Genomic DNA, 56315 nt, shown 5'->3' on the forward strand with positions numbered 1-56315 from the left:
TTGAACAGCGTCTACTGGCAGCTGGTTGCCGATGGTTGGGGAGTCTAGTCATGCACGTCATCAACGATAGTGATGCCTACCCCAGTGAACGGGAAGCGGTGCAACGCCTGGCTCCTCAGCCATGCACGATTCAAGACACCGGCCTGAGCGACAGTTTTCTCGGCGAGCTGGTTTGCAAGCATCTGCACGACGCCGGTGTGTTGGACCTGCCACGGCTGGTGGAACGCCTGGCGCTGACCGGCGCGGTACTGGAAGAAGTCCTGGGGTTCCTGCGCAAGGACGGTCGGGTCGAAGTGCTCGGCCAGCTCGGGCAGACGAGCGTACAGGCCTTGCGTTACAGCTTGACCGAACGTGGCCGCAGTGCCGCCCGCGATGCCCTGGCTCGCAGTGGTTATATCGGTGCGGCACCTTTTCCGGTGAGTAGCTATCGGTCCCTGATCAAGATTCAGACCATCCACCATGGGCGTATCACCGCCACCGACATGCAACGTGCCCTGGCCGGGATGGTGCTGTCGCAAGGCATGCTCGATCAATTGGGCGTGGCGCTGAATTCAGGGCGGGCGATCATGATTTACGGCCCGGCGGGCACCGGTAAGACCTATGTCAGCAGTCGTCTTATCCGGCTGTTCGCCGAGGCCATCTGGGTGCCCCATGCCATCGTCATCAACGAGTCAGTGATCGAGATCTACGACCCGCAGGTGCATCAGCGCCTGGATGACAAGAGCCAATCGAACAATCTCATGCTCAATGAAGGCATCGACCGTCGGTTGTTGTGCTGCAAACGCCCGATCGTCATCACGGGTGGCGAGTTGAACATGGAACAGCTGGATGTTCGCTACGACCCCTTTACTCGCCAGTACCAGGCCGCGTTGCAGCTCAAGGCCAGCAACGGCCTGTTCATCATCGATGACATGGGCCGCCAGCGCATGGCCCCGGCCGAGTTGCTCAATCGCTGGATCGTGCCGATGGAAGAGAAGCGTGACTTCATCAACCTGGGCGGTGGTCGCCATTGCGAGTTGCCGTTCGATCTGGTCCTGGTGTTTTCCACCAACCTCAACCCCCTGGAACTGGCTGACGAGGCCTTTCTGCGCCGCATTGGCTACAAGGTGCAATTCGGTTACCTCAAGCCCGAAGAATACGAGCGCATCTGGCGCCAGGAGTGTGAACGCCTGGGCATTCCCCATGATCCGCTGCTGGTGCGCTATGTGCTGCAGCAACTTTATGCGGGTGAGGGCATGCCGCTGGTGCCTTGCCATCCCCGTGACCTGTTGAACATGGCGCTCGATCGCCAGCGTTACCTGGGCGGTTCCGGGCCCCTGTTGCCGCAAGAGCTGGAATGGGCCTGGCACAACTACTTCGTTCAGCTCGACTTCCTTTGAATCGGAGATACCGACATGAGCTCTCGTACGCTTTCGCTGATTGGCGTTTCCCTGGTAATGGGCCTGGGGGCCGCATGGATGGCTGACTCCTGGCTGAGCGCACGACTTAACGCCAAACCCGATGATCATTTGCGAAGTGTGGTGGTTGCCACCGTGCCAATTCCCTTCGGGCAGATGGTCGAGGCCCAACAGGTTACGACCGTGCGCATGCCCATGGATACGATCCCGGACGATGCCTTTGATTCCAGCGAACAGGCGGTGGGCAAGATCGCGACGTTCGACATTCTGCGCGGTGACATCGTGCGGGGCGCGCGTTTGAGTGAGCACCTGGGTGGTAGCACCCTGGCGTCTCTGATCGATCCTGACAAACGCGCCATATCGGTACGGGTCGATGATGTGGTCGGTGTGGGTGGGTTCCTGTTGCCTGGGAACCGGGTCGACGTGCTGGCAACCAAGACCACCAGCGCCGGCAGTAACAACGCCGTGTCCCGGACCATTCTTGAAAACCTGCGGGTGCTGGCGGTGGATCAGACGGCGGGCACCGACAAGACCCAGCCGGTGGTGGTGCGGGCCGTGACGCTGGAAATGTCGGCCACTGAAGCCGAGGCGCTGGTGACTGCGCAGACTGAAGGCAAGTTACAACTCGCCTTGCGTAACCCGCTGAACCTGGAGAAAAAAACCGTGGTCGTGGCGCCCCCTCCTGCTCCGGTGATGGCGGTGGCACCCGCTGCGGTGCCCAGGGCCGTGGTGCAGCGCAGCCCCAAAGCGCAGGGCAGCGGGATCACGGTGATCCGTGGAATCGAAAGCAGTGTCGTCAACGTTCGCTGAAAACGCGTAGAAAAATGCCTGGCCCCTTCGGCCATGGCGATGCCGATCCTCATGCGTCGGCAAACGAGGGCTCGATCATGAATCCCAGTATCCGGCAGCCTGTCACTGTGACGCTTCGGCGCCAGGAAGGAGCAGTGAGTGTATTGATGGTGATCGCGTTAATGGCGATTTCCATGATGGCGGCATTGGCCCTGGATGGCGGACACATGCTGCTGAACAAGACCCGCCTGCAAAATGCCGTGGATGCCGCCGCCCTGAGCGGCGCCAAGACCCTGAGCCAGGTGACGGGCGGTCTCAACATGGCCAGCACGACTCGGACCGCCGCCCTCGACACGCTGTCACGAAATGCCGACGCGGCAGGCAACGCTGAATTGGCAACCGCTGTTGCCGGCAACCCGGGTGCGTTCGCCGCGGTGGAGCTGGCCAGCAGCGTTTATGGCCCGTTTTCCTATCCCGGGCCGTCGGATGCCAAGTACGTACGCGTGTCAGTGTCCAGTTATCAGTTGAGCGGTTTTTTCTGGAGTTTCGTTCAAACGATGGGCAGTACCGGCCTGGGCAATAAGGCCGTGGCGGCGATCGCCACCGCAGGCCCCAGCCCGACAGCTCCGTGTGATCTCGCGCCCTTGATGGTCTGCGGCGACACCAGTCAATACGACCCGGCTGCCGGAAATTTCTGGAGTTATCGCTTTGGCGACCTGACGGTGCTGAAGACGGCCGCGGGCAACACTTCGCCCATCGGGCCGGGCAATTTCCAACTGCTCGATTTCGGCTCCGGCGGCAGCGCAGTGCGCGAAGACCTGGCGGGCGGCGGTTCGGTCTGCCGCAGTGTCGGGGACAACGTCCAGACCGCGCCGGGCAACAAAGCCGGCCCGACGTCCCAAGGCTTGAATACGCGATTCGGTATCTATAACGGCCCGGTCAGTTCTTCGGACTATCCACCCGACCTGGTCACCACTTCGAGCAACCCGGCGATGACCTATGACGATTCGCTCTCCCAGGCGCAATACAAAGGACAGCCCATTACTTCGAGCAACGGCAATCTCACGGCCGGCGGCGAGGCGATTTTGGACTACAACGACTGGCGAACAACGGTCGCCGCCTGTGTGGCCGGAGCTGGCAATGGCTGCGAGAGCAACGGGGTTTTCGAACGGCGGATGCTCAAGATCGTGATCGGTGACTGCACCGGCAAACTGAGCGGTTCTACCTCGATTCCCGTCCTGGGGTTCGGCTGCTATTTCGTTGTGCAACCGGTTAATGGCGGAGGTTCGGACTCCATCATCTTTGGCCAGTTCGTCCAGGAATGCGAAGGCGATAATGTGCCCGGCCCCACGCCGGTCAGCGATACCGGCCCGCAGGTCATTCAGCTCTACAAAACCTATCTCAACGGCAGCGGCACTCCGAGCACCGACTCGTAGGAGGCTTCATGAGACTTGCCCATTTCAAACCAGCGCAGGCCCAGCAAGGCGTGGCGCTGGTGGAATTCACCCTGGTATTGCCGTTGTTGTTGCTGCTGTTGCTGGCTTTTGGCGAGTTCGGCCGCATGCTCTTCCAATACAACGTGCTGCTACAGGCCAGTCGTGATGCCAATCGATTCGTCGCCGGCCAGGCCTGGAATACCACCCTGGGCACCATCACCCTGAACAACACGCTGCAGACCCAGACGAAGAATGTCGCGGTGTACGGCACCCCGAGCCAGGCCGGCACCGCTGTGGTGGCCGGGTTGACCACGGCCAACGTGGAGGTCGCGGCGGTGGGTGTTGACCATGTGCGTGTCACCATCACCTACACCTTTTGCCCGGTGATTGGCGCGGGCAATTGCGGCGGAACAATTCCCGGTTTTTTCGGCAGTGCCATTGCGCTGGGTATCCCGCTGGTCGCGACCACCGTCATGAGGGCGTTGTGATGAACAATAAGCACATGCAAGGCACCTATATCGTGGAGTTCGCCTTCGTTGGCCTGCTGGTGTTCGTCCTGCTGTTTGGTGTGGTGGAGATGGGCCGACTGTACTTCACTGCCAACGCCCTGGATGAAGCCGCGCGGCGCGGCGCGCGCCTGGCGGCGGTGTGCAATATCAACGACCCGGTGGTGTTGCGCCGGGCCATCTTCAATGCCGCGACGGACGCAGGCACCAGCCAACTGATCAGCAGCCTCGCCACTTCGAACCTGGCGCTGACCTATCTGGATGTGAACGGCGCGGTGGTGGCGAACCCCGCTGACACGGTCAGCGCCAACGGCTTTCGCGCGATCCGCTACGTCCAGTTGAGCGTGCAGAACTTCGTTTTCAATCTGTTCATTCCCGGGTTTGGCGTGCCCATTACCTTGCCCGCGTTCCGGGCGACCTTGCCACGCGAAAGCCTTGGGCGTCATTCCGATTCCGGGGAGATCACACCATGCTGAACACCAGGGAAACTCCACTCTCCACCATCACCGGCAAACCCGGGCTGCGGTTACTGATCAGCAGTCGTGACGCTTCGTCCCTGCGTGATTTGCAATGCGTCTGCCAGCGCATGCCTTGCCTGGAAGTGAGCACGCGCCTGGTGAGCAACGGCCATGTCGATCCGCTCTATGGCCTGGAGCGTATGCCTGACCTGCTGTTGTTGCGGGTCAGTCACTTGTGGCGCGAAGAGCTGGCGGCGTTGCTGCAGCGTCCGGCCCATGAGCGTCCACCGATGCTGGTGTGCGGTCTGATGGGCGAGCAGGAAGGCATGCGTTTGGCGATGCAGGCCGGCGCCCGGGACGTGCTGCCTGAACCTTTCGCCGAGACGGAACTGGTGGCCGCCCTGAATCGTCTGGTTGCGGAGGTCCGCGTTGGCCACGGCGCCCAAGGCAAACTGGTCGCCGTGATCAGCGCCAAGGGTGGTTCCGGCGCTACCCTGGTGGCCTGCAACCTGGCCCAGCAACTCAGCGCCCAGGCAGGTTCCACCCTGTTGCTGGATATGGACCTGCAATTTGGCAGCGTGACCCATTACCTGGATGTCGCCCAGTCCCATAGCCATCTGCAAGTGCTGCAACAGGTCGAGGACCTGGACAGCATCGCCCTGCGAGGTTTTTGCAGTCACTTCAGTCCGACCCTGCACGTGCTGGGTGGCCGCAGCGGTGAGTTGTGCCTGCCACAGGACGCCCAGCCGGAACAACTCGACGCCCTGTTGCAACTGGCCCGTGCCAGCTATGACTGGGTGGTAGTGGATCTGCCGCGTCAGATCGACCACCTCACCGGCTCCGTGCTGGAGCAGGTCGACCGGGTGTACGTGGTGGTTCAACAAAGCGTCAGCCATCTGCGCGATGCCAGCGCGCTGGTGCGGATCCTTCGCGAGGACCTGGGCGTGCGCGGGGACCAGTTGCAGATAGTGGTCAACCGCTATGACAAGGCGGCCGCGGTCAGCCTCAAGGATGTCGCAGAAGCCCTGCGGTGCACCAACCTGTCGAAATTACCCAATGACTTCAACCTGGTCAGCCAGAGTCAGAACACTGGCGTGCCGTTGGGGCTGCATGCGCCGAGGGCGGCCATCACCGTTGCCCTGCGCGATTTGACCGAAGACCTGGTCGGTCACCAGATGGCCGTAGACAAAGGCCTGCTCAAACGTGCCTTCAACCGTTTTTTCGGGGGGTGACCCATGATCAGCGACTTCCGCAACCGCTTGCGTAAACAGTCCGGTAAACCTGCCATTGAGCTGGCTGGCGACAGCCTGCCGGATCCCACCCAGCAATTGATGGCCTGGGAGCATGCCATCCCCGACGTGCTCTACGAAACCCGAAGCCAGGTGACCCCGGTGGAGGCCCAGTGGCGAGAAAAAATCTACCAGCAACTGCTCAAGGTCATGGACCTGTCCTTGCTCGACTCTCTCGAGCAGGCCGAAGCCACGAGGCAGATACGTGATATCTGCCAGCGTTTGCTCGATGAGCATTCGGCGCCGGTAAGCTCTGCCAGCCGTCAGTTGATCATCAAGCAGATCACCGACGAAGTGCTCGGTCTGGGGCCTTTGGAACCATTGCTGGCCGACCATAGCGTGTCCGATATCCTGGTCAACGGTTTTGCCTCGGTCTATGTCGAACGCTTCGGCAAGCTGCAAAGAACCGACGTGCGCTTTCGCGACGACCAGCATTTGCTGAACATCATTGATCGCATCGTCTCCAGCCTGGGGCGGCGTATCGATGAGTCGTCACCCCTGGTCGATGCCCGTCTCAAGGACGGCTCGCGGGTCAACGCAATCATCCCGCCGCTGGCCATCGACGGTCCGAGCATGTCGATCCGTCGCTTTGCGGTGGACCTGCTCAATACCGACAGCCTGATTCAGGTGGGCACCATGACCCCGGCCATTGCCTTGTTGCTCAAGGCGATTGTCCGCGGGCGCTTGAATGTACTGATTTCCGGCGGCACCGGTAGCGGCAAGACCACCATGCTCAACGTGCTGTCCAGTTTCATCCCCCACAACGAGCGCATCGTCACCATCGAGGACTCGGCGGAACTGCAACTGCAGCAACCTCACGTGGTACGCCTGGAAACCCGTCCTTCGAACATCGAGGGGCGCGGCGAGGTGAGTCAGCGGGAACTGGTGCGCAACAGCCTGCGGATGCGCCCGGACCGCATTGTCATCGGCGAAGTGCGCGGCGCCGAAGCGCTGGACATGCTCACCGCCATGAACACCGGTCACGACGGCTCCCTGACCACGATCCACGCCAATACAGCGCGTGATGCGTTGGGGCGAATCGAGAACATGGTGTCGATGACCGGCGCAACTTTTCCGATCAAAGCCATGCGTCAACAAATTGCCTCTGCCATCGATGTGGTGATCCAGCTGGAGCGTCAAGAAGACGGCAAACGACGGGTGGTGAGCATGCAGGAGATCAATGGCATGGAAGGGGAGATCATCACCATGACCGAAATTTTCTCTTTCACGCGCCAAGGCATCGGTGAAAACGGCGAGGTGCTTGGGGATTATCGGCCCAGCGGCATGATCCCGGCCTTTCGCGACGTGCTGGCCAGGCGCGGCATCGAGTTGCCGCTGACCCTGTTCCGCCCTGAGTGGATGGAGGCCCGGTCGTCATGAACAACATCCCCAGTGAGTTCATCCTGACTTTTCTCGCCATGGTATTCATCGCCGTCTTCCTCCTGTCCCAGGGCGTGGTGGTGCCGGTGTTCGGCGAGGCCGGAAAAATGCGCAAGCGCATCCGTGGGCGCCTGCATGTGCTGGAGAAAGCCAACCATCTGCCCAACATGCAGACCGTGTTGCGGCAGAAGTACCTGACGCGCCTGTCACCCTTGGAAGCCCGGCTTGAACAGTTGCCGTTCATGGCCAACCTGACCCAGTTGATCGAGCAGGCCGGCCACGAATATCGGGCTTATCGGGTGATGGTGCTCGGGTTGGCCCTGGGCGTGGCGGCCGGTGCCGTGGTGCTGATGTTCTGGCCGGTATGGTGGATGGCGCTGCTGGTGGCCTTTGCGGTGACCTGGCTGCCGGTGCTGAAAATCATGCGTGACCGTAACAAGCGTTTCGCCGCCTTCGAGCAAGGCTTGCCGGATGCACTGGACGCCATGTGCCGGGCCTTGCGCGCCGGGCACCCGTTCAACGAAACCCTGCGCCTGGTCGCCGAGGAGCACAAGGGGCCGGTCGCCCAGGAGTTCGGCATGACCTTCGCCGACATCAACTATGGCAACGATGTGCGCCGGGCCATGCTCGGCCTCTTGGAACGCATGCCGAGCATGACGGTGATGATGCTGGTGACCTCCATACTTATCCACCGCGAAACCGGTGGCAATCTGACCGAAGTACTGGAGCGCCTGAGCCGCTTGATCCGCGGGCGCTTCCGCTTCCAGCGCAAGATCCGGACCTTGTCGGCGGAAGGGCGCATGTCGGCCTGGGTGCTGGTGTCGATCCCCTTCGTGCTGGCGATCGCCATCGTGCTCACCAGCCCCAGCTACATGCCTGTGCTGATCAATGACCCTATAGGTCACAAGCTGATCATCGGTGCGTTCTGCGCCATGTTGCTCGGGATTCTCTGGATACGAAAAATCATCCGGATCCAGGTTTAAGCGCCCTTGCGGCGAGAGGTATCAGTCATGGATTTTCTGCTCGGGTTGTTCAGTCGGTTTACGGGAAACGAGGAGGCGGCACGGCTGTTGTTCATCGCCGTGATCGGCCTCAGTACGGTACTGGCGGTCGTCGCCATGATCCTGCTGATGCTGGGCCTGCAGGACCCGGTGCAACGGCGCCTGGCGCTGATCAAACGGGGGTATTCCGGCAGCACGCAAGGGCAGGAGGCGCCAGGTAACCTGCAACTCTTGCTGGAACGGGTCGGCCAGCGTTTCGCAGCGACTGATCCGACCCAGGCCAGCGCCACCCTGACCCTGCTCACACACGCTGGCTACCGTTCCGCCTCGGCGGTGCAGATGTACTGGGCCGTGCGCCTGATGCTGCCGTTGCTGATGCTTGGCGTTACGTTGCTGCTACTGCCGCTGATCAAGGTGTCCTTGATTGTCGGTCTGCTGGTGGCGACTCTGATGGCGGGTATTGGATGGCTGCTGCCGGCGCTTTACGTCGGGAAGCGCAAACAGGCGCGACAAGCCCGGCTGCGGGCGGCATTTCCCGATGCGCTGGACCTGATGGTGGTGTGCGTCGAGTCAGGCCTGGCCTTGCCCACTACCATAGAACGGGTGGCTGAAGAGATGTCGGTCAGCCAGGTTGAACTGGCCGAAGAGTTGGCCTTGGTGAACGCGCAGATCCGCGCGGGTATCACCAGCACCGACGCTCTCAAGCAACTGGCCCTGCGCACCGGCCTGGATGATATCCAGGGCCTGGTCAGCCTGTTGGCCCAGAGCATCCGCTTCGGCACCAGCGTGGCCGACACCCTGCGTATCTACGCCGATGAGTTTCGTGACCGGCGCACCCAGGCGGCGGAGGAAATGGGCGCCAAAATCGGCACCAAGCTGATCTTTCCGCTGATTTTCTGCCTCTGGCCAAGCTTCTTCCTGGTCGCCATCGGCCCCGCCATGATCGGTGTGTTCAGGGCCTTTGGAAATATGTAGAGAGACGTACGACCCCATCTGTACCAGCCTGTGGCGAGGGAGCCTGCTCCCGCTCAAGCAGCGCAGCGGCCCCGTTTGGCGGCTGCTACGCACCCGAGCGGGGGCAAACCCTCATGGAACAAACTACAACCTGCTGATTTTTAAAAATAAAATTTTCTGCCAAGCACACTTCGGCAATGTGATCTCAGTTAGGCGAGTGTGCCTCCCTTTGTGGCGAGGGGATTTAGCGAAGCGTCGCACCGCCCCGTTGGGCTGCGCAGCGGCCCTAAAGTAGTTAACTCAATCTTCCTGGCACGCCGAGTCGCCTGGTTTGGGGGCTGCTGCGCAGCCCAACGGGGATAAATCCCCTCGCCACAGGACCTAGTTCACTGCGCGACAGCGCAGCGTCGAAGACGCGGCGGCCACTCCCTCGCCACGATGATGACTGCCTGAAAGCCAATACCCAGCCGGCACGCAAAGGTCATCACCTGAAAACCCATACCCAACCGAACACCACTCCCGTAGCGAGGGGATAGATCCCTCGCCACAAACAGGCGCGCTCGACCTGATGCAAGGCAGACCAAAAGATCGCAGCCTTCGACAATGCCTACCCCGGATCGGATGTAGGCATTGTCGAAGGCTGCGATCTATTGTTTTTCCACTGTGTGTCAGTTGCTGCTGGTGATTTCCCCACCCGAGTCCTGTTCGAAGAATTCCGGGATCGGGTAAGTGAAACTATTGAGCCAGCGCTGCATGGCCAGTTCGCGTTCGGTGGCCGAGGCGGTTTGCAGGTGGGTTGAGGCCACCACCCCGCGAATCTGCAACTGCATCCAGCTCTCCGTGCCCTGTTGCGCGGCCGAAGAGGGGCCAGGTTCAATGGCCCAGGCGGTGGTGGACAGGCAAGTCATGCACACGATCAACAGTTGTCTGGTTTTCATCTCTTGGACTCCTCGTAAGGCTCTACTTGACCGCATCGGATGAGGCGTCGGCCATATCGGTCAAACGGTTCGCGGGTGACGTCACCCCGGTAGGGGCCGAGCCTCTGATTTTTTCCGCCCGAGCTTGAGCATCGGCCACTTGTTTGGGGCTCAGGTTGGCCATATTTGCCAGTTCGGCTGCCTGCTTCCAGTTGTCCTGGTAAATCAGCAGCGTCACCATGTTGAAGGCGGCCAGTGAGTCTGACTGTCTGAGCTCCATGGCGGTCATGAACTCGAAGCGGGCTTCAGGGATCCGTCGTTGATTGAGATAGACAACCCCCAGGTCATTGCGGATTTTCCCTTCGGTGGGGGACATTTTCACAGCGCGCTGAAGGTGTTCGGTGGCGCTAGCATGATCATGTCTGGCCGCCGCCAATTGGCCGAGGCCATGCTCGCCATCGGCGGCCAGGCAAGTGCCGAGTAGGCTCTGGTACAACGGCTCTGCTTCATTACGTCCCATCAGGCGCAGCACGCGCGCCTTGCGCAGGCGGACCTGCACCAGATCCTCCGGCAGACCTTCGAGGTTCGCCAGGCTGGCGTACAAACGACCATCATTGGCCATGTCATCGGCCAGGTTCAGCGCCAGTTCCTGATCGGATCCGGGCTTGGCGCAACTGGCCTGGCGCGAAGCCACACCATTGCTGGCGCATCCGACAAGCATCAAGGTCGCCGCTATCGCGATCACTGCTTTCATGGAATGTCCCCTGACATCAGGTTGAACACGTGGACGCTTGCACTTCAGGCGCCGGCTCATTGGGACAGCCCGTTACGGTTGTCGAACTCGCCGTTTTCGAGGAAGTACATGCGGTAGAAACTGGGGTCGTAATTGCGCAGCTGTTCGCCCGGCAACGTGGGCAGTTGTGCGTCGGCGGCCAGGGGTTGGACCAGGTGCGGCGTGACGATCATCAGCAGTTCGCGTTCTTCACGATTGATGGAGTTATCGCGAAAGAAAGCGCCGAGAATCGGAATATCACCTAACCCCGGCAATTTGTTCACCTGGGAGGCGTTACGCGTACTGATCAGGCCGCTGATGACGAAGCTTTCGCCATCGGCCAGGGCGATACTGGTATCGGTACGGCGTACGGTGAGCGCCGGAACCAGCGTGCCGGCGATGTTCACCGCGTTGGTGAAGTCCAGTTCACTGACTTCCGGTGCCACCTTGAGCATGATGCGGTTTGTTCCGATGACGGTGGGCGTCAAGGTCAGACGAATCCCGAATTCCTTGTACTCGATGGACACGTTGTCGCTGCCGGCGCTGGGCACCGGGATCGGCACTTCGCCGCCGGCCAGGAAGCTCGCGCTTTGCCCGCTCAGGGCCACAAGACTCGGCCGCGCCAGGGTGTAGGCGAAGCCACTGCCTTCCAGCGCATTGATCATCAGCAGGGTTTGTCCGGTGGCGAAGGACAGGTTGAACATGTCGTTATTGACCGGCAATGACGGCCGGACCACGCCACCGATGGTGGGCAGGGTTCTCGGTGCGCCGAACAGGAAGTTGCCACGGCTGCCGAAAATAGAGGTTGAGGCTTCCTTAAGCTTGGTCCGGCTGACTTCGACGAAACGGATGTCGGTCTGCACCTGGGCGAGCAGCATAGGGTCTTCGGAGGGTACGTTCGCTGCGCTGGTCAGTGCCGTGGTGGCCCTGCCTTTGACGAAGATCATGCTCTGGCGGGGGATTTTTGAACATGCTGTCCAGACCATCAGGCTGGTGGCGCCCGGCGCCAGGCCCGTGAGAATGAAGGCATCGCTGCCGCTGGGTTGTACGTCGGCAATCTTCGGGTCACCCACCGCCAGCTTCGTTACGGGGGCCAGGATACGCAGTTCGTTCTGAAGCCCTTGGCCAACCTCGAAGGTCGCTGGCAAATTGTCCAACTGAGAACAATTTGCCGTGGCGGCCTGGGCCGCTTCCAGGCCGAGGCCCATCCAGAACAGACCATGGATCAATTGCTTTAAAGCGGGCAGGGTACGATAGCTCATGAAGTGATCCTCGACAGAGAGGCCGTCCTAGGCTTACCAAATGCCTCGGATCACTTAAGGGGCCCGGGCTGCCCCTTGTATTTCACCCGTTCATCGAGCGGCTGCGGTGAGCGCCTCGTCGCTAAGCGAGCGGGCGCATCCCACCGGCCTGACCGAATGGCAGGCAGCTTTCGAAACAAGCTTTTTGAGCCCCGCAATACCGGGGTGACGAGCAGGGTGACCCGTGTTGATCAGGTCGCCCGAGGGGGGATTTATTCTCCGCCGTGCCCGCTTCTTTCTGAAGGTAGTTCATGCATGGCAAAGCGCCACGCCATAAACAAAAAAACGACTAAAAAGTGACGGAAGGGAAATTCTCGGCAAAGTTGCCGTCAATAATTTGTCTTTTATGGGTTTCGTGGGCGTATTACAGGGAAAGGATCAGCCGCCCAGCAAACAGAATCAGGATCACGCCCATGGTCCGTTCGAACCAATGTCCCAAGCGCATGAACACTTCCCGCACCCGGGCGCTGGAAAAAAACAACGCGACGACGATAAACCACAGTGCATTCACCAGGCACATCCAGACCCCGTACAACGCCTGGATCTGCAGCGGTGTGGTGGTGCTGATCAGCGTGGTGAAGATCGCCAGGAAAAACAGCGTGGCCTTTGGGTTGGTCGCGTTGGTCAGAAACCCGGTGACAAACGCTTTGAATGGCGTTTGCCGGGCGGTGGTTTGATTGTTGGTTTGCTCGCCTTCAAGGGTGGATTTGGGTTGGCTGCGCAGCAGGCTGACACCCAGGTAAAGAATGTAGGCACCGCCCACCACCTTGGCGACCATCAGTAACCAGGGGAAGGTGTGCATCAGCGCACCCACGCCCAGCAAGGTGTAGATCACATGCACCGAGATGCCGGCGCCTATGCCCAATGCTGTGCAGATTCCGACCCAGCGGCCAAAACGAACACTTTGGCGGATCGTCACGGCGAAATCAGGGCCGGGTGCGACCACCGCAAGAAAGTGAACGGTGGCCAGGGCCAGGAATTCGCCAAGGTAGCTCGATAGCATTTCAACTCCGAACGGTCAGGGGCGAGGCATCGCGGCGATAACCGATAAAAAAGAGAAAAGGCTCAGGCGCGGATATTTCATACCCGCATCGGAATGTGTGCGGGATTATAAGTTGTGTGGAAACGGGTGATAATCCGTTCAAATTACACAGGGCTTTTGCTTCATGAGCACAAATCAATCGCTGGCCTTGCTCGCCGAAATGGCCATTTTCGTCAAGGTCGTGGAGACCGGCAGTTTCTCCGAAGCGGCCAGGCAGTCAGGCTTGTCACCGTCGGCTGTCAGCCGCAGCATCTCTCGTCTGGAAAAGGCCTTGGCGACCCGATTGCTGCAACGCACCACCCGCAAGCTGCGCTTGAGCGATGGCGGGGAAGAAGTGTTCAAGCGCTGTCGGGAAATGGTCGCCGCTGCCCGGTCGGTAATGGAAGTCAGCGGCCAGTTCACCCATGAAGCCGAGGGGCGGATCCGGGTCAGCGTGCCCAAGGCGGTGGGACGCTTTGTCATTCATCCCCACATGTCCGAGTTTTTGCGTCGCTACCCCAAGGTCGATGTGGAGTTACTGCTGGAAGATCGGCAGGTCGATCTGATCGATGATCACGTTGACTTGGCTTTACGGATCACCGACCAGCCGCCGGTCGGGCTGGTGGGACGTCAGTTGTTGACCATTGACCACCTGCTCTGCGCCACACCGCGCTACCTGGCCGAGCACGGGATCCCCGAGCATCCCCACGATCTGCTGGAGCACAGCTGCATCTACTTGGGAGAAACCCCGCACGACGCTCGCTGGAAATTCCGGAAAGGCACCAGGTCCGTCACCGTCGGCGTGCGTGGGCGCTATGCCGCCAATCATACGGGCGTGCGGCTGGAGGCTGTTTTGCAGCACATTGGCATCGGCAGCTTGCCGTACTTCACGGCCCGTCATGCGCTGGAGCAAGGGTTGATCGTACAGGTGCTGGCGGATTGGACGTTCCTGGCCTCCTACCAGGGTGGTTTGTGGCTGCTGCATTCGCCAACCCGCTACCTGCCGCCCAAGTTACGGGTGTTCATTGATTATCTGGTGGAGTGCCTGGAGAAAGAGCCCACCTTGAATACGGCGGGCCACAAAAAAGGCCCGCCGGATTAACCGTGCGGGCCTTTGCATGACTGATCGAAATCAGTGTTTGCTGTCCTGATCCGACATCGCCAGCAATTGCTTTTCCTGGTTCCAGTCGAAGGGTTCGTCGTTTTGCTCTGCTTCGAAACGACGTTCTTCCAGAGCCTGGTACAAGGCGATTTCTTCGTCGGGCATGTAATGCAGGCAGTCACCGGCGAAGTACCACAGCAGGTCACGAGGCACCAGGTGGGCGATCTGTGGATAACGGACAATGACCTGACACATCAGGTCCTGGCCCAGGTACTGGCTTTCGATCGGATCAACGGGCAACTGCGCGCGCAATTCGTCGAAGCGCTCCAGAAACAGGACATGGCTTTCTTCGGGAACCTGTTCTGCCTCACCCACGGCGACCAGGATGCTGCGCAAGTGGTCAAGTAAGACAAGGTGATCGGCAACGACGTTGGACACGAGTAAGTCCTCAAGAGCAAAACGGGCGCAGGAGTATAAAGCGCTTGCGCCCGTTTTTACATGGTACAGAGCACAGGGGCGCCAGGATCAGCGGACCTTGTCCTCGGCGAGCGTGAGCTCGTCCTTGTCGAAATCATCCACGTCGATCACTTTACGTCGGGCCGCTTCGGCCTCGCGCAGGGTCTGGGCTTCGCCGGCCTGTAGCACGCCGGCTTCGAGGGCCGCATCGATCACCTGTTCGCCAGGGGCGGGGTTGAGCTGACCCTGTTTGAGCGCACCGTGCAGTTTCTTGTGCAGCGGATGAGCAGCGGCCAGCAGGTCGCAAGCGTGCTGCAGTGCACCCACCGGATCGTCGACTGATTGCGGGCGATAGCAACCCTGCAGCAACTCTTCGAGGGTCGGGTCACCCTTGGCCCGGCCGATCACCGCGGCCACTTCGGCGTCGAGCCTGTCGCTCGGACCTTTGTGGCGACGGCCGAAGGGGAATACCACCACGCGTAACAGACAACCGAGCACGCGGTTCGGGAAGTTAGCCAGCAGTTCGTCCAGCGCACGCTCCGCCTGGCCCAGGCTTTCTTCCATGGCCCAGGTGAACAGCGGTTCCATATGGTCCGGCGAGTCCAGGTCGTGATAGCGCTTGAGCGCTGCGGAGGCAAGATAGAGGTTGCTCAATACATCCCCAAGGCGCGCCGACAAGCGTTCGCGACGTTTGAGTTCGCCGCCCAGCAACATCATGCTCAGGTCCGCCAGCAGGGCGAATGCCGCCGCCTGCCGGTTAAGGGCGCGGAAATAACCCTGGCTCAAGGCGTTGCCGGGGGCTCTTTCGAAACGCCCCAGGCCCAGGTTCAGCACCAGGGTGCTGGCGGCGTTGCTGATGGCAAAACCGATGTGTTTGAGCAGCAAGCCGTCGAATTCGATCAGCGCCTGGTCTTTGTCTTCTCGCGTGGCCAAGGCCATTTCCTTGAGCACGAACGGGTGGCAGCGAATCGCACCCTGGCCGAAGATCATCAGGTTGCGTGAAAGGATGTTCGCGCCTTCGACCGTGATGAAGATCGGTGCGCCTTGCCAACTGCGCCCCAGGTAGTTGTTTGGCCCCATGATGATGCCCTTGCCGCCGTGGACGTCCATGGCGTGGCTGATGCATTCACGACCCCGTTCGGTCAGGTGGTATTTGAGAATCGCCGACAGCACCGAAGGTTTTTCTCCCAGGTCCACCGCGTTGGCGGTCAGCATCCGGGCGGCGTCCATCATCCAGGCGTTGCCACCGATACGGGCCATGGCCTCCTGAATACCTTCGAAGGCCGACAATGGCACGTTGAATTGCTCGCGTACCTGGGTGTACTGGCCGGTCACCAGGCTGGTGAACTTCGCCGCCCCGGTGCCCACAGCCGGGAGGGAAATCGACCGACCGACCGACAGGCAGTTCATCAGCATCATCCAGCCCTTGCCGAGCATGGGCTGGCCGCCGATGAGAAAGTCCAGCGGGATGAACACGTCCTTGCCCCAGTTCGGTCCGTTCATGAAAGCGGCGCCAAGGGGCAGGTGACGACGGCCAATATTGACGCCAGGGGTGTCGGTGGGAATCAGGGCAAGGCTGATGCCCAGGTCTTCTTCATCGCCCAGCAGGTGATCGGGGTCATAGGCCTTGAAGGCCAGGCCGAGGAGGGTGGCCACCGGTCCCAGGGTGATGTAGCGCTTTTCCCAGTTCAGGCGCAGGCCCAGGGTTTCCTGACCTTCCCATTCGCCCTTGCAGATGATGCCGGTGTCGGGCATCGCTCCGGCGTCGGAGCCAGCCAACGGCCCGGTCAGGGCGAAGCAGGGGATATCGTCGCCACGGGCCAGCCGTGGCAAGTAGTGGTTGCGTTGCTCGTCGGTACCGTAGTGCAGCAGCAGTTCGGCCGGGCCGAGGGAGTTGGGGACCATCACGGTAGACGCCAGGTCGCCGCTACGGGTGGCCAGTTTCATTGCCACCTGGGAATGGGCATAGGCGGAGAAGCCCTTGCCGCCGTATTCCTTGGGGATGATGAGCGCGAAGAACCCGTGCTCCTTGATGTGTGCCCAGGCGGCGGGCGGAAGGTCCATGGCCTGGCCGATCTGCCAGTCGCTGACCATGGCGCAGAGTTCTTCGGTGGGGCCGTCGAGGAAAGCCTGTTCCTCCTCGGTCAGTTGCACCTTGGGATAGGCCAGCAGCGTGTCCCAGTCCGGCCGGCCACTGAACAGTTCACCGTCCCACCACACCGTCCCGGGCGTCGATGGCGTCGCGCTCGGTTTCTGACATGGGAGGCAAGGTCTTCTGGAACCAGTTGAACATCGGCGCGCTGAAATACTTGCGACGCAGGTCCGGCAGCAGCAGTGGGGCCGCGACGGCAGCGAGCGCTACCCAGAGGATCAGCATCAGCCAACCGGGAGCGGGACTGAAGAGGCTCATGGCCAACAGATAGACCGCGATGATACCCAGCGCAGGCAACGGGGCGGTGCGCCGGTGCGCCAGCCAGGCTTTACCGACGACCAGAACCAGTATCCACAACAACAGCATATGTAATCCTCCGTGAACCAGGGCAAAACCGACCCTCAGAGCTTAGACGGCATCTGCAAAACCGGCGGTCGGCGCGATGTGATTGATTTCGTGGGAAACCCTGGATGCATTGCGCCAGTCTGGTTGGCAACAGCCGTGGGAAATCGTTCGTTAACAAAGTGAGAAAGCGCCATTTGTTTGGCGTAAACGCCGTTATCACTGGGTGTGGGGCTGGCGATAGACTCGAAGACACTCATTCTCAGCCGAACACAGAATCCCCTCGCCACAAGGGCGGCGTCCGGTTCTACGGACGCTGGCGTTTTCCGAGAGGTCTTTATCATGCAGCAATACCTGAACCCCAGCCGCTTCATCGACAGCGATCACCCTGCGGTCATCGAGTTCGCCGAAACCCATCGTGGCACTGACCGCGACCCGCAGGCACAAGCAATCAGCCTGTATTACGCGGTGCGCGAGGCCGTGCGCTACAACCCCTATACCTTCAGTCGCGATCCGCAGACCCTGCGTGGCAGTTACGCGCTGGCCTGCGGTGAAAGCTATTGCGTGCCGAAGGCGACCTTGCTGGCCGCCTGCGCTCGCCATTGTGGTATCCCGGCGCGCATCGGTCTGGCGGATGTGCGTAATCACTTGTCCACTGCGCGCCTGCTGGAATTGCTCAAGAGTGACGTGTTCGCCATGCACGGCTATACCGAGTTCTACCTCAACGGGCGCTGGGTCAAGGCCACGCCGGCCTTCAATCAAGGTTTGTGTGAGTTGTTCGACATAGCCCCCCTGGAATTCGATGGCCTCCAAGACAGCGTTTTCCACCCGTTCAATCGCCAGGGCGCCAAGCTGATGGAGTACGTCACCGACCACGGCCAATTCGCCGATGTGCCCGAAGCGTTCTTCTTTGCGCACCTGGAAAAATGTTACCCGCACCTGTTCGGCGAGCAAATGCCGCACCTGCTCGGCGACATGCAGGGCGATTTGAGTCGCGGCTGATCCGGCGTATGCTGCTGCGGCATTTATCCATCGGAGCAAGCCGTGATGCTGAAGATCTGGGGTCGGAAAAATTCATCGAATGTGCGCAAGGCGCTGTGGTGCGCCGAAGAACTGGGGCTGGCCTACGAGGCCATCGACGCGGGCGGTGCGTTCGGCGTGGTGGACACGCCTGAGTATCGTGCAAAGAACCCCAATGGCCGCGTCCCGATGATCGAAGACGACGGTTTCGTGCTTTGGGAGTCCAACACCATCGTGCGTTATCTGGTGTCTCGCCACGCTCCGGGTTCGGCCTGGTATCCGGCAGACCCGCAGGCTCGGGCCATGGCTGATAAGTGGATGGACTGGACCACCTCCTCGTTTGCCGATCCGTTTCGCACCGTGTTCTGGGGTGTGTTGCGCACCCCCGCCGAGCAGCAGGACTGGACGGCGATCCATGCGGCGATCAAGGTCTGCGACGGCTTGCTAGCGATGGCGGACCAGACGTTGAGCGAGCAACCCTACCTTTCGGGGGATGAAATCGGCATGGGCGATATTCCCTTGGGCAGTTTCATTTATGCCTGGTTCGAGATGCCCATCGAACGTGCTGCGCTGCCTCATCTACAGGCCTGGTACGCCCGGCTGCAGCAGCGTCCGGCGTATCGCAAGGCGGTCATGACCGCGTTGACTTAATACTTACTATCGACACGCTTGACTGTACTTGTGCGGCGACGCCACGCACCATTGCTTTCGTGCGCCGTGGTTGTATTGCTCGCCGTGCGCCCTTATCTAATTCTTTCTTCCCCTTCTTGGTGCGTAATCCGATATGAGTTCCGCTCTGTCCATCCGGCAGCTAACCAAAACCTACGGCAACGGTTTCCAGGCCTTGAGTGGTATCGATCTGGACGTCGCCGAAGGTGATTTTTTCGCCTTGCTCGGCCCCAATGGTGCCGGCAAGTCCACCACTATCGGCATTCTTTCCACCCTGGTGAACAAAACCAGCGGTACGGTGAATATCTTCGGTCATGATCTGGACCGTGAACCCGCGGCTCTCAAGCGCTGTATCGGCGTGGTGCCCCAGGAGTTCAATTTCAACCAGTTCGAAAAGACCTTCGACATCGTTGTGACCCAGGCCGGTTACTACGGTATCCCGCCGAAGATCGCCAATGAGCGCGCCGAGAAATATCTGACTCAATTGGGGTTGTGGGACAAGCGTGATGTGCCGTCCCGTTCGTTGTCCGGCGGCATGAAGCGGCGCCTGATGATTGCTCGTGCCCTGGTGCATGAGCCACGCCTGCTGATCCTCGACGAACCAACTGCGGGTGTCGACATCGAGCTGCGTCGTTCGATGTGGACCTTCCTGACCGAGCTGAATCAGAAAGGCATCACCATCATCCTCACCACCCATTACCTGGAAGAGGCCGAGCAGCTGTGCCGCAACATCGGCATCATCGACCACGGCACCATCGTCGAGAACACCAGCATGCGACAGTTGCTCAGCCAACTGCATGTGGAGACGTTCCTGTTGGATCTGAAGAACGATCTGAAGACCGTGCCGCAACTTATCGGTTATCCGGCCCGTCTGGTGGACCATCACACACTGGAAGTCCAGGTGGATAAAACCGTCGGCATTACCGGCTTGTTCTCCCAACTGGCGCTGCAAAACATTGAAGTGCAGAGCCTGCGCAACAAAACCAATCGCCTCGAGGAGTTGTTCGTGTCTCTGGTGGAGAAAAATCTGGCGAAGGTGGCTGTATGAGTTCCGAGCTGCGACCCAACCTCATTGCCCTCAACACGATCGTTTATCGCGAAGTCCGACGCTTCATGCGGATCTGGCCGCAGACCCTGCTGCCGCCGGCGATCACCATGGTTTTGTACTTCGTGATTTTCGGCAACCTGATCGGCCGGCAGATCGGCGACATGGGTGGCTTCACGTACATGGACTACATCGTGCCGGGGCTGATCATGATGTCGGTGATCACCAACTCCTACGGTAACGTGGTCTCGAGTTTCTTCGGCAGCAAGTTCCAGCGCTCGATCGAGGAACTGATGGTCTCGCCGGTTTCGCCCCATACGATCCTGATCGGCTACACCCTGGGCGGTGTATTGCGTGGGTTGGCGGTGGGCTTGATCGTGACCTTGCTGTCACTGTTCTTCACCGATCTGCAAGTGCACCATTTGGGCGTGACGATATTGGTGGTGGTGTTCACCGCCACGATCTTTTCGCTGCTGGGGTTCATCAATGCGGTGTTCGCGCGCAACTTCGATGATATTTCCATCATCCCGACGTTCGTGCTCACGCCACTGACTTACCTGGGCGGAGTGTTCTACTCGATCTCCCTGCTGCCACCGTTCTGGCAGACCGTGTCCCTGGCCAACCCGGTGCTGCACATGGTCAACGCGTTCCGCTACGGCATCCTTGGGGTGTCGGACATCCGGATCAGCGTTGCGATCACCTTCATGCTGGTGGCAACCGTGGTGCTTTATGTGGGTTGTGTGCGGCTGTTGGTCGGTGGGCGGGGGATGCGTACTTAGAACTCGGCAGGTGTGCTGACTGGCATACCGCTATCGCGAGCAGGCTCGCTCTCACATGGAAATGCAAAAAAGGCCTCCATTCAATGGAGGCCTTTTGGTTTCTCACATCCGGCTTTTCTTGCGCCGTCTCCACTGCCGCGCCACCCACCAGCGCCAATAGATCATGGTCATGAAATAGGCCAGGGCGCCCAGCACCAGGCCGGTCACCACCGACCCCAGCAGAAACGGCTGCCACAAGGTGGACAGCTGGTTGGTGATCCATTCCCAGGTCAGTTCTTCCGGTAACGTGCGGGCAGGCACATCCATCAACCAGGCCCCGGTCTGGTAGGTGCAGAAAAACACGGCGGGCATGGTGAGGGGGTTGGTCAGCCAGACCAGGCTCACCGCAATCGGTATGTTGCCGCGTACCGTGATGGCCAGCGCTGCGGCCAACAGCATCTGTAAGGGGATCGGCAAAAAGGCGGCAAACAGGCCGACGGCCATCGCCCGAGCCACCGAGTGTCGGTTGAGGTGCCAGAGGTTGGGGTCGTGCAGCAATGAACCGAGAAAGCGTAAGGATTTATGTTCCCGAATACTCGCTGGGTCAGGCATGTAACGTTTGAAAAGGCGCCGGGGCATAAGGCTTCTCGGTCGGTTCAAAGCGGTAAGGCCGCAAGTATGTCCGCATTCTACGGCCGACTGATTCAGACTTTGTGACAATTGTTAACGCGCAGCGTGCCGAAGACCGACTAAGCCTGAAGAGAAGACTCTCAAGGACAGGCTTATGCGCACAGGGATGCTCGCGCTTGCACTCGGGCTGCTGACCCCGGTTTTTTGCCCGGCGCTGCCGCCGCTGTGGCTGATTGCGGTCATGCCTGTGCTGGCGCTGATGGTTTTGCCGTTTCGAACTCATCCACTGGGTTTTTTCCTGATCGGGCTGGCTTGGGCCTGTCTGTTGGCGCAGATGGCCTTGGACGAGCGGTTACCTGTCGCGCTGGACGGAGAAACCCGCTGGGTCGAAGGGCGCGTCGTCGGGTTACCGCAATACAGCGAGGGTGTGGTGCGTTTCGAACTGGCCGATACCCATTCCCGCCGCACACGGCTGCCGGCGTCGATGCGCCTGGCCTGGTTCGGTGGACCGCCTGTGAGCAGCGGCGAGCGATGGCGATTGGCGGTGAAGCTCAAGCGCCCCGTCGGTCTCCTGAACCCCCATGGCTTCGATTACCAAGCCTGGCTGTTGAGTCGGGGCATCGGCGCGACCGGTACGGTAAAGGACGGTCATCTCCAGCAACCTGCCCAAGGTGCCTGGCGTGACGGTGTGCGTCAGGCGCTGGCGCAAGTTGACGCCCAGGGCCGCTCCGGGGCGCTGGCGGCATTGGTCCTGGGGGACGGCGGCGGATTGAGCCGCGATGACTGGCAGGTGCTGCAAGACACCGGCACGGTCCATCTGTTGGTGATTTCCGGGCAACATATCGGGCTGCTCGCCGGGCTGGTGTATCTGCTGGTGGCCGGTGCGGCGCGCTATGGTGTGTGGCCGGCGCGTCTGCCGTGGTTACCTTGGGCCTGCGCGCTGGCCTTCAGCGCAGCCTTGGGCTACGGCTTGCTCGCCGGCTTCGAGGTGCCAGTGCGGCGAGCCTGCGCCATGATCGCCCTGGTGCTGCTGTGGCGCTTGCGTTACCGGCATCCGGACCCTTGGTGGGCGTGGCTGCTGGCTTTCAATGGGGTGCTGGTGTTCGATCCGCTGGCCAGCCTGCGGCTGGGGTTCTGGCTGTCGTTCGCCGCGGTGGCGATCCTGGTGTTTACTTTTGGCGCTCGGCTGGGGCCCTGGCGCTGGTGGCAAACCTGGACCCGTGCCCAGTGGCTGGTTGCGGTCGGGCTGTGCCCGATATTGTTGATATTGGGTTTGCCGGTCAGCCTCAGCGGACCCCTGGTGAACCTGTTGGCGGTGCCTTGGGTCAGCCTGCTGGTGTTGCCGCCGGCGCTGCTCGGTACGGCGTTGCTGCCGGTGCCGTTCGTGGGTGAAGGACTGCTTTGGATCGCCGGCGGGTTGCTCGATCTGCTATTCAAGGGGCTGGCGCTGGCGGCCGGACGAATACCGGCATGGGTGCCTGCGGCTATCCCTGTATGGGCATGGGGCATGGCCGCTCTTGGGGCTTTGTTACTGTTGCTGCCCAAAGGTGTGCCGCTGCGGGTACTGGGATGGCCCATGTTGCTGCTGGTGGTTTTTCCTCCGCGGGAGGAAGTTCCACCAGGCCAAGCTGAAATCTGGCAACTGGACGTGGGCCAAGGCTTGGCGGTGTTGGTGCGCACCCGTCGTCATACGTTGCTTTACGATGCGGGGCCGCGCTTTGGCGAGGCCGACGCGGGTGAGCGCGTGGTGCTGCCCACCTTGCGCAAGCTGGGCGTCGCCGGGTTGGACCTGATGCTGCTCAGTCATGCTGACGCCGATCACGCCGGAGGCGCCCAAACGGTACGCAACGGGTTACCAACGACTCGGGTCGTCAGCGGAGACCCGGCCGCGTTGCCTGCCGCTTTGCAGGCAGAGGCGTGCGACAGTGGTGCGCGCTGGGAATGGGACGGGGTCTGGTTCGAGCTGTGGCAATGGTCATCAGCCCTTGAAAGCAACCAGCGGTCCTGCGTTTTGCTGATCGAGGCGGGGGGTGAGCGGCTGTTGCTCACCGGAGACATCGATAGCCATGCCGAGCGCGCTTTGCTCGACGGGCCTCTGGCGGTGCCGATCCAGTGGCTGGCGGCGCCCCATCACGGTAGCCGCAGTTCATCGTCGATGGTGCTGCTGTCACGCCTCAGACCCCATTCGGTGTTGATCTCCCGAGGCCAGGGCAATGCATTCGGGCACCCTCATCCCCGGGTGATGGCTCGCTATCGCCGCTTGGGCATGGCGATCTACGACAGCGCTGAACAGGGTGCCATTCGTCTGCAACTGGGAGCCTTCGAACCGCCGCACCTTCAGGCCGGCCAACGGCGATACTGGCGCGACCCGCCGTCTGCGGGACCATGGCCGCAACCTTGACCCGGGTCATCCTCGACGACGGTGTTATCGGCGGGGCGGGCCTGCAAGGCGAGTCTGTATGATAAAGTGGCGCACTTTTTCGAGGGGGCTGTCACTGTGTGGGAATTGGTCAAATCCGGCGGCTGGATGATGTTGCCGATCATTCTGAGCTCCATCGTGGCGCTGGGGATTGTTGCCGAACGGCTGTGGACCCTGCGGGCCAGTCGCGTGACCCCGGAGCATTTGCTTGGCCAGGTCTGGGTCTGGATCAAGGACAAGAAACTGAACAAGGACCGGCTCAAGGAGCTGCGGGCCAGTTCACCGCTGGGTGAAATCCTCGCCGCGGGCCTGGCAAATTCCAAGCATGGTCGCGAGATCATGAAGGAGTGCATCGAAGAAGCCGCCGCCCGGGTCATCCATGAGCTGGAACGCTACATCAATGCCCTGGGCACCATCGCCGCCATGGCCCCGTTGCTGGGCCTGCTGGGCACGGTGTTGGGCATGATCGACATTTTCAGTTCGTTCACCGGCGCCGGCATGACCGCCAATGCCTCGGTGCTGGCAGGGGGGATTTCCAAGGCCTTGATCACCACGGCCGCCGGATTGATGGTGGGGATTCCTTCCGTGTTCTTCCATCGGTTCCTGCAGAGACGCATCGATGAGCTGGTGGTGGGCATGGAGCAGGAAGCCATCAAGCTGGTCGAGGTGGTGCAAGGCGACCGTGACGTGGACCTGGCCGAGGGCAAGAAGTGAAATTCCGCCGCAAACCACGGGAAACCGTCGAGATCAACCTCGCGTCGCTGATTGACGTGGTGTTCATCCTGCTGCTGTTTTTCGTCGTGACCACCACCTTCACCCGGGAAACCCAGCTCAAGGTGGAGTTGCCGGAAGCGGTCAGCGGCTCGCCGGCCGAAGACCAGCAACTCAAGAACCTGGAAGTCACGATCAGTGCCGAAGGGACGTTTTCGGTGAACAATCAGTTGCTGCCCAAGAGCGACCTGGCGAGCCTGATCGATGCGCTGCAGAAGGAGTCCGGCGGCGACACCAGCCTGCCGCTGTCCATCAGCGCCGACGGCAAAACCCCTCATCAATCCGTCATCACCGCCATGGACGCGGCCGGCAAGCTCGGCTTCAGCCATCTGCGCATGACCACCGTCGAGGCGGCGCCGGCACCCTGATGGCCATGTCTGATCGATTGCTTGCCGCCTGGTACGAAGGTCACCCGGCCCTGACGCTGTTGCGGCCACTGGAGTGGTTGTACCGGCGGGTGGTGATGGGCAAACGCGAGCGTTTTCTGGCGGGCGAGGGTGAGATTTACCAACCGCCCGTGCCGTTGGTGGTGGTGGGCAACATCACTGTTGGCGGCACTGGCAAGACGCCATTGATCCTGTGGATGATCCAGCATTGCCAGCGCAGTGGCCTGCGGGTCGGTGTGGTGAGCCGGGGTTATGGCGCCAAACCACCCCATTTGCCGTGGCGAGTCGAGGCCGGGCAGGGCGCCGACATCGCCGGTGATGAGCCACTGCTGATTGTCCAGCGCAGCGGCGTGCCATTGATGATCGATCCGGATCGCAGCCGGGCGGTCCAGGCGCTGCTGGAGGCTCAACCGCTGGACCTGATCCTGTCCGACGACGGCATGCAACATTACCGCCTGGCCCGGGATCTTGAGTTGGTGCTGATCGACAACGCCCGCGGCCTGGGCAATCGACGTTGTCTGCCTGCCGGTCCGCTGCGTGAACCCGCGGAGCGTCTGCAATCGGTCGATGCCGTGCTGTATAACGGCGCCAGCGCCGACCGCGAAGACGGCTTTGCCTTCGAACTGCGACCCACTGCCCTGGTGAATCTGGCCAGTGGCGAACGGCGGCCACTGGACCATTTTCCGCCTGGCCAGGCCCTGCATGCGGTGGCCGGCATCGGCAATCCCCGGCGTTTCTTCAACACCCTCGAAACGCTACACTGGCGACCTATACCGCACGGGTTTGCCGACCACGCCCAATACAGCGCCCAGGCATTGAATTTCACGCCGTCGTTGCCGGTGGTCATGACGGAAAAGGACGCGGTCAAATGCCGTGCCTTCGCCGAGCCCCATTGGTGGTACCTGGCGGTGGACGCCGCGCCGTCGCCAGCCTTCGCGGACTGGTTCGATACCCAGTTGATGCGCCTGTTACCGGATCGGCTTTTGCCTTAAAACCATTTATCCAGGGAAATCTTCATGGACACCAAATTGCTCGACATTCTGGCCTGCCCGGTCTGCAAAGGCCCCCTCAAGCTCAGCGCCGACAAAACCGAGCTGATCAGCAAAGGCGCAGGCCTGGCCTATCCGATTCGCGATGGCATCCCGGTGATGCTCGAAAGCGAGGCCCGTACCCTGACCACCGACGAGCGCCTGGATAAATGACCGCAGCCTTTACCGTTGTCATTCCGTCGCGCTTTGCCTCGACGCGCCTGCCCGGCAAGCCGTTGCTGTTGATCGCCGGCAAGCCGATGATCCAGCACGTGTGGGAACAGGCTTGCAAAAGCAGCGCCCAGCGCGTGGTAGTGGCGACCGACGATGGGCGCATCGTGGAGGCCTGCAAGGGCTTTGGCGCCGAAGTGGTGCTGACTCGCGAGGATCACAACTCCGGGACTGATCGCCTGGCGGAAGTCGCCGCCAAGCTGGGCCTGGAGCCCGACGCCATCGTGGTCAATGTGCAGGGCGATGAACCGTTGATCCCGCCCAGCGTGATCGATCAGGTTGCAAACAATCTGGCAGCCCATCCCGAAGCGCGCATGGCCACCCTGGCCGAGCCGATCGAGGATCTGCAAACCCTGTTCAACCCCAACGTGGTCAAGGTTGTCAGCGACCTCAATGGCCTGGCACTGACTTTCAGCCGCGCCACCTTGCCCTGGGCCCGTGATGCATTCGCGCAAAGCCGGGAGGTAATGCCTGACAGTGTGCCGTATCGCCGCCACATCGGCATTTACGCTTACCGCGCAGGTTTCCTCGAGGATTTCGTCGCCTGGGGCCCGTGCTGGCTGGAAAACACCGAATCCCTGGAGCAACTGCGTGCCCTGTGGCACGGCGTGCGAATCCACGTCGCCGATGCGCTGATTGCCCCGCCGACCGGCGTCGACACGGTGGAAGACCTCGAGCGCGTTCGTCGCCTGCTGGAGGCCTGATGCGGGTTCTGTTTGTCTGCCTCGGCAACATCTGCCGATCACCCACCGCCGAAGGCATCCTGCGGCACAAACTGCGCGAGGCCGGGCTGGCCGAACAGGTGGAAGTCGCTTCCGCCGGCACCGGTGACTGGCATGTCGGCAAGGCTCCGGACAAACGCAGCCAGGCTGCGGCCCTGCGACGCGGCTATGACTTGTCGGCCCAGCGTGCCCGGCAAGTCAGCCGGGCTGATTTTGCCGCGTATGACCTGATTCTGGCGATGGACGGCAGCAACCTGCGCAACCTCAAGTCCCTGCAACCGGCCAATGGTCGGGCCGAACTGGATTTGTTCCTGCGCCGCTACGAGGCTGAACTTGATGACGTACCGGACCCGTACTACGACGGCGAACAGGGTTTCGAGCAAGTGCTGGATCTGATCGAACGTGCCACGGATCGCCTGGTGATCGAGTTGAAGGGGCGGTTATGACCTTGCAAGTGCGGGCCGGCGTCAGCCTCAAGCGGTTCAACAGCTTTGGCGTGGACGTCACCGCCCGGTTATTCGCCGAAGCTCACAGCGACGCCGATGTTCGCCAGGCGCTGGCCTATGCCAGCGCCAATGAAGTGCCGTTGCTGGTGATCGGTGGTGGCAGCAACTTGCTGCTGACCGGCGATGTCGATGCGCTGGTGTTGCGCATGGCCAGCCAAGGGATTCGTCTGCTCAGCGATGATGGCGAGCGGGTACTGATCGAAGCTGAAGCAGGCGAACCGTGGCACCCTTTTGTCCAGTACACGCTGGCGCAAGGCTGGTCGGGGCTGGAGAACCTCAGCCTGATTCCCGGTACGGTGGGGGCCGCGCCGATGCAAAACATCGGTGCCTACGGCGTGGAGATCAAGGATGTATTCGCCGGCCTCACCGCCCTGGATCGGCAAACCGGTGAGCTGCGCGATTTCACTCTCGAAGAATGCCGTTTCGCCTACCGCGACAGCCTGTTTAAGCAGCAAGTGGGTCGCTGGCTGATCCTGCGAGTGCGCTTTGCCCTCAGTCGCGCCGCGCATTTGCACCTGGAGTACGGTCCGGTCCGCCAGCGGTTGACCGAACTGGGCATCGAACAGGCGACTCCCTCGGATGTCAGCCGGGCCATCTGCAGCATTCGCAGTGAAAAGCTCCCTGACCCGGCGGTGCTGGGCAACGCCGGCAGTTTCTTCAAGAACCCGCTGGTGCCGGCTTCGCACGTCGCGCAACTCAAGCTGCAATACCCGGATCTGGTGGCTTATCCACAACCCCGGGGGCAGATGAAAATTGCCGCCGGTTGGTTGATCGAGCGCGCTGGCTGGAAAGGCTTTCGCGAAGGCGACGCTGGGGTGCATAAGTTGCAGGCCTTGGTGCTGGTCAACTACGGCTGCGCCACCGGTCCGCAATTGCTGGATCTGGCCCTGCGCATCCAGAAAGACATTGCCGAACGTTTTCAGGTCGATCTGGAAATGGAGCCCAATCGGTACTGAACCTGGCTTTCACCGAGCGCCCTGCACAACCTCGCACAAGGATCATTTGTGCAGGATTGTGCAGGGCGTTTTGCTTAATCCTGGGTTAATTTAGTGGGCTAACGATGCGACCATCGCATTAATGAAGGCCCGGTGCAGACGCTTGCGTGTTTGCACAAGAGAGCCCAATTAGCCTGAGTCAGTCTGCGCCAACCGAACCGTTGCCCAAACGGCAGATTGCTCGACCCCATAACTCGATCACTATGCGGGCGTGCCCATGATTACCCTGAAGCTCAATGGAAAAGATCACCAACTGGATGTGACCGAGGACATGCCGCTGTTATGGGCTATCCGCGATGTAGCCGGTTACAACGGCACCAAATTTGGCTGCGGCATGGGCCTGTGCGGCGCCTGCACCATCCACGTCGACGGTGCCCCGGTGCGTAGTTGCATCACCCCGATTGGCTCGGTGAAAGGCCAGAATGTCACCACCATCGATGCGCTTCACGTCGACCCGGTCGGGCAAATTGTCCAGAAGGCCTGGCTCGATACGGCAGTGGCCCAGTGTGGCTACTGTCAGGGCGGGCAAATCATGTCCGCGACCGCTTTGCTCAAGACCAACCCCAACCCGAGCGATGAGCAGATCGAGGAGGCGATGGTCGGCAACATCTGCCGCTGCGGCACCTATAACCGGATCAAGACTGCGATCCGCCAGGCTTCCACCCACCTGAAGGAGGCCAAGGCATGAGCCGCTTACCTAATGATTTTGTGCTGAGCAACTTCAGCCGGCGTGGTTTCCTCAAAGGCGCGAGTGCCACTGGCGTGTTGGTACTGGCTGCCAGTTGGGGCCTACCGGACGCCTTTGCCGAGGACAAGAAATTCGGCGGCGAGGGCATGCCCAATGGTGTGATCGACGACCCGAAAGTGTACGTGAGCATCGCCGCTGATGGCAGTGTGACGGTGATCTGCAACCGTTCGGAAATGGGCCAGGGCGTGCGTACCAGCCTGACCATGGTGGTGGCCGATGAACTGGACGCGGACTGGGCACGGGTCAAGGTGCAGCAGGCACCGGCTGATGAGGTGCGCTTCGGCAACCAGGACACCGACGGTTCGCGCAGCATGCGTCACTGGTACGAGCCGATGCGTCGTTGCGGGGCCGCCGCCCGGACCATGTTGGAACTGGCCGCCGCTGCCCAGTGGAATGTCCCGGCGAGTGAGTGTCGTGCCCAATTGCACAAAGTCGTGCACCAGCCTTCCGGTCGGGAACTGGGATATGGCGCGTTGGCCGCCGCGGCCAGTGCCTTGCCAGTGCCGGCCGGTGACAGCCTGCGCCTCAAGCAACCTTCGGAGTTTCGCTACATCGGCAAGGAGTCGAGCCGGGCCATTGATGGTGAAGACGTCGTCAACGGTCGTGCGGTGTTCGGCGCCGATGTACATTTCGACGGCATGCTCTATGCCGTCGTGGCTCGCCCGCCAGTCTATGGCGGCAAGGTCAAGAGCCTGGACAGCAGCGCGGCGCTGAAAGTGCCAGGCGTGGTCAAGGTGCTGCAGATCGAAGGACGTCCGCTGCCCTCCGAGTTCCAGCCTCTGGGCGGCGTGGCGGTGGTGGCGAAAAATACCTGGGCGGCGATCAAGGGCCGCGAGGCGCTGAAAATCGAATGGGACGACGGTCCGAATGCCGGCTATGACTCCGTCGCCTATCGCAAGGAGCTGGAAGCCGCCGCCCTCAAGCCTGGCAAAGTCTTGCGCAACACGGGCGACCTCGATGAGGCGTTGGCCAAGGCCGACTCGACCCTGGAGGCGTCCTATTACCTGCCGCATCTGTCTCAGTCGCCGATGGAGCCGATGGTTGCCGTCGCCCGGTTCAAGGATGGCCAGTGCGAAGCCTGGGCACCGAGCCAGGCACCGCAGGTCACCCGTGAACGCGTCGCCGAACGATTGGGGATCCCTTTCGACAAGGTCACGGTGCACATTACGCTGTTGGGTGGCGGTTTCGGGCGCAAGTCCAAACCCGATTTTGTCCTCGAAGCGGCCGTGTTGGCCAAGGAGTTTCCAGGCCAGGCGGTACGGGTGCAGTGGACCCGCGAAGATGACATCCATCATTCGTATTTCCACACCGTATCGGCCGAATACCTCAAGGCTGGCCTGAACCAGGACGGGATGCCGTCCGGCTGGCTGCATCGCACCGTAGCCCCGAGCATCACCGCACTGTTTGCACCGGGCATGACTCACGAAGCGCCGTTCGAAGTGGGTATGGGCGTGACCAACATGGCCTACGCGATTGCCAACATGCGCCTGGAAAATCCCGAAGCGGTGGCCCATACGAGGGTCGGCTGGTACCGCTCGGTGTCGAACATTCCCCACGGTTTTGCGATTCAGAGTTTCATCGACGAATTGGCCCACAAGGCCGGCCAGGATCCACTGGCGTATCACGTCAAATTGCTTGGCCCGGACCGTAAGATCGATCCGCGTACCTTGAATGAAGAATGGAACTACGGCGAATCCCCCGAGCGTTATCCCATCGATACGGCGCGGATCCGTACGGTGCTGGAAACCGCCGCCAAGGCCGCCGGTTGGGGCCGTAAGCTGCCCAAGGGCCGTGGCCTGGGGCTGGCGGTGCATTACAGCTTCGTTACCTACGTGGCGGCAGCGCTTGAGGTGGAGGTCAAGGACGATGGTACGTTGATCGTGCACAAGGCCGATATTGCCGTGGACTGCGGCCCGCAGATCAACCCCGAGCGCATCCGCTCCCAGTTCGAAGGCGCCTGTGTCATGGGCCTGGGCAATGCGGTGGTGGGGGAGATCAGCTTCAAGGATGGCAAGGTCCAGCAAGACAACTTCCACATGTACGAAGTGGCGCGCATGTCTCTGGCTCCCAAGGAGGTCGCGGTGCACTTGGTCACGCCGCCGGGCGAGGTGCCGTTGGGCGGGGTAGGTGAACCGGGTGTACCGCCGATTGCGCCGGCGCTGTGCAACGCGATTTTCGCCGCCACCGGCAAGCGCATCCGCACGCTGCCCGTGCGTTATCAGTTGCAAGGTTGGCAGCAGGCCAAAGCCTGATGGACAGCGTTGATCTGAACGTCTTGCGCAGCGTGCTTGAGTGGCGCCGCGCCGGGCAGCGGGTGGTGTTGTTTACGGTGGTCCAGACCTGGGGTACCGCGCCGAGGCCGCCGGGGGCGATGTTGGCCCTGCGCGAGGACGGCGTGGTAATTGGCTCGGTGTCGGGTGGTTGTGTCGAGGATGACCTGATCGCCCGGTTGCACGATGGGCGTATTCCGGCGGACGGTCCGCCGGTGCAGCTCATCACCTATGGCGTGACTCGTGAGGAGGCGGCGCGTTTCGGCCTGCCGTGCGGCGGCACCTTGCGCCTGACCGAAGAGCGGGTCGGCGATTGGCAATGGGTCGCAGAGCTGCTGGAGCGCTGCGAAGGCCATGAGATTGTCGCCCGTGAGCTGACCGTCGCCACAGGCGAAGTGGTGCTGACGCCGGCCAGTAAAACCGACGCCCTGGTATTCGACGGTCAAGCCCTGCGGGCCATCTACGGCCCGCGCTGGCGACTGCTCTTGATCGGTGCCGGACAACTGTCGCGTTATGTGGCAGAAATGGCCCGGTTGCTGGATTTCGAGGTGTTGATCTGCGATCCGCGCAAGGAATTTGTCTACGGTTGGGAAGAGCAGCATGGCCGCTTCGTTTCCGGCATGCCTGACGAAGCGGTGTTGAGCATCCAGACTGACGAGCGCACGGCCATTGTCGCCCTGACCCATGATCCACGATTGGACGACATGGCGTTGCTCACGGCCCTGGACTCCAAGGCTTTTTATGTCGGGGCCTTGGGCTCTCGGGTTAACAGCCAGAAGCGCCGGGATAACCTGGCTCAGCTAGGCTTGTCAGCACAGGCTATCGAGCGGCTGCACGGGCCGATCGGTTTGCACATCGGCAGCCATACGCCGGCGGAAATCGCCTTGTCGTTGCTGGCTGAAATCGTGGCGATCAAGAATGGCGTCGAGTTGCGCCAGAAGAAGCCGCTGTAATCAGCAGGCGAGGAGGAGGGATGTCTGGATCGATTGGCGTGATCATTCTCGCGGCAGGATCGGGCAGTCGTTTCCGTGAGGTTGCAGGCCAGGACAAAGATAAGTTGCTGGCCGATTGCACGGGCCGTGATGACGCCGTCCGATCGGTCATTGAGCAGGTGTTGGTGAACTTGCCAGCCTCCCTGGAAAAGCGTGTGCTGGTGACCCGCGAGGATCGTCCACAGGCGATTCGCATGGCGCAGGCTTATGGGTGCGATTTTGTCGAGCTGGACTCGCCCGGCCTGGGTGACAGTATCGCTGCGGGTGTCCAGGCTTGCCCGGACCTTGATGGCTGGTTGATCGTGCTGGGTGACATGCCGTTCATCCTGCCGTCGAGCATCGAGCAGGTGGTGGCGCGGATCAGTGAGGATGGCATCAGTGTGCCGGTCCTTGGGGGTGAATATGGGCATCCTGTCGGATTTGGCCGTGCGTTTGGTGCGAAATTGATGGCATTGACCGCAGATCGCGGCGCCAAGGTGTTGTTTACCGGGGCGCGAGTGGTTGAGGTGGCGGTGGACGATCCTGGCGTGACGTGGGATGTCGATGTGCCAGAGGCACTGGCCTTCAAATAACAGACGACGCAGAACCCTGTGGGAGCGGGCTTGCTCGCGAAAGCAGTCTGACATTCAGCATTGATATAGCTGACCCAATGCCATCGCGAGCAAGCTTTGCTCCCACAGTAGATATTTCAGTGGATATAAGTCTTGTGCCCGGCCGCAGCTCTCCCTGTGGGAGCCAAGCTTGCTCGCGATAGCGGTCCGGCATTCAGCATTGATGTAGCTGACCCAACGTCTTCGCGAGCAGGCTCGCTCCCACAGTGGATCTTCAGGGGGCATAAAACTTGTGCCCGGCCGCAGTTCGCAGCTTCCCCTGTGGGAGCCAAGCTTGCTCGCGATAGCGGTCTGACATTCAGCATTGATGTAGCTGGCCCGGCGCCATCGCGAGCAGGCTCGCTCCCACAGTAGATATTCAGCGGGCATAAAACTTGTGCCCGGCCGCAGTTCCCCCGGTGGGAGCGGGCTTGCTCGCGAAAGCAGTCTGACATTCAGCATTGATGTGGCTGACCCAACGCCATCGCGAGCAGGCCCTGCTCCCACAGGGTGTGTGTAACTTGAAGGCATAAAAAAGCCCCGCCTGGCGTCAACCAGGCGGGGCTTTTTACTGGGCGGTGGAATCAGGCGTGAGGTTTAGGCTCGTGCTCTTTTTCCAGGGCTTCAGTGTGGCGAGGTGCGACTTCTTCAGCGGAGTGCTGAGGTTCATCGATCACTGGAGCCGATTCAACGGTAGCTGGTTCATCTGTGGTTTCAGCGACCGGGGCAGGGGCTGCCTCGATTGCTTCCTCCACGGGTGCCGACTCAGCGGCAGGCGCTTGAGCAGCGGCAGCGGCGGCCTGTTCGGCTTCCTTCTGCAGCCGCTCGGCTTCACGCTTGCGGCGACGCACTTCACGTGGGTCGTTCGGCGCGCGGCCGTTCGCGGTCAGGGCGCTGGCAGGTGCAGGCTCATCCGCCGGTGCAGGCGCTTCGGCGATCACAGGCGCCTCGACCACTGGAGCCGGCTCGATCACTTCTGGTTCGGCTGCTTTCACCGGTTCTGGTGTCGGCTCTGCCTCGACGACTGGTGTCGGTGCGGTTGGCTCGGCGTGCCAGTTGAACGCGGTCTGCTCTTCGCGCACTGGCTCCGGTGCTTGTTCCTCGGCCGCAGTCTCGACCACAGGTTGCGCGGCAACAACGGGTTGCTCGACGACCGGAGCAGGCTCGGCCTCGGCTTGAGGTTCGGCTTCACGAACCGGTGCAACTTCCACTTCTGGCGAAGCAGTCATTTCAACCGGGGTGGTGGCTTCGACCACAGGTGCTTCAACCGGCGTGTTTTCCACCGCAGTGGTGGCACGTTCGGCCTGTTCGTGAGCCTCGGCTTCGGCGGGAGCGCTGATCGAGCTGCTGGCAACCGCGGCGGTGACGGCCAGGCCGGCAGCCAGGTCGGCAGCGCTTGGCGCTTCGGCGTTCTCGGTGGATTCGGATGCTTCCGAACCTTCGATCACATTGCCGTTGGCGTCGCGTTGACGCTCACGACGGTTGCTGCGACGACGCTGGCCACGGGAGCGGCGGCGTGGACGATCGCCTTCGGCATTGTCCTGACCGTCTTCCTGCAGTTGCTCTTCGCTGTTCAGTACTTCGTCTTCGCTGGCAGCGACGGCCTGCTCGGCGCGTGGCTGACGCTCTTCACGTGGTGGACGCGGTGCGCGCTCTTCGCGAGGTTGACGGGCCGGACGCTCTTCAGCGGTGGCGGCAGCAACGGCGGGGGCGGCATCCAGCGGTTCGCGCAGTTCACGAACACGTTCTTCACGCTCGCCACGTGGCTTGCGATCTTCACGAGGTGCGCGAGGCTGGCGTTCTTCGCGCGGTGGACGCGGTGCGCGCTCTTCGCGAGCTACGGCTGGCGCTTCCTCACGGGCTTCGCGCGGCTGGCGTTCTTCACGAGGCTCACGTGGCGCGCGCTCTTCACGCGGTGCGCGTTCTTCGCGTGGCTTGCGCTCTTCGTCACGACGACCGTTGCGGTTGCGGGTCTGCTGGCGACCGTTACGGCGCTCTTCGTTGCGGGCAGGCCGCTCGGTAGCGGCAGGCTTGGCGACGACGGCCGGGGTAGCAGGCTCTTCCTTGGTGGCGAACAGGCTGACCAGGGACTTCACCAAGCCTTTGAACAGGCTTGGTTCCGGCGCGGTGGCAGGTGCCGGTGCCGGCGCGGCCGCTTCGGTCGGAACCGGTGCGTTGGCGCGGGCTGGAGCAGTCTTGACCGCGGCTTCCTGGCGAACCAGGGTGCGAGTGGCGGCAGCCGGCTGGACTTCTTCCACTTCGGCAGCGGCAGCAGCGATTTCGTAGCTGGTCTGATTGGTGTGGGCTTCCGGGCTGTCATCACGCAGGCGCTGCACTTCGAAGTGCGGCGTCTCAAGATGATCGTTCGGCAGGATGACGATGCGGGCGCGGGTGCGCAGTTCGATCTTGGTGATCGAGTTGCGTTTTTCGTTGAGCAGGAACGCAGCCACCGGGATCGGCACCTGGGCGCGGACTTCGGCGGTGCGGTCTTTCAGCGCTTCTTCTTCGATCAGGCGCAGGATCGCCAGGGACAGCGACTCGACGTCACGGATGATACCGGTGCCGTTGCAACGCGGGCAGACGATGCCGCTGCTCTCGCCCAGGGAAGGGCGCAGGCGCTGACGGGACATTTCCAGCAGGCCAAAGCGCGAAATACGACCGACCTGTACGCGAGCGCGGTCGGCTTCCAGGCACTCACGGACCTTTTCTTCCACGGCGCGCTGGTTCTTGGCCGGGGTCATGTCGATGAAGTCGATGACGATCAGGCCGCCGATGTCGCGCAGGCGCAACTGACGGGCGATTTCCTCGGCGGCTTCAAGGTTGGTCTGCAGGGCCGTTTCTTCGATGTCGCTGCCTTTGGTGGCGCGCGCCGAGTTGATGTCGATGGACACCAGGGCTTCGGTCGGATCGATGACGATGGAGCCGCCGGATGGCAGTTCAACGACGCGCTGGAACGCAGTCTCGATCTGGCTTTCGATCTGGAAGCGGTTGAACAGCGGAACGCTGTCTTCATAGAGCTTGATCTTGCTGGCGTACTGCGGCATGACCTGGCGAATGAAGGTCAGGGCTTCGTCCTGGGCTTCGACGCTGTCGATCAGCACTTCGCCGATGTCCTGGCGCAGGTAATCGCGGATGGCGCGGATGATCACGTTGCTTTCCTGGTAGATCAGGAACGGCGCGGAGCGATCCAGCGAGGCTTCTTTGATGGCGGTCCACAGTTGCAGCAGGTAATCGAGGTCCCACTGCATTTCTTCGCTGCTGCGGCCAAGGCCGGCAGTGCGCACGATCAGGCCCATGTCGGCAGGTGCGACCAGGCCATTGAGGGCTTCACGCAGTTCGTTGCGCTCTTCGCCTTCGATGCGGCGAGAGATGCCACCGGCGCGAGGGTTGTTCGGCATCAGGACCAGGTAGCGGCCAGCCAGGCTGATGAAGGTGGTCAGGGCCGCACCCTTGTTGCCACGTTCTTCTTTTTCGACCTGGACGATGACTTCCTGGCCTTCGCTCAGGACGTCCTTGATGTTGACGCGGCCTTCTGGGGCCTTCTTGAAGTATTCGCGGGAGATTTCTTTGAGGGGCAGGAAGCCGTGGCGCTCAGAGCCGAAATCGACAAAGGCAGCCTCAAGGCTTGGTTCGATGCGAGTAATCCGGCCTTTATAGATGTTGGCCTTCTTCTGCTCGCGTGCACCGGATTCGATATCCAGGTCGTAGAGGCGCTGGCCGTCTACCAGTGCAACACGCAACTCTTCGGGTTGAGTTGCGTTAATCAGCATTCTTTTCATGTAGTACCGTCGGTTTCCGGGCTGCCGGAAACGGCGTTCGGCACACACGACTTCTCACGGTCGGTGTCAGGTGCGTCATGGAAGTGGCCGGGCCATTCCAGTGTCCAGCGAGTTCGACCCAATGATGGCGAAGTCGCGACGGACGCGTCCTGCTTGCTGGCTGTTCAAGCACTCAGTCAGGAGGAGGAATCAACCGGCGCCTGTGGACGAGATGAAGCGTCTAAATATAAGCCTAGTGCTACACAGTCCGACGGTTGTACATCTCCACCCTACACGTATCCCTGATAATCGGGTGCTGCCGCGCGCAGAATCCGCAGCGGGTTGGCATTTACCGTGAGCTCCGAAAGGGGAGGTCACGCATCATGGCTAATTTAGGCGTTGTTTCCGAAGCTCTCGCTCGGGGTCGTTTGCGGGTGACTGCACTTTGTGAACTGGCCGTGAATATGGCGTGCAAGGCGAGTCAAAACTCTGCTTTGCCGCGTATTTCAGGCCTCATGTCACCTGCGCTCGTTACACCTGCGAACTCTGCCGTTATCTAGCAAAAGCCCCGTAGGACGGCCTCTCGTCCTCGTGAATTGCGTTGGTCAGGGCCGGTTTTTGACCGTTAGTCCGCTGTCCAGCCGCTTTTGGCGGCGTTCGCGACTATAGCAGCAATGATTAAGTGCTTCAATTCCATAAAAAATTGTTATCATCGCCGCCATGACGACTACTGCCCCTTCGACCCCTGGCGTTCAACTGCTCGAGGTCTCGCCGGAATATGCCGGCCAACGAATCGATAACTTCCTTCTAGCCCGACTCAAAGGCGTGCCCAAGACCTTGATTTATCGCATTTTGCGCAAGGGTGAAGTGCGGGTGAACAAAGGTCGGATCAAGCCCGAATACAAGCTTCAGGCGGGCGATATCGTGCGCGTGCCGCCGGTTCGCGTGCCCGAGCGCGATGAGCCTGTGCCCCTGGCCCAAGGGCTGTTGCAGCGCCTGGAAGCCTCGATCGTCTTTGAAGACAAGGCGCTGATCGTGCTCAACAAGCCCGCGGGCATTGCGGTTCACGGCGGCAGCGGCCTGAATTTCGGCGTGATCGAGGCCTTTCGTCAGTTGCGCCCCGACACCAAGGAACTGGAACTGGTCCATCGCCTGGATCGCGACACCTCCGGCCTGCTGATGATCGCCAAGAAGCGCAGCATGTTGCGGCACTTGCATGAGCAATTGCGCGGCGATGGCGTCGACAAGCGCTACATGGCGCTGGTGCGGGGGCGTTGGGAGGCATCCATCAAGCAAGTCCGCGCACCGTTGCTCAAGAGTAACCTGCGTTCCGGCGAGCGCATGGTGGAAGTCAACGAAGAAGGCAAGGAGGCGCTGACGGTGTTCAAGGTGCTGCGCCGCTTTGGTGATTACGCCACCATGGTCGAGGCCAAGCCGGTGACTGGCCGCACCCACCAGATTCGCGTGCATACTCTGCATGCCGGGCATTGCATCGCCGGAGACAGCAAGTACGGTGACGACGATTTCAGCAGGGAAATTCGCGAACTGGGTGGCAAGCGCCTGTTTCTCCATGCCTACATGTTGACGGTACCGTTGCCCGATGGCGGCGAGTTGAAATTGCAGGCCCCGGTGGATGAAATGTGGGCCAAGACCGTGGAGCGGTTGAGTGCATCCTGAATACAAGCTGCTGATCTTCGATTGGGATGGCACTCTGGCGAACTCCATCGGTCGGATTGTGGAGGCAATGCATGTCGCCTCTGACCGGGCGGGGTTTGCCAGGTGTGATGATTTTGCCGTGAAAGGCATCATCGGCCTCGGGTTGCCGGAAGCGATTCGTAGTTTGTACCCGGAGATTGGCGACGATGAGCTGCTGGTTTTCCGTCAGTATTACGCCGACCACTACATTGCCTTGGAGGCCGAGCCTTCGCCGTTGTTTGACGGTGTGGTAGACACACTTGAATCCCTGCGGGGCGAGGGGTATCGCCTGGCTGTCGCCACCGGCAAGGCGCGTCGTGGGCTGGATCGGGTACTGAAATCCCATGGCTGGGAGGATTATTTCGATATCACCCGCGCTGCGGACGAAACCGCGAGCAAGCCGCATCCGTTGATGCTCGAGCAGATCATGGCCCACTGCGACATGCGGCCGGAACAGGCGTTGATGGTGGGCGATTCTTCGTTCGACCTGCAGATGGCGCGCAACGCCGGTATGGGGTCGGTTGCGGTGAGCTACGGTGCGCAGACGATCGAGGCGCTGCAGGCCTTCGAGCCGCGGCTGGCGATCGACCATTTTTCTGAATTGCACGCCTGGCTGAGCCGGCGGGCCAATTAAGTTTTTGCTGGGGATACAGGCATGACCGACGAATGGAAGGCACCGCCCAAGGCGAGCGCCGAGAACGGTGACGATAAAAGCTGGAAGCTGTTGGAGAAGACCCTGCTGGCTGGGGTGCAGGAGCAGCGTCGTTCCCGCCGCTGGGGCATTTTCTTCAAGCTGCTGACGTTTGTTTATCTCTTTGTTGCGTTATTGCTGTTCACGCCACTGATGGATCTGGAAAAAAGCGCCGGGCGGGGATCGGCGTACACCGCGTTGATCGACATCGAAGGCATGATTGCCCATAAGGAGCCCGCCAGTGCGGACAATATCGTCGGTAGTCTGCGGGCTGCTTTCGAAGATCCCAAGGTCAAGGGTGTGGTGTTGCGCATCAACAGCCCGGGTGGCAGCCCGGTGCAGTCGGGGTATGTCTATGACGAGATCGTTCGGTTGCGCGCATTGCACCCGGGCATCAAGGTCTACGCGGTCATCTCCGATCTGGGTGCTTCCGGTGCTTACTACATTGCCAGTGCGGCCGATCAGATCTATGCCGATAAAGCGAGCCTGGTGGGCTCTATTGGCGTGACGGCGGCCGGCTATGGGTTTGTCGGGACGATGGAGAAACTGGGCGTGGAGCGCCGGGTGTACACCTCTGGCGAGCACAAGTCGTTCCTTGATCCGTTCCAGCCGCAAAAGCCTGAAGAAACTGCGTTTTGGCAAGGCGTGCTCGATACGACCCACAAGCAATTCATTGCCAGCGTCAAGAAGGGGCGCGGCGAGCGCCTCAAAGACAAGGAGCATCCCGAGCTGTTCTCTGGTCTGGTTTGGTCTGGGGAACAGGCCTTGCCGCTGGGCTTGATCGATGGCCTGGGCAGTGCCAGTTCGGTGGCGCGGGATGTGATCGGCGAAAAGGAGCTGGTGGACTTCACCATCGAAGAGTCGCCATTTGATCGCTTCTCGAAGAAGCTGGGGGCAAGCATCGCCGAGCATCTGGCGATGTGGATGGGGTTCCAGGGGCCGACGTTGCGCTAGTTCGTTGGTTCGCGCGATCTTCTGTGGCTAGAGGGCATTTATTTGTGGGAGCAAAGCTTGCCCTCGCTACAAGTTGTCTGTTGGCTCAGGGAACCGGCACACCCTCTGCCAGCAACATATCCACAAGACGAATCAACGGCAGGCCGATCAGGCTGGTGGCGTCCGGGCCTTCTGTGCTTTGGAACAGGCTCACGCCAAGCCCTTCGGCCTTGAAGCTGCCTGCGCAGTCATAAGGTTGCTCGGCCAGCAGGTAGCGTTCGACGCGTGCCGGGTCCAGCGTACGCATGTGGACGGTAAACGGAACGCAATCGACCTGGCAGGCGCCAGTTTGGCTGTTGAGTAGCGCCAGACCGGTCAGAAAGGTGACCCTGGCGCCGCTGGCGGCCAGCAGTTGTTCGCGAGCGTTCTCGAAGGTATGGGGCTTGCCCAGAATGCGCTCGCCGAGCACGGCCACCTGATCCGAGCCGATGATCAGGTGCGCCGGGTGGCTGTCCGCCAGGGCCAGGGCTTTTTCCCGGGCCAGGCGTTTTACCAGGTCCAGTGCTGGCTCGCCAGGGCGATGGCTTTCGTCGATGTCCGGCGAGCTGCAGACGAACGGCAGTCCCAGGCGGGCAAGCAATTGCCGGCGATACGCTGAGCTTGAGGCGAGTAATAAAGGCAGCATGGGCATCTCCAAAAGGCAGGGGCGAATTCTAGCGAGGCGTGCAAGTGACGGACAGGGCTGAATTTCCTTTGACATGGCCGGGTGCATCCCTATAATGCTGCGCCTATGTTGAATGACCCGATTCCACCTCACGTTGACCCGCGCAAATTGGCTGACCGTGGCACCACCCTTCAAGGTGAGCTGCTGCTGGCCGATTTGAAGAGACTCTGCGACCCGCTTTCCGACGATGTCGGTACGGTCCAGGCCAAATTCGTTTTTGAACGAGATGAACGTAAATCTGTGGTAATTCACAGCTTTATCGACACTGAAGTCAAAATGGTTTGCCAGCGTTGTCTTGAGCTGGTCACCCTGCCGATCCACAGCGAATGCAGTTACGCCGTGGTGAAGGAGGGTGCGAATACCCAGTCGTTACCGAAAGGTTATGACGTGCTGGAACTGGGCGAAGATCCATTGGATCTGCAGTCACTGATCGAGGAGGAGCTTCTGCTCGCCTTGCCCATTGTGCCTGCTCATCATCCGGAAGAATGCCAGCAGCCGGCGGGAGCAGATGAGCCCGAACCGAGCGAGGACGAGGTAACGCGGTCCAACCCGTTCAGTGTATTGGCGCAGTTAAAGCGTGACCCAAACGTTTAGGAGTTAATCAATTATGGCTGTTCAGCAGAACAAAAAATCCCGCTCTGCCCGTGACATGCGCCGTTCGCACGACGCTCTCGAGGCTAGCACCCTGTCTGTAGAAAAAACCACCGGTGAAGTTCACCTGCGTCACCACGTATCGCCAGAAGGCGTATACCGTGGTCGTAAAGTGATCGACAAGGGCGCTGACGAGTAATCCTTGTCCGCTCAAGTCATCGCGATTGACGCAATGGGCGGGGACTTCGGTCCCCGCAGCATTGTTCAGGCCAGTCTTGCTTGTCTGAATGCGACACCCTCGCTGCACCTGACCCTCGTCGGTCAACCTTCCCTTCTAGAAGAAATGCTCAACGGCCAATCGGCTGTGGATCGTGCGCGCCTGACGATCGCACCTGCGTCCGAAGTCATCACCATGGACGAGAAGCCAGCCCAGGTTCTGCGTGGCAAGCCTGACGCCTCGATGCGGGTGGCCCTTGAGCTGCTGCGCGATGGCAAGGTCCAGGCGTGTGTCAGTGCAGGCAATACCGGTGCGCTGATGGCGCTGTCGCGTTACGTGCTCAAGACCCTGCCGGGTATCGACCGGCCGGCAATGGTCGCGGCCATCCCCACCCAGCGTGGTTTTTGCCAACTGCTCGATCTGGGCGCCAACGTCGATTGCAGTGCCGAGCATCTATTGCAATTTGCGGTGATGGGCTCGGTAGCGGCTGAAACCCTGGGTATCGTGCGTCCTCGTGTGGCGCTGCTGAACATCGGTACCGAAGACATCAAGGGCAATCAGCAGGTCAAGCTGGCAGCCACGTTGTTGCAGGGCGCGCGGGGCATCAATTACATCGGCTTCGTTGAGGGTGACGGGTTGTACCGGGGTGAGGCGGATGTGGTGGTGTGTGACGGTTTTGTCGGCAATATTTTGCTTAAGTCCAGTGAGGGCCTGGCGACCATGATCGGCGCGCGCATCGAGACACTGTTCAGGCAGAACCTGGCCTCGCGGATGGTCGGTGCCCTGGCGTTGCCGTTGATGCGTCGGCTGCAGGCGGACCTGGCGCCGGCGCGGCATAACGGGGCAAGTTTTCTCGGGCTGCAGGGTATTGTGATCAAGAGTCATGGTTCGGCGGGCGTGCAGGGGTTTCAAAGCGCGATCAATCGCGCGGTGATCGAAATCCAGGAAAACCTGCCGGAGCGTCTTCATGGGCGCCTCGAAGATTTGTTAACTTAGGCGTTTTCGTCCGACAATGCTTAAATGTGACCGGTCGGTTCAAGCCGCCATCCAACTGTCAGTTTCCTAGCGCCCCCTGGGGCGTCAATTTTTGACGACAAGATCATTAGGGGCTTTGTTTTCATGTCTGCTTCTCTCGCATTCGTCTTTCCTGGGCAGGGTTCGCAGTCCCTCGGCATGCTTTCCGAGCTGGGCGCGCAATACCCGTTGATCCTCGAAACATTCAAAGAAGCTTCCGATGCTCTGGGCTATGACCTGTGGGCACTGACCCAGCAAGGGCCGGAAGAGCAACTCAATCAAACCGACAAAACCCAGCCGGCCATCCTGACCGCCTCGATCGCGCTCTGGCGCCTGTGGCTGGCCGAAGGGGGCGCGCGCCCGGCGTTCGTCGCCGGTCATAGCCTGGGCGAATACAGCGCCCTCGTGGCCGCCGGCAGCCTTAGCCTGGGCGACGCGGTGAAGCTGGTGGAGCGTCGTGGCCAACTGATGCAGGAGGCCGTTCCGGCCGGGCAGGGCGGCATGGCCGCGATCCTGGGCCTGGAGGATGCCGATGTACTGGCGGCCTGCGCCGAAGCTGCGCAAGGTGAGGTGGTCAGCGCGGTGAACTTCAATTCGCCGGGGCAGGTGGTGATAGCCGGTGCCAAGGCCGCTGTCGAGCGCGCCATTGAAGGGTGCAAGAGCCGTGGCGCCAAGCGCGCCATGCCGCTGCCGGTCAGCGTGCCATCGCACTGCGAGCTGATGCGTCCGGCCGCCGAGCGTTTTGCCGAATCCATCGCCGCCATTGATTGGCAGGCGCCACAGATTCCAGTGGTACAGAACGTCAGCGCCGATGTGGCTGCGGATCTTGAGACCCTCAAGCGCGATCTGCTGGAGCAACTCTACAAGCCGGTTCGCTGGGTCGAATCGGTGCAGACCCTTGCCGCCAGGGGCGCGACCGAACTGGTCGAGTGCGGTCCTGGCAAAGTGCTGGCCGGTCTGAACAAACGCTGCGCCGAAGGCGTGTCGACTTCCAATCTCAATACCCCAGATGCTTTCGCTGCCGCCCGTGCAGCGCAGGCCTGAACAGGAGAAGCTTGCATGAGTCTGCAAGGTAAAGTTGCACTGGTGACCGGTGCAAGCCGTGGCATCGGCCAGGCCATCGCCCTGGAACTGGGTCGTCAAGGCGCCATTGTTGTAGGCACCGCGACTTCCGCTTCGGGCGCCGAGCGCATCGCCGCGACCCTGAAGGAAAACGACATTCAAGGTGCCGGTCTTGAGCTGAACGTCACGAGTGATGAGTCCGTGGCGGCGGTGCTTGCGAGCATTCAGGAACAGTTCGGTGCGCCGGCGATCCTGGTCAATAATGCTGGCATCACCCGCGATAACCTGATGATGCGCATGAAAGATGACGAATGGTTCGACGTGATCGATACCAATTTGAACAGTCTGTACCGGCTGTCCAAGGGCGTTCTGCGTGGCATGACCAAGGCGCGTTGGGGTCGAATTATCAGTATCGGCTCGGTTGTGGGTGCCATGGGCAACGCAGGCCAAGTAAACTATGCTGCGGCCAAGGCCGGTCTGGAAGGTTTCAGTCGTGCGCTGGCTCGTGAAGTGGGTTCGCGCTCGATTACGGTAAACTCGGTCGCTCCGGGTTTCATCGATACCGACATGACCCGTGAACTGCCGGAAGCACAGCGTGAAGCCTTGTTGACGCAAATTCCGCTGGGTCGTCTGGGGCAAGCTCAAGAAATCGCGTCTGTGGTCGCTTTTCTTGCGTCGGACGGTGCGGCATACGTGACTGGGGCTACAATCCCGGTAAACGGCGGGATGTACATGAGTTAAATGTGACGGATTGCTTCAAATAAATGTCATACGAGCTGTCTAAAATCCGTTATAAAGCTGCAATCTATTTATAGGCGGCGGGCCATAGGGTTTGAGGAGTGAAGCTTTCGGTTGAAAAACCGAAAAGTCTTTCTATACACTTACCCACCGGCCAGCTGCCTGAATTTGTCCATTAGGAGTGAAAACAAGGTATGAGCACCATCGAAGAGCGCGTCAAGAAAATCGTTGCCGAGCAACTGGGCGTCAAAGAAGAAGAAGTGAAGAACGAAGCTTCCTTCGTTGAAGACCTGGGTGCCGACTCCCTTGACACCGTTGAGCTGGTGATGGCTCTGGAAGAGGAATTCGAGACCGAAATCCCTGACGAAGAAGCTGAAAAAATCACTACTGTTCAGCTGGCTATCGACTACATCAATGGCCATCAGGCGTAATCATTTTTAGTCGTCGCTAGCTGTCATGGAAAAACCGCACTGCCATCACGGCGTGCGGTTTTTTCTTTAGGCCTGATGCAAAGTCGTCATTAGAATAAAGGAGAGTGCTGTGTCGCGTAGACGCGTCGTAGTCACCGGTATGGGTATGTTGTCGCCACTGGGCACGGATGTGCCGAGCAGTTGGCAGGGCATTCTGGCTGGCCGTAGTGGCATTGGTCTGATCGAACACACCGACCTTTCTGCCTATTCCACCCGTTTTGGCGGCTCGGTAAAGGATTTCAATGTCGAGGAGTACCTGTCGGTCAAGGAGGCCCGCAAGCTCGACCTGTTCATTCAATACGGCCTGGCAGCCGGATTCCAGGCCGTACGTAACGCCGGGCTGGAAGTCACCGACGCCAACCGTGAACGGATCGGCGTGGCCATGGGGTCGGGTATTGGTGGCTTGACCAATATCGAAGAAACCAGCCGTACGCTGCACGAGTCGGGGCCGCGACGGATTTCTCCGTTCTTTGTGCCGGGCTCGATCATCAATATGATTTCCGGTTTCCTGTCCATCCACCTGGGTGTGCAGGGACCTAACTACGCTATTGCTACGGCGTGTACCACGGGCACCCACTGCATTGGCATGGCCGCGCGCAATATCATGTACGACGAAGCCGACGTGATGATTGCCGGCGGTGCCGAGATGGCGGCCTGTGGGCTGGGCATGGGTGGCTTCGGTGCATCCCGTGCGCTGTCGACCCGCAACGACGAACCGAGCCGCGCCAGTCGGCCATGGGACAAGGGCCGTGACGGCTTCGTATTGTCCGACGGTTCCGGTGCGCTGGTACTCGAAGAGCTGGAGCACGCCAAGGCGCGCGGCGCGACCATTTATGCCGAGCTGATCGGCTTTGGCACCAGCGGCGATGCGTATCACATGACGTCGCCACCCGCTGATGGTGCCGGTGCTGCCCGCTGCATCACCAACGCCCTGCGTGACGCGAAGGTCAACGCCGAGCAGGTGCAGTACATCAATGCCCATGGCACTTCGACCCCGGCGGGTGATCTTGCCGAAGCCCAGGCAATCAAGACCGTGTTCGGCGAGCACGCCTACAAACTGGCGGTCAGCTCGACCAAGTCCATGACCGGCCACCTGTTGGGTGCCGCAGGCGCGGTGGAAGCGATCTTCAGCGTGCTGGCGATCAACAGCCAGGTGGCACCACCGACCATCAACCTCGATGAGCCGGACGAAGGTTGCGACCTGGACTTCGTACCGCACACGGCCCGTGGCATGGACATTGATGTGGTGCTGTCCAACTCCTTCGGTTTTGGCGGTACCAACGGCTCGCTGGTGTTCCGCCGGTTCGCCGGTTGATGGAAAGCTGGGTCGACGGTCAGCCTGCCGACGTTCTGTCGCTCAAGGACCGCGGCCTGGCTTACGGCGATGGGTTGTTCGAAACCATCGCCGTGCGCAATGGCGAACCCGTGTTGTCGGACCGCCATCTGCAGCGCCTGGGGCTCGGTTGCCAGCGGTTGGCGTTCAAGGTTGACCTGGCTGCGCTTGCGGCTGAGTTGCGCGCCTACGCGCAAGGCCTGGGTGACGGTGTACTTAAGCTGATCGTGACCCGCGGTGACAGTCTTCGCGGTTATGGCGCTGATCCCTCGGCGGTGCCCCGGCGCATCCTGCTGGGCAGTCCACCTGCCTCCTATCCTGTAGCGCATGCCGAGCAGGGCGTTCGTCTGTTTCCTTGCGTCACGCGCTTGTCCGAGCAGCCCTTGCTGGCCGGTCTCAAGCATCTCAATCGTCTTGAACAAGTGTTGGCTCGCGCCGAATGGAGCGACGCCGAGCATGCCGAAGGCTTGATGCTGGACACGTCCGGACGGGTGATCGAAGGCGTCTTCAGCAACCTCTTTCTGGTGCGCGATGGCGTATTGATCACAGCGGACCTGAGCCGTTGTGGCGTGGCCGGCGTGATGCGGGCCGAATTATTGTATCAAGCCGAGTCTCAAGGCATCGCCACGCATGTCACCGACATCCGCCTCGAACAGCTGCATCAGGCCGACGAAGTCTTCGTCTGCAACAGCGTTTATGGCGTATGGCCGGTACGCGCATGCGGTTCGGCGCGCTGGTCGGCCGGGCCGCTCACCCGTAAACTGCAAACCCTTGCCCGCACGCTATTGGATGTTTGATTCGTGAGACGTAAATTCTTGCTTCTGCTGGAAACCGGACTGGTTCTGGCGGTGCTACTGTTGGGCACTTGCGCCTGGAAAATTCATTCGGCGTTGCAACAGCCGCTGAACATCACCCAGGAAGAACTGCTGGACGTCCCCAACGGGACCACCCCGACCGGAACCCTCAAGCGCCTGGAAGCCGATGGCCTGATCAGGGACGCTTTCTGGTTGCGGGTTTATTGGCGTTTCAATCTTGCCGGTCAACCGTTGCACTCCGGTGAATACCGGATGGTGCCGGGCATGACGATGGAAAGCCTGATCGAGGTCTGGAAGCGCGGGGAAGTGGTGCAATACAGCGTTACGCTGGTGGAGGGGTGGAATTTTCGCCAGGTTCGCGCAGCGCTGGCCAAGGATGAAAAACTCCAGCAGACCCTCGCCGGCCTGAGCGACAGCGAAGTGATGGACCGCCTGGGGCATTCCGGGATATTCCCCGAAGGACGGTTCTTCCCGGACACCTATCGCTTCGTGCGTGGCACGTCGGACGCTGACCTGCTGAAAATTGCCTACAATCGGCTCGAAGACGTGCTTGCCAAAGAGTGGGCGCAACGCGCCGCCGATTTACCTTACTCCCAACCCTATCAGGCGCTGATCATGGCGTCCCTGGTGGAAAAGGAAACCGGCGTGCCTGAGGAGCGCGGGCAGATCGCCGGCGTCTTCGTGCGCCGTATGCGCCTGGGCATGCTGCTGCAAACCGACCCTACCGTGATCTACGGACTGGGCGAGCGCTACAACGGCAAACTCACCCGTGCTCATCTGAGGGAAGAAAACCCCTACAACACCTATCTGATTCCTGGCTTGCCCCCGACGCCGATTGCGATGGTGGGGCGCGAAGCGATTCACGCCGCGTTGAACCCCGTTGCCGGCAACAGTCTTTATTTCGTCGCCCGTGGTGATGGTAGCCATGTGTTCTCCAATGACCTGGATGCGCACAATAACGCGGTGCGCGAATATCAGCTCAAGCGCCGAGCCGATTATCGCTCCAGTCCGGCCCCGACTGCACCGGACGAGGAGCCTGTCGACGAACCAAACGCCAGCGAGCCGCCGCGCTCGCAATGACTTTGTTTAAGGATCGCCCGTGACTGGCTTGTTTATAACGCTGGAAGGCCCTGAGGGCGCCGGCAAGAGCACCAACCGCGAATACCTGTCCGAACGCCTGCGAGCCGCCGGTATCGAAGTGGTGCTGACCCGCGAGCCCGGCGGTACGCCGCTGGCCGAGCGGATTCGCGAGGTGCTGCTGGCGCCGGTCGAAGAAGTCATGAATCCTGACACCGAGCTGCTGCTGGTGTTCGCCGCCCGGGCACAACACCTGGCCGAAGTGATTCGCCCGGCGCTAGCCCGTGGCGCGGTGGTGCTCTGCGATCGTTTTACCGATTCGACCTATGCCTATCAGGGCGGCGGACGGGGCTTGTCCCTGGAGCGCATCGCCGCGCTGGAAACCTTCGTCCAGGGTGACCTGCGGCCGGACCTGACCCTGGTGTTCGATCTGCCGGTGGAAATCGGCCTGGCCCGCGCCAGCGCCCGGGGCCGCCTGGATCGTTTCGAGTTGGAAGGCCAAGCGTTCTTCAATGCGGTGCGCAATGCCTTTTTGAGTCGCGCCAAGGCTGATCCGGCGCGTTACCTGCTGATTGATGCCGCTCAACCATTGGCACAGGTCCAACAGGCCCTGGACGGTTTGTTACCGCGTTTGCTGGAGCGTGCCCGTGGCTGAAGCCTATCCCTGGCAGGACGGGCTCTGGCAGCAACTGGCCGGAAGGGCACAGCATGCCCATGCCTATCTACTGCACGGCCCGGTCGGTATCGGCAAGCGGGCGTTAGCCGAGCGCTTGATGGCCAGTCTGCTTTGCCAGCGCCCGGGTGTCTCGAACGCATGCGGTGAGTGCAAGTCCTGCCTATTGCTCAAGGCCGGCAGTCATCCTGACAATTACGTGTTGGAACCGGAGGAGGCGGACAAGGCGATCAAGGTCGACCAGGTCCGGGATCTGGTCAGCTTCGTAGTCCAGACCTCGCAGATGGGCGGGCGCAAGGTGGTGCTGATCGAGCCGGTGGAGTCGATGAATATCAATGCCGCCAACGCCTTGCTCAAGAGCCTTGAAGAGCCTTCTGGCGATACCGTGCTGTTGCTGGTCAGTCACCAGCCTAGCCGCTTGCTGGCAACCATCAAAAGCCGTTGCGTGCAGCAGGCCTGTCCGTTGCCCAGTGAAGCGATGAGCTTGAAGTGGCTGGCCGAGGCCTTGCCTGACAACAGCGACGAGGAACGTGTCGAGCTGCTGACCCTTGCCGCCGGCTCGCCTTTGGCGGCTGTCAGCCTCCAGGCGCAGGGCGTGCGTGAACAGCGGGCGCTGGTGGTGGATGGCGTGAAAAAGCTGCTCAAACAGCAGCAGTCCCCCACGCAACTGGCTGAAGGCTGGAACGCCATTCCGCTGCTTCTGCTGTTCGACTGGTTCTGTGACTGGTCGAGCCTGATCCTGCGCTACCAGCTCACCGAGGACGAGACCGGCCTGGGACTGGTGGACATGCGCAAGGTCATCCAGTACCTGGCGCAAAAAAGTAGCCAGGATAAAATCTTGAACATTCAGGACTGGATTCTTGCCCAACGGCAGAAGGTGCTGAGCAAGGCGAACCTCAATCGGGTGCTATTGCTCGAAGCGCTGTTGGTGCAATGGGTGAGTTTGCCTGGTCGAAACTGACAGGCATCGCTTGGGGGCGTTCTCGATTAGTTTGAGAATGCCCCCTAGACTCAGCTCAATCGCAGCGGAGATCAGCATGAACGAACCTGTCAGTCCCGGGCCACGCAACGGCATCCTGTCCCTGACCATCAAGGATAAGTCGGTGCTCTACGCCGCCTACATGCCCTTCATCAAGAACGGTGGCCTGTTCATTCCCACCAACAAGAATTATCGCTTGGGCGATGAGGTGTTCATGCTCTTGAGCTTGATGGACGAAGCGGAGAAGATACCGGTCGCCGGCAAGGTGATCTGGATGACGCCCAAAGGCGCCCAAGGCAACCGGGCTGCCGGTGTCGGTGTGCAGTTCAACGACGGCGACCATTCAGCCCGCAATCAGATTGAAACCCACCTGGCCGGAACCCTGAAATCCGACCGTCCCACCCATACGATGTAGCCCGCCCTCTATGCTTGTAGATTCCCATTGTCACCTTGACCGGCTTGACCTCGCGGCCCACGACGGCTCCCTGGATTCCGCGCTTGACGCCGCACGTCAGCGCGGGGTTGGGCACTTTCTGTGCATCGGCGTTAGCGCTGACAACGCTGCCGACGTCAAAGCCCTGGCCGAACGCTATGAAGATGTCGACTGTTCGGTCGGCATTCATCCTCTGGATGTTCAACCCGATGCGACGCCGGCCTTGGGCTGGTTGTTGCGTGAGCTTGATCATCCGCGGGTGGTCGCCATTGGCGAAACCGGGCTGGATTATCACTACGAGCCGCAAGCCGCCGAGGTTCAGCAGGCTTCGTTCCGGCTGCATCTGGAGGCTGCGCAACAGACCGGCAAACCGGTGATCATCCACACCCGCGGCGCCCGGGCCGACACCCTGGCCTTGTTGCGTGACGCCGCGCTGCCCCAAGCGGGTGTGTTGCATTGTTTCACCGAAGACTGGGACATGGCCAAGGCCGCGCTGGACATGGGGTATTACATTTCCTTGTCCGGGATCGTCACGTTTCGCAATGCCGACGCACTGCGGGACGTGGCTAGCAAAGTGCCGGTCGATCGCCTGTTGGTGGAAACCGATTCGCCGTACCTTGCGCCGATTCCTTATCGCGGCAAGCCGAACCTTCCGCAATACGTGCGGGAAGTGGCTGAATTTCTGGCGATGTTGCGCGGCGAGTCCTACGAGCGGTTTGCAGAGCAGACTACGGAGAACTTCAAACGGCTGTTTCCGTTGGCCCATGTCCGCTCGGTGCAAGCCTGAATTCCAGGCAAAAAAAACCCGGGTTCTGGGGGGTGAATCCGGGTTAAGACCATTAGGAGTAAAACAAAGGCACACGGTCCGTTGGTACCTTTACCGGCGCGTCACTTGGGGGAGATGTCGCGCCGACAGTTCAAGTATTGATCAGTATGCCGACGCGTCCAGTTTGGCGGGGCTGGTTTTTAAACAAATTTGGAATACGTTCGCTTCGGATAAGTTCTCACTGCCGTCAAAGCCAGTCGTTACGGTGCGGTGAAGCGAATGACAGGAAGCAGAACCTGCACGGTTTTGTGAAGAACTGTGGTTGGGAACGGATGATCCGTGCATTTTTGCGTAAGTTAGGCATAATACTCGGCTTCGAATTTTGACCCTTCAGACCTTTTTCTTATGCACAAAGAACCCCGTAAGGTCCGTGAGTTTCGTCGCCGCGAGCAGGAAATTCTCGACACCGCGCTCAAGTTGTTCCTCGACCAGGGTGAAGACAGTGTCACCGTCGAGATGATTGCGGATGCCGTGGGTATCGGCAAAGGCACGATTTATAAACATTTCAAATCCAAGGCGGAGATCTACCTGCGCCTGATGCTTGATTACGAGCGCGATTTGAACGAGCTGCTGCATTCGGCTGATGTGGACAAAGACAAGGAGGCTCTGTCCCGGGCCTACTTCGAATTCCGCATGCGCGATCCGCAGCGTTATCGCTTGTTCGACCGCCTGGAAGAGAAGGTGGTCAAGGGCAATCAGGTGCCGGAGATGGTCGAGGAGTTGCACAAGATTCGCGCTTCGAACTTCGAACGCCTGACCCTGTTGATCAAAGGCCGGATCAGCGAAGGCAAGCTCGAAGACGTGCCGCCCTATTTCCACTACTGTGCCGCCTGGGCGCTGGTGCACGGCGCGGTGGCGCTGTATCACTCGCCGTTCTGGAGCAACGTGCTGGAAGATCAGGAAGGTTTCTTCCAGTTCCTGATGGACATAGGCGTTCGCATGGGCAACAAGCGCAAGCGAGACACCGACGTTCCGAGCAGCTAAGTCATTCAGCTGCCTAATTGCGTCATGTCCGCTTACATGGCGCAGTGTCCCAGGAATATACTCAGGCTTGGGTCTTGCGAAAACTTGAATTCTGGGTCAGGTTTCGTAGGTCCGATTCTTCTTTCGCCGGAGTGATCCATGATCGTTGACCGTCAAGGCAGGCGTTTTCGCAATTTGCGAATCAGCCTGACCTCAGCCTGCAATTACGCCTGTACCTACTGCGTGCCCAACGGCAAGCGGCTGGTGGCTGCGCAGGATGAACTGTCGGCCGAGGCCATGGCGCGAGGCGTGGCTTACCTGATCGAAGCTGCCGGTATCGAGCGGCTGCGTATTACCGGCGGCGAACCGCTGGTCAGCCCCAAGCTTGAAAGCTTCATGACGGCGGTGGGGCAGATGGGCCTGGAAGACATCAGCCTGACCACCAATGGTCAGTTGCTGGCGAAAAAGCTGCCGTTGCTGGTAGACGCCGGCATCCGCCGGATCAACGTTTCCCTCGATACCTTGGACCCCGACGCGTTTCGCAGCATTGCCCGTGGCGGTGATTTGGCGACGGTGCTCGACGGCATGGAGCAGGCTCGGGCGGCGGGTCTGAAGATCAAGGTCAACATGGTGCCGTTGCGCGGGCAGAACCTGGATCAGGTGATGCCATTGCTCGAGTACTGCCTGGATCGCGGCTATGAGCTGCGCTTCATCGAGCTGATGCGCATGGGGCACCTGGCCAGCGACTCCAACGCGTTCCTGCAGCAATTCGTCAGTCTTCAACAGTTGCTGAGCCTGATTGGCGACCAGTACGAGTACCTGCAAGCCGACGCGCCGGTGGATGCCACCGCAGTGCGCTACGAGATCCCGGGGTTGGGGCATTTTGGCGTGATCGCCAACGAAAGCGTACCGTTCTGCCGCACTTGCTCGCGGTTGCGGCTGTCCTCCACGGGCTGGTTGCATGGCTGCCTGTCGTCGAGCAACCGGCACTTTGTCGGCGATCTTCTGGACAAGCCCCGTCATCAGGCCTTGCCGGCCCTTCAGCGGTTATTGGTCAAGGCGTTGGGGGACAAGCAGGAAGTGGCCTTCTCCGGCGGCGCAACCATCATGAAAATCATCGGTGGTTGACGAATGCTATCGCGGGCAAGCCTTGCTCCCACAAGGTGAACACCGTGCCTGTGGGAGCAAGGCTTGCCCGCGATAGTAATTTCCCATTCACTTGGATGTGTCTGACACCCCCCATTTCGATGAGCTGGCGCAAAAGCTGCATCCCATGGCCATTCGCCGGTTTTCCGTCACCGGTTTTTGGAGGGTAGGATGCGTAGCCTGGTTTTGCTGCTGGCCGTTTTGGCGCTTGGTGGCTGCATGAATGTCAGCGACATGGGGGAGGGCGTGCGCTATCACATGAGCGACGCCGGTTTGCTGGATCACAGCGACAGCCGTCGTGTGAATAACCTGCGCATCCAGCCGGATTCGTTCATCTACATTGCCCAGGGCGCCTTCGCGCCTCCCGGCAGTGCCTACCCGCGGCCCAATGTCGTCGCCGAAGAGGCCTTCAACGGTTTCATCGAGTATTTCCCCATGGTACGTCGCGCCCGGGTTCCCGAGGGCCTGGACCAGGCCATGGGCGAGGCCCGGGCTGCCGGTGCTCACTACCTGCTGTATACGCGGTTCGCCAAGGCCGACAACCGCATCGGCAATACCGATGAGTGGCTGGATGAAGAGGCCGTGGACCGCTTGGGGGTCGACACTAGCGTCATTCAAATCATGTTGATCGAGACCAGCACCCAGTATTTGATTGATACTGCACGCATCAAGAGTCGTGGCGGTTTACTGACGTTGCACGACAAACAGCCAGAAGACCTGATCGCCCCCCCGTTGCGCGAGTATGCCCGCAGCCTGCTGGGAGTGAGCGACCAGTAAAACCAAGGAGTCACCATGAGCGGACCGCAAAAAGCCAATGACCTGCTGGGGCAGATCCCCAAGACCAAAGGTTTGCCGCCAGTCCACTTGTGGAACCCTGACTTCTGCGGCGATATCGACATGCGCATCGCCCGGGATGGCACCTGGTACTACCTGGGCACGCCTATCGGGCGAAAGCCTATGGTCAAGCTGTTCTCCACCATCATCCGCCGCGACGGCGATGATTACTTCCTGATCACTCCTGTGGAAAAAGTTGGCATCAAGGTCGACGATGCGCCGTTTGTGGCGGTGACCCTGGAAGTTGAAGGGCTGGGTGAGCAGCAGCGACTGCGCTTCACCACCAATGTCGAGGAAACCACTGAGGCCGGCGGCGAACATCCGATGCGGGTGGTGATCGATCCGCAGACCCAGGAGCCCGCGCCCTACGTACACGTACGCAGTAACCTCGAAGCGCTGATCCACCGCAATGTGTTCTACCAACTGGTGGAACTGGCGGTCAGTCGCGAGATCGACGGGCAGAGCTGGTTGGGGGTGTGGAGCGGTGGGGTGTTCTTTCCGATAGGCCTGGAACCGTAGACCCTGTGGGAGCGGGCTTGCTCGCGAAAGCGCCAGCACATCCAGCCTCTTCTCGACTGACCCACCGCTTTCGCGAGCAAGCCCGCTCCCACAGTGGGTAACGTAAAATTCAAATTGACACCCAATCGTATGATGATTAGTTTGGGCCTCTATAGAAAGTGGCCCACGGGGTGTTCATGTCCAGCAGTTTTCACGCATCGACCGTCGATTGGCTGGGGGGCTGGATAGCCGCCGGTCAGGTCAAGCCTGGGCAGACCATCAAGGTTGAGGCCGACCTCGGCCAGCAACTGGGCGTCAGCCGCACGGTGATCCGCGAAGCGATCAAGACCCTGGTGGCCAAAGGCATGCTGGAAGTCGGACCGAAAGTCGGTACGCGAGTGTTGCCGGTGCGCCGCTGGAACCTGTTCGATCCGCAGGTGGTCGGCTGGCTGTCGCGTAGCGGCCTGCCGGAAAATTTTGTCGATGACCTGCTGGACCTGCGGCGCACTATCGAACCGATGGCGGTGCGCTGGGCCTGTGAGCGCGCGACGGCTGATCAGGTGCAGGCGATTCGTCTGGCCTATCATGCCCTGGAGCGCGCGGTGGACAGCGGTGCCGATTACAACCGTGCCGACCAGTTCTTCCACGAGTGCATCCTCGCCGCTAGCCATAATCAATTTATCGAGCAAATGGTCCCGGCCCTGGGCGCGCTGCTGGCGGTGTCGTTCGAGGTGTCCGCCGCCGACCCGGACGAACTGCGCCGCACCTTGCCGATCCACAAGGATATTGCCGAGGCCATCGCTGCCCGTGACGCGGCGCGGGGTGTCTGGGCCTGCATGACCTTGATCGATAACGCTGACCTGGCCATCAAGCGTTTTTACCCTAACGTCATGGCTGGGCGGACAGAGACCGTCGGGCAAACAGGAAACAGGAGTTTTCAATGATGTGGACGGCTGTGACAGAGCACCGGGCGACATTGGGGGAGGGCCCCTTCTGGGATGAACCGACTCAAGCGCTGTATTGGGTCGACATTGCCGGCAAGCAGGCGCTGCGGCTGATCGGCGCCAATGTGCAGATCTGGCAGATGCCCGAGCATGTGTCCGCCTTCATCCCGACCCAGAGTGGCGATGCGCTGGTGACCCTGAGCAGTGGCGTCTACCGGTTGGATCTGGAGTCGCCGGGTCTGGAGCCGCGCCTGACACTGCTGTGCATGGCCGATCCCACGCCTGGCAATCGAGCCAACGAAGCCCGTTGCGATGCCCTGGGCCAGCTCTGGCTCGGCACCATGCAGAACAACATTGGTAAAGAGGGAGAAGACCTGCCCATTGCGCGGCGTTCTGGGGGGCTGTTTCGCATTGACAGCGATGGCCGGGTCCTGCCGCTGTTGCGCAAGCGCGGCATTCCTAACACGCTGTTATGGAGTCCTGATGGCACTACGGTGTATTTCGGCGAAAGTCTCGACGGCACGCTTTATCGACACTTCATCTATCCCGACGGTAGCCTGGCCCCCGCCGAGGTCTGGTTTGGCCCTCACCCGCGCGGCGGGCCCGATGGCTCGGCAATGGATGCCAGGGGCTATGTCTGGAATGCTCGCTGGGACGGCAGCTGCTTGCTGCGACTGGACCCGGACGGTCATGTTGATCGGGTGATCGAGTTGCCGGTCAGTCGCCCTACCAGCTGTGTGTTCGGTGGTGAAGACCTCAAGACGCTGTACATCACCAGCGCGGCGAGCCCGCTTGGCCATCCACTTGACGGAGCGGTGCTGTCGATGCAAGTCGATGTGCCAGGGGTG

At 60.8% G+C, this 56315-nt stretch carries 57 protein-coding genes and 1 pseudogene (2 of these 58 only partly in view); 49 read left to right on the plus strand and 9 right to left on the minus strand.

The window, feature by feature from the left end; all coding sequences use genetic code 11:
• From PSH57_RS07840 to PSH57_RS07885, 10 genes are all read left to right on the plus strand, one after another.
• Positions 1–48: the final stretch of an A24 family peptidase gene (locus PSH57_RS07840; RefSeq protein WP_305388823.1), read on the plus strand. It extends 483 nt beyond the left edge of the window; 48 of the gene's 531 nt are visible here — the last part of the coding sequence; its start codon lies off the left edge, out of view; the stop codon is at positions 46–48.
• Between the two features lie 2 nt (positions 49–50).
• The gene (locus PSH57_RS07845; protein ID WP_305388824.1) at positions 51–1379 is read left to right on the plus strand and encodes an AAA family ATPase; all 1329 of its coding nucleotides are present in this window, start codon (positions 51–53) and stop codon (positions 1377–1379) included.
• 15 nt (positions 1380–1394) lie between these two features.
• Entirely contained in the window at positions 1395–2207 is an 813-nt protein-coding gene (gene cpaB, locus PSH57_RS07850; protein WP_305388825.1) for a Flp pilus assembly protein CpaB, read from the plus strand.
• Between the two features lie 77 nt (positions 2208–2284).
• Entirely contained in the window at positions 2285–3622 is a 1338-nt protein-coding gene (locus PSH57_RS07855; RefSeq protein WP_422766076.1) for a TadE/TadG family type IV pilus assembly protein, read from the plus strand.
• A gap of 8 nt (positions 3623–3630) precedes the next feature.
• Positions 3631–4110 carry a TadE/TadG family type IV pilus assembly protein gene (locus PSH57_RS07860; RefSeq protein WP_305388826.1) on the plus strand — a complete coding sequence of 160 codons (480 nt, stop codon included), beginning with the start codon at positions 3631–3633 and terminating at the stop codon, positions 4108–4110.
• Entirely contained in the window at positions 4110–4604 is a 495-nt protein-coding gene (locus PSH57_RS07865; protein WP_305388828.1) for a TadE family protein, read from the plus strand. Before PSH57_RS07860 ends, PSH57_RS07865 begins: the two co-directional genes overlap by 1 nt.
• On the plus strand, positions 4598–5818 hold the full coding sequence (locus PSH57_RS07870; protein ID WP_305388830.1) for an AAA family ATPase: 1221 nt from the start codon (positions 4598–4600) through the stop codon (positions 5816–5818). Before PSH57_RS07865 ends, PSH57_RS07870 begins: the two co-directional genes overlap by 7 nt.
• 3 nt (positions 5819–5821) lie before the next feature.
• The gene (locus PSH57_RS07875) at positions 5822–7255 is read left to right on the plus strand and encodes a TadA family conjugal transfer-associated ATPase (protein ID WP_305388831.1); all 1434 of its coding nucleotides are present in this window, start codon (positions 5822–5824) and stop codon (positions 7253–7255) included.
• Complete coding sequence (locus PSH57_RS07880) at positions 7252–8238, plus strand: type II secretion system F family protein (protein WP_305388833.1); 987 nt, start codon at positions 7252–7254, stop codon at positions 8236–8238. The genes PSH57_RS07875 and PSH57_RS07880 overlap by 4 nt, the downstream gene beginning before the upstream one ends.
• 27 nt (positions 8239–8265) lie before the next feature.
• Entirely contained in the window at positions 8266–9231 is a 966-nt protein-coding gene (locus PSH57_RS07885) for a type II secretion system F family protein (RefSeq protein WP_305388834.1), read from the plus strand.
• Positions 9232–9878: 647 nt separating this feature from the next.
• On the opposite strand, the gene PSH57_RS07890 is transcribed toward PSH57_RS07885, so the two are convergent.
• The 4 genes from PSH57_RS07890 to PSH57_RS07905 form a co-directional block, all read right to left on the minus strand.
• Positions 9879–10148 carry a DUF3613 domain-containing protein gene (locus PSH57_RS07890; protein WP_305388836.1) on the minus strand — a complete coding sequence of 90 codons (270 nt, stop codon included), beginning with the start codon at positions 10146–10148 and terminating at the stop codon, positions 9879–9881.
• A gap of 22 nt (positions 10149–10170) precedes the next feature.
• Complete coding sequence (locus PSH57_RS07895; RefSeq protein ID WP_305388838.1) at positions 10171–10881, minus strand: tetratricopeptide repeat protein; 711 nt, start codon at positions 10879–10881, stop codon at positions 10171–10173.
• Positions 10882–10937: 56 nt separating this feature from the next.
• On the minus strand, positions 10938–12161 hold the full coding sequence (locus PSH57_RS07900; RefSeq protein WP_305388839.1) for a type II and III secretion system protein family protein: 1224 nt from the start codon (positions 12159–12161) through the stop codon (positions 10938–10940).
• Positions 12162–12564: 403 nt separating this feature from the next.
• Positions 12565–13203 carry a LysE family translocator gene (locus PSH57_RS07905; protein ID WP_305388840.1) on the minus strand — a complete coding sequence of 213 codons (639 nt, stop codon included), beginning with the start codon at positions 13201–13203 and terminating at the stop codon, positions 12565–12567.
• A gap of 163 nt (positions 13204–13366) precedes the next feature.
• Between PSH57_RS07905 and PSH57_RS07910 the strand changes: the two genes are divergently transcribed.
• Positions 13367–14323: a LysR family transcriptional regulator gene (locus tag PSH57_RS07910; RefSeq protein WP_305388841.1), complete on the plus strand. Its 957-nt coding sequence runs from the start codon at positions 13367–13369 to the stop codon at positions 14321–14323.
• Between the two features lie 30 nt (positions 14324–14353).
• Here the strand turns inward: PSH57_RS07910 and PSH57_RS07915 are convergent, their stop codons facing one another.
• Positions 14354–14761 carry a PA2817 family protein gene (locus PSH57_RS07915; protein ID WP_305388842.1) on the minus strand — a complete coding sequence of 136 codons (408 nt, stop codon included), beginning with the start codon at positions 14759–14761 and terminating at the stop codon, positions 14354–14356.
• An 87-nt stretch (positions 14762–14848) separates the two neighbouring features.
• Positions 14849–17297, minus strand: a pseudogene (locus PSH57_RS07920) (acyl-CoA dehydrogenase).
• A 318-nt stretch (positions 17298–17615) separates the two neighbouring features.
• On the opposite strand from PSH57_RS07920, the gene PSH57_RS07925 reads away from it, so the two are divergent.
• The 4 genes from PSH57_RS07925 (at position 17616) to PSH57_RS07940 (ending at position 20786) form a co-directional block, all read left to right on the plus strand.
• The gene (locus PSH57_RS07925) at positions 17616–18275 is read left to right on the plus strand and encodes a transglutaminase-like domain-containing protein (protein ID WP_305388846.1); all 660 of its coding nucleotides are present in this window, start codon (positions 17616–17618) and stop codon (positions 18273–18275) included.
• Between the two features lie 45 nt (positions 18276–18320).
• Positions 18321–18944: a glutathione S-transferase family protein gene (locus tag PSH57_RS07930; protein ID WP_305388847.1), complete on the plus strand. Its 624-nt coding sequence runs from the start codon at positions 18321–18323 to the stop codon at positions 18942–18944.
• 133 nt (positions 18945–19077) lie between these two features.
• On the plus strand, positions 19078–20010 hold the full coding sequence (locus PSH57_RS07935; RefSeq protein WP_305388848.1) for an ABC transporter ATP-binding protein: 933 nt from the start codon (positions 19078–19080) through the stop codon (positions 20008–20010).
• The gene (locus tag PSH57_RS07940) at positions 20007–20786 is read left to right on the plus strand and encodes an ABC transporter permease (protein ID WP_305388849.1); all 780 of its coding nucleotides are present in this window, start codon (positions 20007–20009) and stop codon (positions 20784–20786) included. The genes PSH57_RS07935 and PSH57_RS07940 overlap by 4 nt, the downstream gene beginning before the upstream one ends.
• Before the next feature lie 102 nt (positions 20787–20888).
• Here the strand turns inward: PSH57_RS07940 and PSH57_RS07945 are convergent, their stop codons facing one another.
• Positions 20889–21404, minus strand: a complete 516-nt coding sequence (locus PSH57_RS07945; RefSeq protein WP_256231515.1) for a DUF2062 domain-containing protein — start codon at positions 21402–21404, stop codon at positions 20889–20891.
• A gap of 145 nt (positions 21405–21549) precedes the next feature.
• On the opposite strand from PSH57_RS07945, the gene PSH57_RS07950 reads away from it, so the two are divergent.
• The 12 genes from PSH57_RS07950 (at position 21550) to PSH57_RS08005 (ending at position 33035) form a co-directional block, all read left to right on the plus strand.
• Entirely contained in the window at positions 21550–23796 is a 2247-nt protein-coding gene (locus PSH57_RS07950; RefSeq protein ID WP_305388851.1) for a DNA internalization-related competence protein ComEC/Rec2, read from the plus strand.
• A gap of 96 nt (positions 23797–23892) precedes the next feature.
• A complete protein-coding gene (locus PSH57_RS07955) occupies positions 23893–24528 on the plus strand; it encodes a MotA/TolQ/ExbB proton channel family protein (RefSeq protein WP_177513903.1) in 636 nt (211 codons plus the stop codon).
• The gene (locus PSH57_RS07960; RefSeq protein WP_047228182.1) at positions 24525–24953 is read left to right on the plus strand and encodes an ExbD/TolR family protein; all 429 of its coding nucleotides are present in this window, start codon (positions 24525–24527) and stop codon (positions 24951–24953) included. Before PSH57_RS07955 ends, PSH57_RS07960 begins: the two co-directional genes overlap by 4 nt.
• Positions 24953–25963, plus strand: coding sequence for a tetraacyldisaccharide 4'-kinase (gene lpxK, locus PSH57_RS07965; protein ID WP_305388852.1), 1011 nt, complete (start codon positions 24953–24955; stop codon positions 25961–25963). Before PSH57_RS07960 ends, lpxK begins: the two co-directional genes overlap by 1 nt.
• Before the next feature lie 24 nt (positions 25964–25987).
• Complete coding sequence (locus tag PSH57_RS07970) at positions 25988–26173, plus strand: Trm112 family protein (protein WP_003179363.1); 186 nt, start codon at positions 25988–25990, stop codon at positions 26171–26173.
• A complete protein-coding gene (kdsB, locus tag PSH57_RS07975; RefSeq protein WP_305388853.1) occupies positions 26170–26934 on the plus strand; it encodes a 3-deoxy-manno-octulosonate cytidylyltransferase in 765 nt (254 codons plus the stop codon). The genes PSH57_RS07970 and kdsB overlap by 4 nt, the downstream gene beginning before the upstream one ends.
• On the plus strand, positions 26934–27398 hold the full coding sequence (locus tag PSH57_RS07980; protein WP_305388854.1) for a low molecular weight protein-tyrosine-phosphatase: 465 nt from the start codon (positions 26934–26936) through the stop codon (positions 27396–27398). Before kdsB ends, PSH57_RS07980 begins: the two co-directional genes overlap by 1 nt.
• Positions 27395–28414, plus strand: a complete 1020-nt coding sequence (murB, locus tag PSH57_RS07985) for a UDP-N-acetylmuramate dehydrogenase (protein WP_305388855.1) — start codon at positions 27395–27397, stop codon at positions 28412–28414. The genes PSH57_RS07980 and murB overlap by 4 nt, the downstream gene beginning before the upstream one ends.
• Positions 28415–28670: 256 nt before the next feature.
• Positions 28671–29141 (plus strand): (2Fe-2S)-binding protein, encoded by a 471-nt coding sequence (locus PSH57_RS07990; RefSeq protein WP_256231509.1) that lies wholly within the window; start codon positions 28671–28673, stop codon positions 29139–29141.
• Positions 29138–31453, plus strand: a complete 2316-nt coding sequence (locus PSH57_RS07995; protein ID WP_305416472.1) for a xanthine dehydrogenase family protein molybdopterin-binding subunit — start codon at positions 29138–29140, stop codon at positions 31451–31453. The genes PSH57_RS07990 and PSH57_RS07995 overlap by 4 nt, the downstream gene beginning before the upstream one ends.
• The gene (locus PSH57_RS08000) at positions 31453–32424 is read left to right on the plus strand and encodes an XdhC family protein (protein ID WP_305388857.1); all 972 of its coding nucleotides are present in this window, start codon (positions 31453–31455) and stop codon (positions 32422–32424) included. Before PSH57_RS07995 ends, PSH57_RS08000 begins: the two co-directional genes overlap by 1 nt.
• A gap of 20 nt (positions 32425–32444) precedes the next feature.
• Positions 32445–33035: a nucleotidyltransferase family protein gene (locus tag PSH57_RS08005; RefSeq protein WP_305388858.1), complete on the plus strand. Its 591-nt coding sequence runs from the start codon at positions 32445–32447 to the stop codon at positions 33033–33035.
• Between the two features lie 602 nt (positions 33036–33637).
• On the opposite strand, the gene rne is transcribed toward PSH57_RS08005, so the two are convergent.
• Positions 33638–36832, minus strand: coding sequence for a ribonuclease E (gene rne / locus PSH57_RS08010; protein WP_305388859.1), 3195 nt, complete (start codon positions 36830–36832; stop codon positions 33638–33640).
• A 699-nt stretch (positions 36833–37531) separates the two neighbouring features.
• Here rne and rluC point away from each other — a divergent pair.
• Genes rluC through PSH57_RS08025 form a run of 3 tightly spaced genes read left to right on the plus strand, consistent with a single transcriptional unit; the run spans position 37532 to position 40151 of the window.
• Positions 37532–38488 carry a 23S rRNA pseudouridine(955/2504/2580) synthase RluC gene (gene rluC / locus PSH57_RS08015; protein WP_305388860.1) on the plus strand — a complete coding sequence of 319 codons (957 nt, stop codon included), beginning with the start codon at positions 37532–37534 and terminating at the stop codon, positions 38486–38488.
• Positions 38478–39140, plus strand: coding sequence for an HAD-IIIA family hydrolase (locus PSH57_RS08020; protein WP_305388861.1), 663 nt, complete (start codon positions 38478–38480; stop codon positions 39138–39140). Before rluC ends, PSH57_RS08020 begins: the two co-directional genes overlap by 11 nt.
• 21 nt (positions 39141–39161) lie before the next feature.
• Positions 39162–40151, plus strand: coding sequence for a S49 family peptidase (locus PSH57_RS08025; RefSeq protein WP_305388862.1), 990 nt, complete (start codon positions 39162–39164; stop codon positions 40149–40151).
• 85 nt (positions 40152–40236) lie between these two features.
• On the opposite strand, the gene PSH57_RS08030 is transcribed toward PSH57_RS08025, so the two are convergent.
• Positions 40237–40815 carry a Maf family protein gene (locus PSH57_RS08030; RefSeq protein WP_305388863.1) on the minus strand — a complete coding sequence of 193 codons (579 nt, stop codon included), beginning with the start codon at positions 40813–40815 and terminating at the stop codon, positions 40237–40239.
• Between the two features lie 105 nt (positions 40816–40920).
• Here PSH57_RS08030 and PSH57_RS08035 point away from each other — a divergent pair, with 105 nt between their 5' ends.
• The 19 genes from PSH57_RS08035 to PSH57_RS08125 form a co-directional block, all read left to right on the plus strand.
• Complete coding sequence (locus PSH57_RS08035) at positions 40921–41448, plus strand: YceD family protein (RefSeq protein WP_003204262.1); 528 nt, start codon at positions 40921–40923, stop codon at positions 41446–41448.
• A gap of 13 nt (positions 41449–41461) precedes the next feature.
• The gene (gene rpmF, locus PSH57_RS08040) at positions 41462–41644 is read left to right on the plus strand and encodes a 50S ribosomal protein L32 (protein ID WP_003179396.1); all 183 of its coding nucleotides are present in this window, start codon (positions 41462–41464) and stop codon (positions 41642–41644) included.
• Between the two features lie 3 nt (positions 41645–41647).
• Entirely contained in the window at positions 41648–42658 is a 1011-nt protein-coding gene (plsX, locus tag PSH57_RS08045) for a phosphate acyltransferase PlsX (protein WP_422766077.1), read from the plus strand.
• Between the two features lie 123 nt (positions 42659–42781).
• Positions 42782–43720 (plus strand): ACP S-malonyltransferase, encoded by a 939-nt coding sequence (fabD, locus tag PSH57_RS08050; protein ID WP_092400039.1) that lies wholly within the window; start codon positions 42782–42784, stop codon positions 43718–43720.
• 15 nt (positions 43721–43735) lie between these two features.
• On the plus strand, positions 43736–44479 hold the full coding sequence (gene fabG / locus PSH57_RS08055; RefSeq protein WP_214913355.1) for a 3-oxoacyl-ACP reductase FabG: 744 nt from the start codon (positions 43736–43738) through the stop codon (positions 44477–44479).
• Between the two features lie 191 nt (positions 44480–44670).
• On the plus strand, positions 44671–44907 hold the full coding sequence (acpP, locus tag PSH57_RS08060; RefSeq protein WP_256232847.1) for an acyl carrier protein: 237 nt from the start codon (positions 44671–44673) through the stop codon (positions 44905–44907).
• A gap of 109 nt (positions 44908–45016) precedes the next feature.
• Positions 45017–46261, plus strand: coding sequence for a beta-ketoacyl-ACP synthase II (fabF, locus tag PSH57_RS08065; RefSeq protein WP_256232848.1), 1245 nt, complete (start codon positions 45017–45019; stop codon positions 46259–46261).
• Positions 46261–47076, plus strand: a complete 816-nt coding sequence (pabC, locus tag PSH57_RS08070; RefSeq protein WP_305388864.1) for an aminodeoxychorismate lyase — start codon at positions 46261–46263, stop codon at positions 47074–47076. Before fabF ends, pabC begins: the two co-directional genes overlap by 1 nt.
• A gap of 3 nt (positions 47077–47079) precedes the next feature.
• Entirely contained in the window at positions 47080–48174 is a 1095-nt protein-coding gene (mltG, locus tag PSH57_RS08075) for an endolytic transglycosylase MltG (protein ID WP_305388865.1), read from the plus strand.
• Positions 48175–48193: 19 nt separating this feature from the next.
• Positions 48194–48826 carry a dTMP kinase gene (gene tmk, locus PSH57_RS08080; protein ID WP_305388867.1) on the plus strand — a complete coding sequence of 211 codons (633 nt, stop codon included), beginning with the start codon at positions 48194–48196 and terminating at the stop codon, positions 48824–48826.
• A complete protein-coding gene (locus PSH57_RS08085; RefSeq protein WP_305388869.1) occupies positions 48819–49805 on the plus strand; it encodes a DNA polymerase III subunit delta' in 987 nt (328 codons plus the stop codon). Before tmk ends, PSH57_RS08085 begins: the two co-directional genes overlap by 8 nt.
• Before the next feature lie 76 nt (positions 49806–49881).
• Complete coding sequence (locus tag PSH57_RS08090) at positions 49882–50238, plus strand: PilZ domain-containing protein (RefSeq protein ID WP_047228204.1); 357 nt, start codon at positions 49882–49884, stop codon at positions 50236–50238.
• Between the two features lie 10 nt (positions 50239–50248).
• The gene (locus tag PSH57_RS08095; protein ID WP_305388872.1) at positions 50249–51043 is read left to right on the plus strand and encodes a TatD family hydrolase; all 795 of its coding nucleotides are present in this window, start codon (positions 50249–50251) and stop codon (positions 51041–51043) included.
• Between the two features lie 384 nt (positions 51044–51427).
• On the plus strand, positions 51428–52066 hold the full coding sequence (locus tag PSH57_RS08100; protein ID WP_003204240.1) for a TetR/AcrR family transcriptional regulator: 639 nt from the start codon (positions 51428–51430) through the stop codon (positions 52064–52066).
• 138 nt (positions 52067–52204) lie between these two features.
• Positions 52205–53173, plus strand: coding sequence for a GTP 3',8-cyclase MoaA (locus tag PSH57_RS08105; RefSeq protein WP_305388874.1), 969 nt, complete (start codon positions 52205–52207; stop codon positions 53171–53173).
• Positions 53174–53362: 189 nt separating this feature from the next.
• Entirely contained in the window at positions 53363–53968 is a 606-nt protein-coding gene (locus PSH57_RS08110) for a DUF4823 domain-containing protein (protein ID WP_047228207.1), read from the plus strand.
• A gap of 15 nt (positions 53969–53983) precedes the next feature.
• Positions 53984–54544: a DUF1285 domain-containing protein gene (locus PSH57_RS08115; RefSeq protein ID WP_305388875.1), complete on the plus strand. Its 561-nt coding sequence runs from the start codon at positions 53984–53986 to the stop codon at positions 54542–54544.
• A gap of 176 nt (positions 54545–54720) precedes the next feature.
• Complete coding sequence (locus tag PSH57_RS08120) at positions 54721–55467, plus strand: FadR/GntR family transcriptional regulator (RefSeq protein ID WP_305388876.1); 747 nt, start codon at positions 54721–54723, stop codon at positions 55465–55467.
• Positions 55464–56315 carry the 5' portion of an SMP-30/gluconolactonase/LRE family protein gene (locus tag PSH57_RS08125; protein ID WP_305388877.1) on the plus strand. Its footprint extends 24 nt past the window's final position, so 852 of the gene's 876 nt are visible here — the first part of the coding sequence; the start codon lies at positions 55464–55466; its stop codon lies beyond the right edge, outside the window. The genes PSH57_RS08120 and PSH57_RS08125 overlap by 4 nt, the downstream gene beginning before the upstream one ends.

Source organism: Pseudomonas hefeiensis (genome assembly GCF_030687835.1).
Lineage (GTDB): Bacteria > Pseudomonadota > Gammaproteobacteria > Pseudomonadales > Pseudomonadaceae > Aquipseudomonas > Aquipseudomonas hefeiensis.

Coding starts and splice junctions, on each gene's coding strand:
- PSH57_RS07845 (WP_305388824.1), top strand. CDS start 51: ATGCACGTCATCAACGATAGTGATGCCTACCCCAGTGAACGGGAAGCG.
- cpaB (WP_305388825.1), top strand. CDS start 1,395: ATGAGCTCTCGTACGCTTTCGCTGATTGGCGTTTCCCTGGTAATGGGC.
- PSH57_RS07855 (WP_422766076.1), top strand. CDS start 2,285: ATGAATCCCAGTATCCGGCAGCCTGTCACTGTGACGCTTCGGCGCCAG.
- PSH57_RS07860 (WP_305388826.1), top strand. CDS start 3,631: ATGAGACTTGCCCATTTCAAACCAGCGCAGGCCCAGCAAGGCGTGGCG.
- PSH57_RS07865 (WP_305388828.1), top strand. CDS start 4,110: ATGAACAATAAGCACATGCAAGGCACCTATATCGTGGAGTTCGCCTTC.
- PSH57_RS07870 (WP_305388830.1), top strand. CDS start 4,598: ATGCTGAACACCAGGGAAACTCCACTCTCCACCATCACCGGCAAACCC.
- PSH57_RS07875 (WP_305388831.1), top strand. CDS start 5,822: ATGATCAGCGACTTCCGCAACCGCTTGCGTAAACAGTCCGGTAAACCT.
- PSH57_RS07880 (WP_305388833.1), top strand. CDS start 7,252: ATGAACAACATCCCCAGTGAGTTCATCCTGACTTTTCTCGCCATGGTA.
- PSH57_RS07885 (WP_305388834.1), top strand. CDS start 8,266: ATGGATTTTCTGCTCGGGTTGTTCAGTCGGTTTACGGGAAACGAGGAG.
- PSH57_RS07890 (WP_305388836.1), bottom strand. CDS start 10,148: ATGAAAACCAGACAACTGTTGATCGTGTGCATGACTTGCCTGTCCACC.
- PSH57_RS07895 (WP_305388838.1), bottom strand. CDS start 10,881: ATGAAAGCAGTGATCGCGATAGCGGCGACCTTGATGCTTGTCGGATGC.
- PSH57_RS07900 (WP_305388839.1), bottom strand. CDS start 12,161: ATGAGCTATCGTACCCTGCCCGCTTTAAAGCAATTGATCCATGGTCTG.
- PSH57_RS07905 (WP_305388840.1), bottom strand. CDS start 13,203: ATGCTATCGAGCTACCTTGGCGAATTCCTGGCCCTGGCCACCGTTCAC.
- PSH57_RS07910 (WP_305388841.1), top strand. CDS start 13,367: ATGAGCACAAATCAATCGCTGGCCTTGCTCGCCGAAATGGCCATTTTC.
- PSH57_RS07925 (WP_305388846.1), top strand. CDS start 17,616: ATGCAGCAATACCTGAACCCCAGCCGCTTCATCGACAGCGATCACCCT.
- PSH57_RS07930 (WP_305388847.1), top strand. CDS start 18,321: ATGCTGAAGATCTGGGGTCGGAAAAATTCATCGAATGTGCGCAAGGCG.
- PSH57_RS07935 (WP_305388848.1), top strand. CDS start 19,078: ATGAGTTCCGCTCTGTCCATCCGGCAGCTAACCAAAACCTACGGCAAC.
- PSH57_RS07940 (WP_305388849.1), top strand. CDS start 20,007: ATGAGTTCCGAGCTGCGACCCAACCTCATTGCCCTCAACACGATCGTT.
- PSH57_RS07945 (WP_256231515.1), bottom strand. CDS start 21,404: ATGCCCCGGCGCCTTTTCAAACGTTACATGCCTGACCCAGCGAGTATT.
- PSH57_RS07950 (WP_305388851.1), top strand. CDS start 21,550: ATGCGCACAGGGATGCTCGCGCTTGCACTCGGGCTGCTGACCCCGGTT.
- lpxK (WP_305388852.1), top strand. CDS start 24,953: ATGGCCATGTCTGATCGATTGCTTGCCGCCTGGTACGAAGGTCACCCG.
- PSH57_RS07970 (WP_003179363.1), top strand. CDS start 25,988: ATGGACACCAAATTGCTCGACATTCTGGCCTGCCCGGTCTGCAAAGGC.
- kdsB (WP_305388853.1), top strand. CDS start 26,170: ATGACCGCAGCCTTTACCGTTGTCATTCCGTCGCGCTTTGCCTCGACG.
- PSH57_RS07980 (WP_305388854.1), top strand. CDS start 26,934: ATGCGGGTTCTGTTTGTCTGCCTCGGCAACATCTGCCGATCACCCACC.
- murB (WP_305388855.1), top strand. CDS start 27,395: ATGACCTTGCAAGTGCGGGCCGGCGTCAGCCTCAAGCGGTTCAACAGC.
- PSH57_RS07990 (WP_256231509.1), top strand. CDS start 28,671: ATGATTACCCTGAAGCTCAATGGAAAAGATCACCAACTGGATGTGACC.
- PSH57_RS07995 (WP_305416472.1), top strand. CDS start 29,138: ATGAGCCGCTTACCTAATGATTTTGTGCTGAGCAACTTCAGCCGGCGT.
- PSH57_RS08000 (WP_305388857.1), top strand. CDS start 31,453: ATGGACAGCGTTGATCTGAACGTCTTGCGCAGCGTGCTTGAGTGGCGC.
- PSH57_RS08005 (WP_305388858.1), top strand. CDS start 32,445: ATGTCTGGATCGATTGGCGTGATCATTCTCGCGGCAGGATCGGGCAGT.
- rne (WP_305388859.1), bottom strand. CDS start 36,832: ATGAAAAGAATGCTGATTAACGCAACTCAACCCGAAGAGTTGCGTGTT.
- rluC (WP_305388860.1), top strand. CDS start 37,532: ATGACGACTACTGCCCCTTCGACCCCTGGCGTTCAACTGCTCGAGGTC.
- PSH57_RS08025 (WP_305388862.1), top strand. CDS start 39,162: ATGACCGACGAATGGAAGGCACCGCCCAAGGCGAGCGCCGAGAACGGT.
- PSH57_RS08030 (WP_305388863.1), bottom strand. CDS start 40,815: ATGCTGCCTTTATTACTCGCCTCAAGCTCAGCGTATCGCCGGCAATTG.
- PSH57_RS08035 (WP_003204262.1), top strand. CDS start 40,921: ATGTTGAATGACCCGATTCCACCTCACGTTGACCCGCGCAAATTGGCT.
- rpmF (WP_003179396.1), top strand. CDS start 41,462: ATGGCTGTTCAGCAGAACAAAAAATCCCGCTCTGCCCGTGACATGCGC.
- fabD (WP_092400039.1), top strand. CDS start 42,782: ATGTCTGCTTCTCTCGCATTCGTCTTTCCTGGGCAGGGTTCGCAGTCC.
- fabG (WP_214913355.1), top strand. CDS start 43,736: ATGAGTCTGCAAGGTAAAGTTGCACTGGTGACCGGTGCAAGCCGTGGC.
- acpP (WP_256232847.1), top strand. CDS start 44,671: ATGAGCACCATCGAAGAGCGCGTCAAGAAAATCGTTGCCGAGCAACTG.
- pabC (WP_305388864.1), top strand. CDS start 46,261: ATGGAAAGCTGGGTCGACGGTCAGCCTGCCGACGTTCTGTCGCTCAAG.
- PSH57_RS08090 (WP_047228204.1), top strand. CDS start 49,882: ATGAACGAACCTGTCAGTCCCGGGCCACGCAACGGCATCCTGTCCCTG.
- PSH57_RS08095 (WP_305388872.1), top strand. CDS start 50,249: ATGCTTGTAGATTCCCATTGTCACCTTGACCGGCTTGACCTCGCGGCC.
- PSH57_RS08100 (WP_003204240.1), top strand. CDS start 51,428: ATGCACAAAGAACCCCGTAAGGTCCGTGAGTTTCGTCGCCGCGAGCAG.
- PSH57_RS08105 (WP_305388874.1), top strand. CDS start 52,205: ATGATCGTTGACCGTCAAGGCAGGCGTTTTCGCAATTTGCGAATCAGC.
- PSH57_RS08110 (WP_047228207.1), top strand. CDS start 53,363: ATGCGTAGCCTGGTTTTGCTGCTGGCCGTTTTGGCGCTTGGTGGCTGC.
- PSH57_RS08115 (WP_305388875.1), top strand. CDS start 53,984: ATGAGCGGACCGCAAAAAGCCAATGACCTGCTGGGGCAGATCCCCAAG.
- PSH57_RS08120 (WP_305388876.1), top strand. CDS start 54,721: ATGTCCAGCAGTTTTCACGCATCGACCGTCGATTGGCTGGGGGGCTGG.